Annotated in this window: 53 protein-coding genes (2 of these 53 running past the window's edge); 29 read left to right on the forward strand and 24 right to left on the reverse strand. The window is 66.7% G+C overall.

The window, feature by feature from the left end; genetic code table 11:
* From IHE57_RS01470 to IHE57_RS01485, 4 genes are all read left to right on the forward strand, one after another.
* Positions 1-107 carry the 3' portion of a class II fructose-bisphosphate aldolase gene (locus IHE57_RS01470; protein WP_209370281.1) on the forward strand. It extends 745 nt beyond the left edge of the window, so the window shows 107 of its 852 coding nt (coding positions 746-852); its start codon lies beyond the left edge, outside the window; the stop codon is at positions 105-107.
* Positions 108-117: 10 nt separating this feature from the next.
* Positions 118-909, forward strand: a complete 792-nt coding sequence (locus tag IHE57_RS01475; protein WP_209370283.1) for a DeoR/GlpR family DNA-binding transcription regulator — start codon at positions 118-120, stop codon at positions 907-909.
* Positions 909-2,102: an N-acetylglucosamine-6-phosphate deacetylase gene (locus IHE57_RS01480; protein ID WP_209370285.1), complete on the forward strand. Its 1,194-nt coding sequence runs from the start codon at positions 909-911 to the stop codon at positions 2,100-2,102. Before IHE57_RS01475 ends, IHE57_RS01480 begins: the two co-directional genes overlap by 1 nt.
* A gap of 72 nt (positions 2,103-2,174) precedes the next feature.
* Positions 2,175-2,645: a cysteine hydrolase family protein gene (locus IHE57_RS01485; RefSeq protein WP_209370288.1), complete on the forward strand. Its 471-nt coding sequence runs from the start codon at positions 2,175-2,177 to the stop codon at positions 2,643-2,645.
* 192 nt (positions 2,646-2,837) lie between these two features.
* On the opposite strand, the gene IHE57_RS01490 is transcribed toward IHE57_RS01485, so the two are convergent.
* Entirely contained in the window at positions 2,838-3,773 is a 936-nt protein-coding gene (locus IHE57_RS01490) for a putative endonuclease domain-containing protein (protein ID WP_209370290.1), read from the reverse strand.
* A gap of 399 nt (positions 3,774-4,172) precedes the next feature.
* Here IHE57_RS01490 and IHE57_RS01495 point away from each other — a divergent pair, with 399 nt between their 5' ends.
* The 3 genes from IHE57_RS01495 to IHE57_RS01505 all read left to right on the forward strand — a co-directional run bounded on the left by IHE57_RS01495 (position 4,173) and on the right by IHE57_RS01505 (position 6,987).
* Positions 4,173-4,832: a hypothetical protein gene (locus IHE57_RS01495; protein ID WP_209370292.1), complete on the forward strand. Its 660-nt coding sequence runs from the start codon at positions 4,173-4,175 to the stop codon at positions 4,830-4,832.
* A 234-nt stretch (positions 4,833-5,066) separates the two neighbouring features.
* Entirely contained in the window at positions 5,067-5,675 is a 609-nt protein-coding gene (locus IHE57_RS01500) for a copper chaperone PCu(A)C (RefSeq protein ID WP_253719822.1), read from the forward strand.
* The gene (locus IHE57_RS01505; RefSeq protein ID WP_366933822.1) at positions 5,665-6,987 is read left to right on the forward strand and encodes a Dyp-type peroxidase; all 1,323 of its coding nucleotides are present in this window, start codon (positions 5,665-5,667) and stop codon (positions 6,985-6,987) included. Before IHE57_RS01500 ends, IHE57_RS01505 begins: the two co-directional genes overlap by 11 nt.
* A gap of 57 nt (positions 6,988-7,044) precedes the next feature.
* On the opposite strand, the gene IHE57_RS01510 is transcribed toward IHE57_RS01505, so the two are convergent.
* The 6 genes from IHE57_RS01510 to IHE57_RS01535 all read right to left on the reverse strand — a co-directional run bounded on the left by IHE57_RS01510 (position 7,045) and on the right by IHE57_RS01535 (position 13,322).
* Complete coding sequence (locus IHE57_RS01510) at positions 7,045-7,578, reverse strand: methylated-DNA--[protein]-cysteine S-methyltransferase (RefSeq protein ID WP_209370298.1); 534 nt, start codon at positions 7,576-7,578, stop codon at positions 7,045-7,047.
* A 71-nt stretch (positions 7,579-7,649) separates the two neighbouring features.
* On the reverse strand, positions 7,650-8,648 hold the full coding sequence (locus IHE57_RS01515; RefSeq protein WP_209324264.1) for a glycine betaine ABC transporter substrate-binding protein: 999 nt from the start codon (positions 8,646-8,648) through the stop codon (positions 7,650-7,652).
* Between the two features lie 218 nt (positions 8,649-8,866).
* Positions 8,867-9,868: a glycine betaine ABC transporter substrate-binding protein gene (locus IHE57_RS01520; RefSeq protein WP_209370303.1), complete on the reverse strand. Its 1,002-nt coding sequence runs from the start codon at positions 9,866-9,868 to the stop codon at positions 8,867-8,869.
* Between the two features lie 38 nt (positions 9,869-9,906).
* Positions 9,907-10,773 carry an ABC transporter permease gene (locus IHE57_RS01525; protein ID WP_209324262.1) on the reverse strand — a complete coding sequence of 289 codons (867 nt, stop codon included), beginning with the start codon at positions 10,771-10,773 and terminating at the stop codon, positions 9,907-9,909.
* Complete coding sequence (locus IHE57_RS01530; RefSeq protein ID WP_209370307.1) at positions 10,773-12,182, reverse strand: quaternary amine ABC transporter ATP-binding protein; 1,410 nt, start codon at positions 12,180-12,182, stop codon at positions 10,773-10,775. Before IHE57_RS01530 ends, IHE57_RS01525 begins: the two co-directional genes overlap by 1 nt.
* A gap of 327 nt (positions 12,183-12,509) precedes the next feature.
* Positions 12,510-13,322 carry an alpha/beta fold hydrolase gene (locus IHE57_RS01535; RefSeq protein WP_209370310.1) on the reverse strand — a complete coding sequence of 271 codons (813 nt, stop codon included), beginning with the start codon at positions 13,320-13,322 and terminating at the stop codon, positions 12,510-12,512.
* Positions 13,323-13,370: 48 nt separating this feature from the next.
* Here IHE57_RS01535 and aroD point away from each other — a divergent pair, with 48 nt between their 5' ends.
* Positions 13,371-14,225, forward strand: a complete 855-nt coding sequence (gene aroD, locus IHE57_RS01540; RefSeq protein ID WP_209370313.1) for a type I 3-dehydroquinate dehydratase — start codon at positions 13,371-13,373, stop codon at positions 14,223-14,225.
* 330 nt (positions 14,226-14,555) lie between these two features.
* Here the strand turns inward: aroD and IHE57_RS01545 are convergent, their stop codons facing one another.
* From IHE57_RS01545 to IHE57_RS01555, 3 genes are all read right to left on the reverse strand, one after another.
* On the reverse strand, positions 14,556-14,855 hold the full coding sequence (locus IHE57_RS01545) for a DUF4235 domain-containing protein (protein WP_039211970.1): 300 nt from the start codon (positions 14,853-14,855) through the stop codon (positions 14,556-14,558).
* 146 nt (positions 14,856-15,001) lie between these two features.
* The gene (locus IHE57_RS01550) at positions 15,002-15,889 is read right to left on the reverse strand and encodes an aminotransferase class IV (RefSeq protein WP_209370315.1); all 888 of its coding nucleotides are present in this window, start codon (positions 15,887-15,889) and stop codon (positions 15,002-15,004) included.
* On the reverse strand, positions 15,886-16,989 hold the full coding sequence (locus tag IHE57_RS01555; RefSeq protein ID WP_209370317.1) for a VIT1/CCC1 transporter family protein: 1,104 nt from the start codon (positions 16,987-16,989) through the stop codon (positions 15,886-15,888). Before IHE57_RS01555 ends, IHE57_RS01550 begins: the two co-directional genes overlap by 4 nt.
* A 410-nt stretch (positions 16,990-17,399) precedes the next feature.
* Between IHE57_RS01555 and IHE57_RS01560 the strand changes: the two genes are divergently transcribed.
* The 5 genes from IHE57_RS01560 (at position 17,400) to IHE57_RS01580 (ending at position 23,919) form a co-directional block, all read left to right on the forward strand.
* Positions 17,400-19,421 carry a M28 family peptidase gene (locus IHE57_RS01560; protein ID WP_209370319.1) on the forward strand — a complete coding sequence of 674 codons (2,022 nt, stop codon included), beginning with the start codon at positions 17,400-17,402 and terminating at the stop codon, positions 19,419-19,421.
* 184 nt (positions 19,422-19,605) lie between these two features.
* A complete protein-coding gene (locus IHE57_RS01565) occupies positions 19,606-20,337 on the forward strand; it encodes an SDR family NAD(P)-dependent oxidoreductase (protein WP_209370321.1) in 732 nt (243 codons plus the stop codon).
* Between the two features lie 78 nt (positions 20,338-20,415).
* Positions 20,416-20,868: a DUF3817 domain-containing protein gene (locus tag IHE57_RS01570; RefSeq protein WP_209370323.1), complete on the forward strand. Its 453-nt coding sequence runs from the start codon at positions 20,416-20,418 to the stop codon at positions 20,866-20,868.
* A 110-nt stretch (positions 20,869-20,978) separates the two neighbouring features.
* The gene (locus IHE57_RS01575) at positions 20,979-22,775 is read left to right on the forward strand and encodes a flotillin family protein (RefSeq protein WP_209370324.1); all 1,797 of its coding nucleotides are present in this window, start codon (positions 20,979-20,981) and stop codon (positions 22,773-22,775) included.
* 235 nt (positions 22,776-23,010) lie between these two features.
* Complete coding sequence (locus tag IHE57_RS01580; protein ID WP_209370325.1) at positions 23,011-23,919, forward strand: cation diffusion facilitator family transporter; 909 nt, start codon at positions 23,011-23,013, stop codon at positions 23,917-23,919.
* 71 nt (positions 23,920-23,990) lie between these two features.
* On the opposite strand, the gene menC is transcribed toward IHE57_RS01580, so the two are convergent.
* On the reverse strand, positions 23,991-25,115 hold the full coding sequence (menC, locus tag IHE57_RS01585; protein WP_209370326.1) for an o-succinylbenzoate synthase: 1,125 nt from the start codon (positions 25,113-25,115) through the stop codon (positions 23,991-23,993).
* Between the two features lie 130 nt (positions 25,116-25,245).
* Between menC and IHE57_RS01590 the strand changes: the two genes are divergently transcribed.
* A complete protein-coding gene (locus IHE57_RS01590) occupies positions 25,246-26,226 on the forward strand; it encodes an FkbM family methyltransferase (protein ID WP_209370327.1) in 981 nt (326 codons plus the stop codon).
* 14 nt (positions 26,227-26,240) lie between these two features.
* On the opposite strand, the gene IHE57_RS01595 is transcribed toward IHE57_RS01590, so the two are convergent.
* Positions 26,241-27,413: a M20 family metallopeptidase gene (locus tag IHE57_RS01595; protein ID WP_209370328.1), complete on the reverse strand. Its 1,173-nt coding sequence runs from the start codon at positions 27,411-27,413 to the stop codon at positions 26,241-26,243.
* Positions 27,414-27,538: 125 nt separating this feature from the next.
* Here IHE57_RS01595 and IHE57_RS01600 point away from each other — a divergent pair, with 125 nt between their 5' ends.
* Positions 27,539-29,017, forward strand: coding sequence for a glutamate-cysteine ligase family protein (locus IHE57_RS01600; protein ID WP_209324248.1), 1,479 nt, complete (start codon positions 27,539-27,541; stop codon positions 29,015-29,017).
* A 167-nt stretch (positions 29,018-29,184) separates the two neighbouring features.
* On the opposite strand, the gene IHE57_RS01605 is transcribed toward IHE57_RS01600, so the two are convergent.
* Positions 29,185-30,114 carry a putative endonuclease domain-containing protein gene (locus IHE57_RS01605; RefSeq protein WP_253719823.1) on the reverse strand — a complete coding sequence of 310 codons (930 nt, stop codon included), beginning with the start codon at positions 30,112-30,114 and terminating at the stop codon, positions 29,185-29,187.
* A gap of 404 nt (positions 30,115-30,518) precedes the next feature.
* Positions 30,519-30,827: a cupin domain-containing protein gene (locus IHE57_RS01610; RefSeq protein WP_209370330.1), complete on the reverse strand. Its 309-nt coding sequence runs from the start codon at positions 30,825-30,827 to the stop codon at positions 30,519-30,521.
* Between the two features lie 130 nt (positions 30,828-30,957).
* Here IHE57_RS01610 and IHE57_RS01615 point away from each other — a divergent pair, with 130 nt between their 5' ends.
* From IHE57_RS01615 to IHE57_RS01625, 3 genes are read left to right on the forward strand one after another with little or no spacing between them, the layout of a single operon-like run.
* Positions 30,958-31,530, forward strand: a complete 573-nt coding sequence (locus IHE57_RS01615; protein ID WP_209370332.1) for a peroxidase-related enzyme — start codon at positions 30,958-30,960, stop codon at positions 31,528-31,530.
* Positions 31,531-31,534: 4 nt separating this feature from the next.
* Positions 31,535-32,728 (forward strand): pyridoxal phosphate-dependent aminotransferase, encoded by a 1,194-nt coding sequence (locus tag IHE57_RS01620; protein ID WP_209370334.1) that lies wholly within the window; start codon positions 31,535-31,537, stop codon positions 32,726-32,728.
* Positions 32,725-33,669: a DMT family transporter gene (locus IHE57_RS01625; protein WP_209370335.1), complete on the forward strand. Its 945-nt coding sequence runs from the start codon at positions 32,725-32,727 to the stop codon at positions 33,667-33,669. The genes IHE57_RS01620 and IHE57_RS01625 overlap by 4 nt, the downstream gene beginning before the upstream one ends.
* A 73-nt stretch (positions 33,670-33,742) precedes the next feature.
* On the opposite strand, the gene IHE57_RS01630 is transcribed toward IHE57_RS01625, so the two are convergent.
* Positions 33,743-34,102: an ArsR/SmtB family transcription factor gene (locus IHE57_RS01630; RefSeq protein ID WP_209324243.1), complete on the reverse strand. Its 360-nt coding sequence runs from the start codon at positions 34,100-34,102 to the stop codon at positions 33,743-33,745.
* 119 nt (positions 34,103-34,221) lie between these two features.
* Positions 34,222-34,809 (reverse strand): peptidoglycan-binding protein, encoded by a 588-nt coding sequence (locus tag IHE57_RS01635; protein WP_216629598.1) that lies wholly within the window; start codon positions 34,807-34,809, stop codon positions 34,222-34,224.
* 181 nt (positions 34,810-34,990) lie between these two features.
* Between IHE57_RS01635 and IHE57_RS01640 the strand changes: the two genes are divergently transcribed.
* From IHE57_RS01640 to IHE57_RS01660, 5 genes are all read left to right on the forward strand, one after another.
* On the forward strand, positions 34,991-35,200 hold the full coding sequence (locus IHE57_RS01640; protein ID WP_209324242.1) for a hypothetical protein: 210 nt from the start codon (positions 34,991-34,993) through the stop codon (positions 35,198-35,200).
* A 67-nt stretch (positions 35,201-35,267) separates the two neighbouring features.
* The gene (locus IHE57_RS01645) at positions 35,268-35,933 is read left to right on the forward strand and encodes a HEAT repeat domain-containing protein (RefSeq protein WP_209370337.1); all 666 of its coding nucleotides are present in this window, start codon (positions 35,268-35,270) and stop codon (positions 35,931-35,933) included.
* A 141-nt stretch (positions 35,934-36,074) separates the two neighbouring features.
* Positions 36,075-37,232 (forward strand): MerR family transcriptional regulator, encoded by a 1,158-nt coding sequence (locus IHE57_RS01650; RefSeq protein WP_209370340.1) that lies wholly within the window; start codon positions 36,075-36,077, stop codon positions 37,230-37,232.
* Positions 37,233-37,256: 24 nt separating this feature from the next.
* Positions 37,257-38,726 (forward strand): LssY C-terminal domain-containing protein, encoded by a 1,470-nt coding sequence (locus IHE57_RS01655; protein WP_209370342.1) that lies wholly within the window; start codon positions 37,257-37,259, stop codon positions 38,724-38,726.
* 169 nt (positions 38,727-38,895) lie between these two features.
* On the forward strand, positions 38,896-39,381 hold the full coding sequence (locus tag IHE57_RS01660; RefSeq protein WP_209370344.1) for an SRPBCC family protein: 486 nt from the start codon (positions 38,896-38,898) through the stop codon (positions 39,379-39,381).
* Here IHE57_RS01660 and IHE57_RS01665 read toward each other — a convergent pair whose 3' ends face one another.
* Positions 39,382-39,972, reverse strand: a complete 591-nt coding sequence (locus IHE57_RS01665; RefSeq protein ID WP_209370347.1) for a MarR family winged helix-turn-helix transcriptional regulator — start codon at positions 39,970-39,972, stop codon at positions 39,382-39,384.
* A gap of 86 nt (positions 39,973-40,058) precedes the next feature.
* Between IHE57_RS01665 and IHE57_RS01670 the strand changes: the two genes are divergently transcribed.
* Entirely contained in the window at positions 40,059-40,856 is a 798-nt protein-coding gene (locus IHE57_RS01670; RefSeq protein ID WP_209370349.1) for a hypothetical protein, read from the forward strand.
* A gap of 32 nt (positions 40,857-40,888) precedes the next feature.
* Here IHE57_RS01670 and IHE57_RS01675 read toward each other — a convergent pair whose 3' ends face one another.
* Positions 40,889-42,820, reverse strand: a complete 1,932-nt coding sequence (locus IHE57_RS01675; protein ID WP_209370351.1) for an acetate--CoA ligase — start codon at positions 42,818-42,820, stop codon at positions 40,889-40,891.
* Between the two features lie 144 nt (positions 42,821-42,964).
* Between IHE57_RS01675 and IHE57_RS01680 the strand changes: the two genes are divergently transcribed.
* The 3 genes from IHE57_RS01680 to IHE57_RS01690 all read left to right on the forward strand — a co-directional run bounded on the left by IHE57_RS01680 (position 42,965) and on the right by IHE57_RS01690 (position 45,570).
* Positions 42,965-44,098 carry a hypothetical protein gene (locus IHE57_RS01680; protein WP_209370353.1) on the forward strand — a complete coding sequence of 378 codons (1,134 nt, stop codon included), beginning with the start codon at positions 42,965-42,967 and terminating at the stop codon, positions 44,096-44,098.
* 142 nt (positions 44,099-44,240) lie between these two features.
* Positions 44,241-45,287 carry a fatty acid desaturase family protein gene (locus tag IHE57_RS01685; protein ID WP_366933823.1) on the forward strand — a complete coding sequence of 349 codons (1,047 nt, stop codon included), beginning with the start codon at positions 44,241-44,243 and terminating at the stop codon, positions 45,285-45,287.
* Between the two features lie 55 nt (positions 45,288-45,342).
* Positions 45,343-45,570, forward strand: coding sequence for a ferredoxin (locus tag IHE57_RS01690; RefSeq protein WP_209370356.1), 228 nt, complete (start codon positions 45,343-45,345; stop codon positions 45,568-45,570).
* On the opposite strand, the gene IHE57_RS01695 is transcribed toward IHE57_RS01690, so the two are convergent.
* From IHE57_RS01695 to IHE57_RS01710, 4 genes are all read right to left on the reverse strand, one after another.
* The gene (locus IHE57_RS01695) at positions 45,558-46,526 is read right to left on the reverse strand and encodes an NAD-dependent epimerase/dehydratase family protein (protein WP_209370358.1); all 969 of its coding nucleotides are present in this window, start codon (positions 46,524-46,526) and stop codon (positions 45,558-45,560) included. The two genes, IHE57_RS01690 and IHE57_RS01695, sit on opposite strands and share 13 nt — an antisense overlap.
* Before the next feature lie 9 nt (positions 46,527-46,535).
* Complete coding sequence (locus tag IHE57_RS01700) at positions 46,536-49,346, reverse strand: alpha/beta fold hydrolase (protein ID WP_209370360.1); 2,811 nt, start codon at positions 49,344-49,346, stop codon at positions 46,536-46,538.
* An 8-nt stretch (positions 49,347-49,354) separates the two neighbouring features.
* A complete protein-coding gene (locus IHE57_RS01705) occupies positions 49,355-50,383 on the reverse strand; it encodes a 3-oxoacyl-ACP synthase III (RefSeq protein WP_209370362.1) in 1,029 nt (342 codons plus the stop codon).
* A 125-nt stretch (positions 50,384-50,508) separates the two neighbouring features.
* The gene (locus IHE57_RS01710) at positions 50,509-51,522 is read right to left on the reverse strand and encodes a hypothetical protein (RefSeq protein WP_209370364.1); all 1,014 of its coding nucleotides are present in this window, start codon (positions 51,520-51,522) and stop codon (positions 50,509-50,511) included.
* Between the two features lie 276 nt (positions 51,523-51,798).
* Here IHE57_RS01710 and IHE57_RS01715 point away from each other — a divergent pair, with 276 nt between their 5' ends.
* Positions 51,799-52,602, forward strand: a complete 804-nt coding sequence (locus IHE57_RS01715) for a 3-oxoacyl-ACP reductase (protein WP_209370366.1) — start codon at positions 51,799-51,801, stop codon at positions 52,600-52,602.
* Between the two features lie 7 nt (positions 52,603-52,609).
* Here the strand turns inward: IHE57_RS01715 and IHE57_RS01720 are convergent, their stop codons facing one another.
* Positions 52,610-53,179 (reverse strand): dienelactone hydrolase family protein, encoded by a 570-nt coding sequence (locus tag IHE57_RS01720; RefSeq protein WP_209370368.1) that lies wholly within the window; start codon positions 53,177-53,179, stop codon positions 52,610-52,612.
* A 182-nt stretch (positions 53,180-53,361) separates the two neighbouring features.
* The gene (locus IHE57_RS01725; protein WP_209370371.1) at positions 53,362-54,945 is read right to left on the reverse strand and encodes an FMN-binding glutamate synthase family protein; all 1,584 of its coding nucleotides are present in this window, start codon (positions 54,943-54,945) and stop codon (positions 53,362-53,364) included.
* Positions 54,946-55,152: 207 nt separating this feature from the next.
* Here IHE57_RS01725 and IHE57_RS01730 point away from each other — a divergent pair, with 207 nt between their 5' ends.
* Positions 55,153-55,806, forward strand: partial view of an MFS transporter gene (locus tag IHE57_RS01730; RefSeq protein WP_209370372.1) — the 5' portion only. 570 nt of this gene lie beyond the right edge of the window; only the first 654 of its 1,224 coding nucleotides appear in the window; the start codon lies at positions 55,153-55,155; its stop codon lies beyond the right edge, outside the window.

The raw sequence follows: 55,806 nt of genomic DNA on the forward strand, positions 1-55,806 counted from the left end.
TCGACTCCCGGAAGTATCTCGGGCCGGCGCGGGAGGCGTTCGCAGGCGAGGTCGCTCACCTCATCGAGATGCTCTCCGGGTTTGCCAAACCGCGCGATGAGGACTGAAGCTTGGCGTATGAGCACGCGTGAAGATCGCCTCGATGCCATTCTGGCGAGGCTCGACGAGCAGGGTTCGGTCGGGGTCGAGGCGCTGAGCGGTGAACTCGAGGTCTCCGTGGCGACGATCCGCCGCGACCTCGGCCTGCTCGAGCAGCGTCGGCTCGTCGAACGGACCCACGGTGGGGCGACGCGGCGTGCCGTCGACTACGAACTCTCCCTGCGCTACAAGGAAGCCGCCGCCACCGAGGCGAAGACCGCTATCGCCCGTGCCGCGGTCGATCGCATCCGTCCGGGGTCCGTCGTCGGGCTCTCCGGCGGGACGACGACATTCATGGTCGCCGACGCCCTCAGCGAGCGCGATGACCTCCTCGCCGACCTCACGATCGTCACCAACGCTGTCGACATCGCGAACCGGCTCGCCGTCCACCCTGGAGTCAGAGTGATCGTATGCGGGGGAGTCATCAACACCTCGAGCTTCGAACTCGTCGGATCCTTCGTCGACGGGGTGCTGCGCAGCATCTGGCTGGATCTCGCCTATGTCGGCGTCCACGCGATCTCCGCCACTGGGGGAGGACTCACGGCCAACGTGGACGAAGCCTATGTCAACCGGCTCATGGCCGAACGGGCCGAACGGGCGATCGTCGTCGCAGACTCCTCGAAGTACGGTCGCCGGTCTTTCGCCTCCGTCGGCGGTGCCGACGTGTTCCAGACGATCATCACCGACGACCATCTCAGCGACAGCGGCCGCGATGAACTCATCGCAGCCGGCTTCGAAGTCGAGCTCGCTCCGACGGGAGGGAAGAGCTGATGCCCGCAGCAGCAGACGCCGCCGAGCTCGTCATCCACGACACGGTCGTCCTCGACGGCGAACCGTCTCGGTTCCGGGCCTCCTCGGCGGATACGTGGATCGCCGTCACCGGCGGAGAAGTCATCGCACGCGGGCGCGGTGCCGGGTGGAAGGACCTTCCGGCCTCGCCCGATGCCCGCATCATCGACGGTGCGGCCGGTTATGTCGCGCCCGCCTATGTCGACATCCACTGCCACGGGGCCGGCGGCGCCAGCGCGGAGGACGGCCGTGCCGGTCTCGAGCAGATCCTCGCCGTGCACCGAGCACACGGCACTCGCGGGCTCGCGCTCTCCTACGTCTCGGACACGATCGACGGGCTCTGCCGAGCATTGGCCGAAGGCGCCGACGCCGCCCGCGAACGCCCCGGCGTCATCGGCCTCCACGCCGAAGGGCCGTTCCTGTCCCGGGACTTCAAAGGCGCGCATGCACCCGAGGTCCTCACCGCGCCCACCCCGGACGCGGTCGAGCGGATCATCACCGCAGCCGACGGACGACTCGTCCAGATCACTCTCGCCCCCGAGCTCCCGGGCGCCCTCGACGCGATCGCTCGATTCACCTCGGCGGGGGTCAGGGTCGCCATCGGGCACACCGCGGCCGACTATGCGCAGACAGCAGCCGCCTTCGACGTAGGCGCGAGCATCCTCACCCATGCCTTCAACGGGATGCCGGGCATCCACCACCGTGCCCCCGGCCCGATCCTCGCCGCCGTCGAGGCCGCGCACGTGTCGCTCGAACTCATCAACGACGGTGTGCACGTGAGCGGGCCGGCGGCCCGCATGCTCAGCGACCTCGCTCCGGGACGCATCGTGCTCATCACCGACGCGATGTCTGCGACCGGGATGAGCGATGGGCGCTATGAGCTCGGCTCGCTGCCGGTCGTCGTCGAGGACTCGGTGGCCAGGCTCGTCACTGCGGACGGCTCGCCCGGTTCGATCGCCGGCTCCACCCTGACCATGGAAGAGGCGGTGAAACGCGCCGTCGCCGAGGTCGGGCTCAGCTCGTTCGAGGCCGTCCGGGCAGCGACGTCGGTGCCGCTGCGCGCTCTCGGGCTCGACTCGTCCGTGGACGGCGAACTGCTCGCGGTGGGCATGCCTGCCGAATTCCTGCTCTTGGACCCGGACATGGGCATCCGCGAATCGTGGATCGCGGGATGAGATCTCCGAGCGGCTGATTCCCGGCCGGCCTCGGTGTGTGCCTGGACGGGCGCGACATGGCACGATTGAGGTATGGATGCCCTGCTCCTCATCGACACCGACGACGCCAGCTACCCCAATGACGACGCCATGGAGACCCTCGGCGATATCGTCACCCGCACTCGCGCAGTCGGAGGCGTGCTCATCTTCGCCTCCACGAAGGAGTCCCTCGCGGAGACTCCGGATGAGGAGCTGAGCGTCTTCGTACCCGATGAGGAGGATCTCGTTCTCCGCTCGGAGGGCCCCGATGTCTTCGACAGCATCAGCGATCTTGCTCCCGGTCTGCACGACATGGCCGTCGACCGCATCGTCATCGCCGGTGCCGACGCTGCGCCCGGAGCCGTCTACGGCTCGGCGATGGCGGCGCTCGTGTGCAATTTCGACGTCATCGTCCTCTCCGATTCCACCACCGACCTCAAGGGCGAACCCGTCGATTGGATGGACTCCGCCGAGGAGGCCGGCGCCATGGTCAAGAAGACCGCCGACACCTGGCTGCGGATGTAGGTCCGATCGCGCATCCTTGCTCGTATGCGCCATGAGGCCCCGTTTGTGGTCACAGCGCCGAGGAGCAACGGCCGAAAAGTCGCAATCGCCTCGGCGCCGTGACCACAAACGCTCGTGGGCCGTCCCACGTTCGGCCCAGGTTCCAGGGCTGGTCGACGTTCCAGGCCGACCGTCAGTGGGTGAGGCCGACTGTCAGTGGGTGAGGCGGGCGCGTTCGAGGTGAGCGCGGATCTGCCGCTCGAGCCTGCGCCGATCGGTGCGGGAGGTCACTCTGATGAGCGCCCAGCCTTCGTGCTCGAGCGCATTCTCCCGGTCGATGTCCAGATTCCACTGGCGCGCGTCGGTGCGGTGGAAATCGCTTTCGTACTCGATCGCCAACCGTGCTGCGACGTAGCCGAGATCCGGTCGAATCGCTGTGTTCAGCTGCTCACAGAAGATCCGGGGGTGGATCTCGGGCTCGGGCAGACCGGCCGAAATGATCCACAGTCTGAGCTCGGTCTCTTTCGGGGAGTCGACATCGGGTCGGATGAGAGCAAGCGCCTGCTCGACGCGCCGTCGATTCTTCACCGACTTACGGGATGTGAAGTGTCCCCGAAGCTGAGGGAGAGTGCACAGCCTCGGTCCATGCCATCTCCCGATCATCGCGTCCCCGATCATGACCAACGACGGGACATCGAGGGAAGCGGCGAACTGCAGGAAAAGCGAAGGGCCGGTCATCAGCTGGTGGCCGAACACGTTCGTTCGCTGAAAGTCGGAGACACGGTGCAGGACGACTCCGGCACGACGGATTCGCAGGTTCCGATCATCGACGGACACGTGCAGCTGTCCGTCCATGCTGCCGCGGGGAAGCGGCAGTCCGTAGAGCACGCCGGCTGATGCGTGGCTGGCGGCGACCTGCGGGTACTTCAGCTGGAGGGCGCGGAGCATGAGCCCCATGCGGTCCCATTCGTCGTCTGCCCACTCGGGCGCAACGCGTGTGACCCGGCGATTCGGGTCCGCGCGAATCCCGTACATCACGCGCTCGGTCGGTTCGGGGGCTCGGAGCTTCCATTCGCTGATCCCGTGGCGTGCGGCGTCGCCGGACAGGAAGAGTCGCGGTGCAGAGCGTTTGTCTGTGTATCCGTTCATCCTCGTATCCTCACGATCGTGGGTTCCAGTCGGAAAGGGCCCGCGGGGAGGCTGTGGATGACTTCCGGAGTCCAGTGGACCTGTGGAGGCGAGTGGGCCGAGTCGGGAATCCTGGTTGTGGTCACTGCACCGAGGTGAAATCGGCAGAAATGTGGTTTCGCCTCGGTGCAGTGACCACAAACGGGTCCATTGCTGTGGACAGTGGGCACATGAGTCGGCATGTGAGGGGCGATGCCAGGGTCGAGAAGACCGCCGACACCTGACAGCGGATGCAGGGACGCTCCGTTGCTCGCGAAGTTCTACATTGAGTAGAATGCGTGAGTGGGCTGAGAGTTCAGCTGTGAGAGCGTGACCACCGTCGGACACCCGCAGCTTGACCGAGGCCCGAGAGGAGGACGCATGACCGGATGGACGAAATCCGCGCGTGCGCTCTTCGCCGCGCTCGTCACGACCCAGTTGGCGCTGCTCGTGCACATCGGCGCCGGAGGAAGTGCTTCGCCGATCGGCACTGCCGTCGTCTTCGTCCTCGTGCTCTGGGCGGCGATGATCCTCGCGAGTCGACGTCTCGGATATCTCAGCCTGAGCGCCCTGCTCGGTCTCGGGCAGGTGCTCATGCACTTGACGATGAGCTGGTCCTCGGGCGCACAGATGGGCGCGCACCCCGCCTCGGCGAGTGGCGGGTCCGGTCACGGCTCAATGGCCTCGGGAACCCACTCCGGGCATCTCGTCCCCGCTTCGGGGTCCCTTGATCTGAGTTCTGCGACCGCGGCGGTGGGCCATTCGACCCACGGGAACACCTCGTCCGGCATGATCCTCGCCCACCTCGCCGCTGTTGCGCTCACCGCGGTGGTCCTCAAGCGCGGTGAGGACATCGTCCTCAGCATCCTGCAGCTGGCTCTGGGCCCCGTGATCGGTGCCCTGCATGCCCTCGCCGAGGCGACCGGAGTCCTGGCCGACCGACCGGCCCGACTGCTCGCGAGCCGGTGCCCGCTGCCGCAGGCGATCGCCTCGGCAGTGGTCGGAGCGAACTATCGCCGCGGGCCGCCCGCACTCGTCTGACACCTCTTTCCGGTGGTGAATGCCACCGTGAACCACCCACCATGCGGTGACAGTCGAGCGCCGGGAAACGGCAGCGCTCCGTCCGGAAACTCTTCGCCCGGTCGTGAGGCTTGCGCTCACGCGTGCTTGCGCTGCAGACACGCCTGCGTTCAAGCACGCCTGCGGCACCTCCTCGGCGCCGGATTCCGGACCCGGCCGTGCTCGACTGCACCAGGAAACGAAAGTGCAGACAACATGCGAAAGAACATCACACTGGCCATCGCCCTGCCCCTCGCCGTCGTCCTCGGTCTGTCCGGCTGCGGCCAGAACGAGACCCGGGCCGCCGACTCGGAGCCGAGCTCGGCCGCCGCCTCCCAGATCGACGCCGATGCCCTCAGCCTCGACGGTGCCTGGGTCAAGGCCGCCGACGACGGGATGACGGCGGTCTTCGGCGAACTGCACAACAGCACAGACCGCGACATCAACCTCGTGGCCGTGAAGTATCCGGACGCGAAGTCCGTCGAACTGCACGAGACGAACGAGGACGGTTCAGGCGGCATGTCGATGCAGGAGAAGAAGGGAGGCTTCGTCGTCCCGGCCAGGAAGAGCCTCAGGCTCGAACCCGGTGGCGAACACATCATGATCATGGGCCTGCAGAAGGCGATCGAGCCGGGCGAGCAGATCACCCTCGAACTCGTCACTGCCGATGATCAGACCATCGAGGCCACGGCAGTGGCGAAGGACTACTCCGGGGCCCAGGAGAACTACGCTCCGGGCGAAGCCGCCGGAGCCCACGACGGCCACGAGGAGTCAGGCCACGAGGAGTCCGGGAACTCGGACCACGGAGCCCACGGTGACCACTGAGTCGGGCCGGACCGGTTTCAGTCGTCGCGGTCTCATCACCTCGGCGGCCGCGGCCGGCGGGGCGGGACTCATCGGAGCCGCGGGATTCGGCCTCGGCCGAGCCGATTACGGCTCTGGTTCCGGTTCCACGGGTGAGCCTGCAGGTGGCGGAGAGCCGCCTCAGCGGGATCAGGACGGAGCGAACGGGGCGGCCGTCGAGCCGTTCTTCGGAGCCCGTCAGGCCGGAGTCGAGACTCCGCCCCAGGCCTATGCGCATTTCCTCGCGTTCACGCTTCGACCTGGTATGAAGGCCGCCGAGGCGATCCGGTGGCTGCGTCTGCTCACCGCAGACGCGGCCGCCCTGACCCAGGGACAGGCGCCGCTGGCCGACTCCGAAGCCGAACTCGCCGCCGATCCCGCCCGGCTGACGGTGACCTTCGGTTTCGAGCCCGGACTCGTCGCCCTGGCGGGGGAGGAGCATGTGCCCGATTGGCTGGGGCCGCTGGAAGGATTCACGATCGATCGTCTCGACCCCGATCGGTGCACGGGCGACCTGCTCCTGCAGATCTGCGGCGACGACCGGCTGACGACGGCGCATGCGTGTCGCATGCTGTTAAAGGACTCGCGGACCTTCGCCGAGGTGGCCTGGCAGCGCGACGGGTTCCGCCGCGCCTACGGCAGCTCGGAAGAAGGGCGGACTCAGCGGAACCTCTTCGGTCAGCTCGACGGCACGGCCAACCCCGGGCCCGAGTCGGAGGACTTCGAGCGGATCGTCTGGGGGAGCGGCCGTGCGGTGGATGACGCGGTGTTCTCGGCACGGGGTGAGCCGCCGGCCGACCTCGGGGCGCATCTGCCGCCGTGGCTGCGAGGAGGGACGACGCTCGTGCTGCGGGACATCGCGATGAACCTCGACACCTGGGACAAGGCCGACCGGCCGGCCCGCGAGTTCTCGACAGGTAGGACCCTCGACACCGGCGCCCCGTTATCGGGCACGGACGAGTTCGACGTTCCGGACTTCACCGCCGTCGACGCACGGGGACTGACGAAGATCTCGAAGGCCTCACACGTGGCACGTGCCCGCGACGGGCTGGGGCCGGAGGTGCAGATCCACCGGCGCACGTTCAACTACGACACCGGTGCCGGAGAGGGTGCGGGCCTGCTGTTCGCCTCCTTCCAGGCCGATATCGACCGGCAGTTCCTGCCGATCCAGCGCCGCCTCGCCGAGGTCGATCTGCTCAATGAGTGGACCACGCCGATCGGCTCGACGGTGTGGGCGATTCCGCCGGGCGCGTCCGAGGACGGCTATATCGGGCAGAGCCTGTTCGAGGGGTGATGCGCGTGGCTGCCGGGGCCGGTCTGTCCGTCCGGCCCCGGCCCGGGCGCTCCGTGGTCAGAACAGCGGCTGCGGCAGCGCATCCTCCCACTCGAGCAGCCGACGCTTGGTCTCGATCTCGTTCCCGGGCAGCCCACCCGAATAGCCGCCGAGGCCGGCACCTGAGACGACCCGGTGACAGGGGACGATGATCGGAATCGGGTTGAGGCCCATGATCCCGCCGACGGCACGGGCCGGAATGCCCGTGCCGCTGGCCGCGGCGAGTTCCCCGTAGGTGACGGTGGCCCCGGCTGCGACGGTCTCGGCCAGAGTCGTGAGCACCGCCCGTGCGACGTCCGAGATCGGTCCGAAGTCGATCGGCAGGTCGAAATCGCCGAGGTGACCGTCGAAGTAGGCGCGCAGCTGAGCGATCGCCTCGACCAGAACGGGGGAGCCGTCGCCGATTTCGGTCCGGCCCCGTCCGCGCTCCGGGTCGGTCGCCTCGGCGGTCGCGTCCCATTCGAGTCCGACGATGGAGTGACCGTCAGTGCTCACGATGATGGGGCCTACGGGAGTGCCGAGTGCGGCGAACGCGCAGTCGGAGGTTTCCAAAGCTCGGCTCCCTTCACCTCGGCGGAGTTCTCGGACCCGTGAGTCACGGCCGAGCGGTGTGGTCGTCTCGATCAGCCTACGAGCTTTCCTGCTCGGAAGTCGTCGACGAAGTCAGGATTCTCATCGAGCCATTCGGCGACGGCGTCTTCCAGGTTCTCGCCGTTGTACTCGTCCTCCGAGAACATCAGTGCTTCGAGATCAGCGAGCTGGTCTTCGGTCATCGCGAAGTTCTTCACTGCCTGCGCCACATATGGGAACTTCTTCACGGAGTCCTTATTGCCGAGATTGTAGAGGATCTCCTTATCGCCGAGTGAGTTCTTCGGATCTTCGAGGTCGCGCATCGGGAACTTGCTGTATGCCCAGTGCGGGTGCCACAGCGTGACCGCGATGTTGTCGCCGGCATCGGTGGATTTCTTCACCTGTGCGAGCATCGCCGGCGTCGACGAGATCTTGTATTCGAGCTGTTCCAATCCGTAGTCGGGAATGACCTTCTCCTTCGTGGCCTTGGTCAGCCCGGCTCCTGCTTCGATGCCGTAGAGCGTGTTGCCGTAGTCGTCGGCCATCGTCTTGAGGTCCTCGATCGTCTTCGCCGGTGAGTCCTCATTCACTGCGATGGTGTTCTGTGCCGCACCGTACCAGCAGCCCTGGATGTCGACGTCGTCCTTGACCGTCTCGTAGTAGGAGGCATGCGTAGTCGGCATCATCATGTCCATGTGGAAGTCGACATCGCCGACCGCGACTGCCTGGTAAGCGGGACCCGCCTCGAGCTCCTTGATCTCGACGGTGTATCCGTCTCGTTCCAAGAGATTCGTCAGGGTGTAGACACTCGCGTAAGTCTCGTCCCAGCCGTTGAAGACGGCGAAGGTCACGTTCTTGTCATCGTCGGGGTCGAGCGAGTCGAGATCTTCGGAATCCGAGCCCGGCTCGCATGCGGTCCAGTCCTTGTCGCCGGCCGTTGAATCTGCACTATCACCCTCTCCGCCTCCGCTGTTGCTCACACCACAGGCTGAGAGGGTGAGCAGAGACGCCGCAATGAGGCTGCCGGCTTTGAGGATCGTTGAACGTACCATTTCATTTCCCTTTCGATGATTCGTCCCGAAACTGAGAGTCGCTGCTTCAGGACATATGTGATCACAATCGGTTGTCAAAAAATGAGGAGGGTGTGCGGCAAACATCTGTTCGCGGCACACCCTCCTCACTGGCTGATCCGAACGGGTTCTTCGGATCGATGAGGTTCCGATCTGATGCGAACCTCATCGGTGCGGCGAGCACATCGGCTCGGTTTCAGTTACTTGGCGAGTTCGCCCTTCTTCCACTGGTCGACGAAGTCCGGGTTGTCCTTCAGCCATTCGGCAACGGCCTTCTCGTGGTCGTCGCCGCCGTAGTGCTCATCGGAGAACATGAGGTTCTCGAGGCTGGCCAGGTGGTCATCGTCGAGGACGAGGTTCTGCAGAAGCTGCGAGACATAGGGGTGCTCGTCGGCAGCATCCTTGCCTGAGAAGCTGAAGATGCGCTCGGCATCGCCCATGGCCCCCTTCGGGTCCTTGAGATCCCGGACCGGGAAGGCGTCATAGGCCCAGTGCGGACGCCACAGGGTCACTGCGACGTTCTCTCCGGCCTCTGTCGACTTCTTCAGCTGCGCGAGCATCGCCGGAGTCGAGGAGATCTTGAACTCGAGGTTGTCGAGCCCGTACTCGGGAATCGCCTTCTCCTTGGTGGTCTTCGTCAGACCGGCACCGGCGTCGATGCCGTAGAGGATGTTGTTGTACTCATCGCCCATGTCCTTGAGATCGCCGATCTCCTTGGCCGGGGAGTCTTCGCTCACGGCGATGGTCAGCTTGGCGTTGTCGTACCAGCAGCCGTGGTCGACGAGTTTGTCACCGTACTGCTCGATGTAGCTCTCGTGCGTCAGCGGCAGCCAGCCATCGGTGAAGAAGTCGATATCGCCCTTGGCCACACCGGTGAACATCGGTCCGGCATCGAGTTCCTTGGTCTCGACCTTGTATCCGTCCTCTTCGAGGACGTTCTTGATGAGGTAGACGGTGGCGTAGGACTCGTCCCAGCCGTTGAAGATGCCGAGGGACACGGTCTTCTCGTCGTCCTCGAGGTCGGCGACGTCTTTCGACCCTTCGCCGGGTGTGCACTGGGACCAGTCCTTGCCGTCGGCATTCGTCTCGTCGCCACCGCCGCCGGCGGGTTCGCCGCCGGAGTTCGATGCTCCACACGCCGAGAGGGCAAGTGCGCTGGCGGCGAGGATGCCTCCCAGCTTGGTCAAGGTTGTCGTTTTCATGTGACTCTCCTTCGGTACTCGAATTGAATGGATGGGGATCACGCGGCCGCGGCCTTGTGGGCGCGTTCGATCGGGGTCTTCTTTCCGAGAGCGGCGGTGACTCGGTCGAGGAAGATCGCCACGACCACCACGGCCAGGCCTGCTTCGACAGCGAGGGGCACGTCGAGGGCGCTGATGCCGCCGACGACTGCGCCACCGAGGCCACCGGAGCCGACCATGCCGGCGAGGACGACCATCGACAGTGCGAGCATGATCACCTGGTTGATGCCGGCCATGATGGTGGGCATCGCCAGGGGGATCTGGATCTTCGACAGAATATGGCCCGGGCTGGCACCGAAGGCCTGACCGGCCTCGACGACCTCGGTGTTGACCTGTCGGATGGCGAGCTCGGTCAGGCGCACGCCCGGGGGCAGCGCGAAGATGATGGTCGCGATCGCGCCCGGTGTCTGGCCGATGCCGAACATGAGGATCGCCGGAACCAGGTAGGCCAGTGCCGGCATCGACTGCATGAAGTCGAGGATCGGTTTGACCGCGGTCGACACCCAGCTCACCTTGGCGGCGAGGATGCCGAGCGGGATGGCGATGATCAGTGCGACGAGGACTGCCACGATGACCAGAGCCAGAGTCGACATCGTGTTGTCCCACTGGTCGAGGGCGCGGACGAAGTAGAACCCGATGAGGGTGAAGACGGCGACCTTCCAACCGGCGGCGAAGAACGCGATCGCTGCCAGGATGACGATCATGATGAGGTAGACCGGCGATGAGAATACGAGGTAGAGAATGTCGTAGAGGCCGCCGAGGACGAGGTTGATGAAGTCGAGCAGCCACTGAAATGCGGAAGTGAACCAGGTGAGGAAGTCGTTGACCCAATCACCGAGCGGCAGACGCGGATTCATGAAGTCCATCAGTGCTTACCTCCTTCTACGTCGGCCGTGCCCCCGGTGGCGGCATCGGTTCCCTGGTTCTTGTCGCCGTCGGCCACCAGTCCGTCTGCGGTCGCGGCTTCCGCCGTTGCTGGAGCCGCCTGCTCGTCGGTGAAAGCGGCGCCGTTCTCACTGTCAGCCTCAGCCGCGCTCGGCGATTCGAGCACGGGCTCGGACTCTTCCCTGACCGGTGGGATCTCTCCGGTCGCCGGCCCCGGATCGGCCATGGAGTTGAGCAGGGCCACTCGGGGAACGATCCCGAGCAGACGCCGGTTCTCATCGACGACGGTCAGAGGCACCTTGGCCGTGGAGCTGGGAGCGAAGAGCTCGGAGATCGGAGTCTCCGGGCTGACCGTGAACAGGTTCGTCTTCTCCACGATGTCGGTGATCGTGTGCTGCCCCTCGCGGGCGGCCTTGACCACGTTGCGGTCGCTGACGAGCCCGACCACCCTGCGATTCTCGTCGAGGACGAGCAGCCCGGAGGAGTTGTTGTCCTCAAGCGTCTTCATGGCCAGGCGCGGGCCGGCCTCGATGCTGATCGTGGCCTCGGTCTCGCGCATGATCGACGCGGCGGTCAGTACTCGCGTGCGGTCGACATCCTGGACGAACTCGGCGATGTAGTCATCGGCCGGCTGTGTGAGGATCTCCTCGGAGGTTCCGATCTGGACGATGCGGCCATCGCGCATGACGGCGATCCTGTCGCCGAGGAACATCGCCTCATTGAGGTCGTGGGTGATGAAGATGATGGTCTTGTTCAATTTGGACTGCAGTTCGACGAGTTGCTCCTGCATCTCGCGGCGGATCAGCGGATCGAGTGCAGAGAACGCTTCGTCCATGAGCAGGATGTCCGTCTCCGCCGCCAGTGCGCGCGCCAGTCCGACTCGCTGCTGCATGCCGCCGGAGAGCTGCTGGGGATATTTGTCGCCCCAGCCCTCGAGACCGACGGTCTTGAGCCATTCCTCCGCCTTCTCCATGCGCTCGGCCTTCGGCACCCCCTGGACCTCCAGGGAGTAGGCGGCGTTCTCTCGCACGGTGCGGTGCGGCAGCAGTGCGAAGTGCTGGAACACCATCGACACATGTTTGCCGCGGACTTTCCGCAGAGTCGAGGAGTCCGCCTTCGAAATATCGGTTCCGAGCACCTCGACGGATCCCCCGGAAGGCGCCCAGAGCCCGTTGAGAGTGCGGATCAGGGTCGACTTGCCGGAACCCGACAGGCCCATGACGACGAAGATCTCGCCCTCTTCGACCTCGAAGCTCGCGTCGATGACTGCGGCTGTGCCGAGTTTGGTGAGGTCTTTGCGATCGGCGCCTTCTTCGAGCCGTTTGATCACTTCGTTCGGCCGTTTGCCGAAGACTTTGTAGACATGTGATGCCTTGACGACAACGCTCATGTGCTTCCTCCTTGCATTCTTGGCTCTCCGCAAGAACGAGAGGCCCACCCCCGTTTGCACGGTTCGGTGATCGCAGATCCGATTGGCTCGATTGCGAACACGCCTCACCGCACACGGATATCTGATTGACCATTGTAGTTTTGTTCAGGAATTTCGGTAGAGATTTTATCCGGTTTATGCGGAGTGGCGCTCTTGACTAGGCTTCTGACCTGGAGAAATGCAGAGCGTTGCGTTACTTGATTGTTATAATCAACAGTTGGAACACCTAGGTGTTCCGTAAACGGATTTGCTGTCGGATGCGAATTCTTGATGCCGAAGGTGACCTTGTCAGCAGGTCTCCTCGAGTGCCCCTATGAGAAACCGGACGACGGCAGGAGTGACCACCTCCGCGAACTCTTCGAAGAATCCGTGGCGTCCTTCGGGGAGGATGAGCAGCCGAGAACCGACGATGCGCTCGTGGAGGATGTGGGCATTGGCGACCGGGTTCATCCGGTCCTCGCCGCCGTGGATGATGAGCGTGGGCGCCTCGATCTCGGGCAGCCGGTCCCAGGCATCGTGATTGGCGCTGATGCGCAGGTGAGCGGCTGACTCGGCCGCGGTCATCGTATCGTCGCCGAGCAGCTTGCTGTACTCGGGAGTCACCGTCCAGGCCGGGGTGTAGAACAGGTCGAACAGGTACCGCGAGTGCTCCGCTCCGCGCAGCCGCGCCAAGGACTGGCCGACCTCGCGTGCCCGCTTGAGAGCATGCGATCCGCCCGGAGTCGTGCACGCGAGCACCAGTGCGCTCACCCGTTCGGGAAAGTCGACGGCGAGCATCTGCGCAATGCGTCCGCCCATCGAAGTGCCGTAGACGGCGGCCCGTTCGACGCCGAGGCGGTCGAGCACGTCGGCAGCGTCGGCGGCGAAGCTCGCGGTCGACAGTTCGCCGAGCTCACCTCGGCTGCCGCCCGTGCCTCGGTAATCGAAGGTGATGGTGCGCATCTGCAGCTCGAAGCTCTCGCGCAGACCGTCCCACCATGCGTGCGAGTTCGCCTGGCCTTGGAGCAGCATCAGTGCAGGGGCCTCGGCGGGGCCGCTGTCCTGGACCGCGATGGGGAAGCCGTCGCGTGTGCTGATCGTGTGCGCTTCCCTCGTCCCCATCCGTGTCCTCCCGCCTGCGTGCGCCGAGCGAGCGCCTACGCTTGAACCATGAAGCCATTGCCCTTCCTCAATCCTGCCGCAGGAACGCCCGCCGCGAGGAATCCGGCGCGACCGGCCGTGATCGTGCCGACCCAGGCCGTCGATTCCGAGGAGCTCTCCGCCCAGTGTGCCGCGGTGGCAGCGACGGGCGTCGTCGACGTCATCGAATGGCGCATCGATCCGCTGCTCGCGCGCTCGATCGCCGGTGGGTCCCTGAACGACGAGGCACCCGCGGTGGTCAGCGGGGAAGTGCCCGGCAGTGCAGCGCCACGGGCCGAGGAGGTTCTCGAGCTGCTGCCGCAGGCAGCCGCGGCCGGTCTGCCGGTGCTCCTGACCGCGCGCACCGCCGGCGAGGGCGGGCTCGTCGAGATCGCAGCCGACGAATACGCCGAGGTGCTCCGACGCCTGATCGCGGGGCTGGCCGACGCCGAGGTGGGAGCGGTTCCCGTGGCAATCGACGTGGAGATCGATCGCGCCGAGGCCCGCGAGCTCATCGCCTCGGCGCGAGAACACGGCATCCCGACGATCGCCTCGCTCCATGACTTCGAGTCCACGGGTTCGTATGAGGCGCTGCTCGCGACATTCCGCTCCATGGCCGACGCCGGCGCGGATGTGGCGAAGGCGGCGATGATGCCGCAGACCCCGGCAGATGTCTGCCGGCTGTTGGCGGCGACAGCGAAGGCTGATGTGATGTTGGGTGTGCCCGTCCTCGGCATCTCGATGGGAGCTCTGGGGCGCACCAGCCGGATCATGGGTGCGGATTTCGGCAGTTGTGCGACGTTCGCGCAGATCGGAGAGGCCTCGGCACCGGGGCAGATCGACGCCGCGCGGCTGGCCGAGATCCTCGACCGCGTCTGCGGTTGAGGTCGTCTTAGGCGGAAGTCCCCGCGTAGGTGGTCGTTCTGGGCGGAAGCCCCCGCGTAGGTGGTCGTTCTGGGCGGAAATCCCTGCGGCGAATTCGCCCATTTCGCCCACCTACGCAGCTCATCGCGTGCTGGAGCGGGCGGTCGTGCTCACATCAGACCCAGCTTGCGTCGAATCTTCGCCTCCAGTTGCCTGTAATCGGTCTTCCGGGTCACCTTGAGCACGGTCCACCCGGCGTCGACCAGTGCTTCGTCCACGAGGTCGTCCAGGCTGAGGCGGGCGCGAGCCGGGGAGGCGGGACGGCGGCCGAGCCCGCCTCCGCCGAGGAGGTCAGTCGGTGATCTCCTCGATCTGCTTGCGGAACTTCTTCGGCAGGGCTTCCTCGCCGAAGTTGTTTCGCACGGTGTTCGCGGCGATGCGCTGCACGACGAGCTGAGCCACGGCCACGCCGACGCCGGAGACGATCGTCCAGGCCAGGGCCTCGGACATCGAGATCTCGTCATCGACGGGATTCGACGGCGCCGGACGCTTCGTCGACTTCTCCCACGCGAAGGTCAGGGTCTTGCGAGCGACGAATGCGGCTGCGATGGGCGCTCCCACGCCGATGATCTGCCAAGCGAGCTTTCCCATGCTCGTGTCCTTTCCTCTGAAGCTCAATCCCACGGCGATGCTGCGCCGAGGGCGACGTGTTCCGTCCGAGTCAACACTAACGCAGTCCGCAGCGTACGGTGCCCAACGGCACAGAAGCGGTGCGCGAAACCGCCGCGCTGCGAGCGTCAGCCGGCTCGGATGATCTCCTGAAACCTCTTGGTGAGCGCTTCGTCGACGGCGAGGGTGTTGCCGTCGAGTTCGCGCAGCGCCACGGCCGTGCGCATCGATGAGACGTACCACGCGCCATCGGCGGTCTTGAGGTCCTCGAGGCCGAGGTCGGCGTATTCCGCTCGCAGTCCGAGTTCCGCGGCATGATCGAAGATCAGCCGCTGCGTCGTGCCCGAGAGCAGGCCGGCCTCAGGGTCGGGCGTGAGCAGGCGCTCGCCGCGTCGGATGATGAGGTTCGCGGTCGGGCCTTCGAGGACGACGCCGTCGTGGGAGACGAACAGCGCCTCATCGGCCCCGTGCTCTCCGGCGTAGCGGCCGGCTGCCTGGTTGACCGCATAGGACAGGGTCTTGGCCCCGATGAGCAGCCACGGGGCCTTGCTGCCGATGTACGCGTCGAAGCCGCGGTCGAGACTGACGGCGCTGACGCCCTGTGCGCGAGCGGCGAGGATGTGCTCGTCCACGGGGACGGGGAACGCCCACCCGCGGGGCCGGAGCTCGCCGTCCGTGCGCTGCTCACCACGCGACATCGCATAGCGGATCCCGAATTCGGTGATGCTCGGGTCGGCGGCGGTCACCTCGGCGATCACTGCGGCGATGACCCGATCCCACAGGTGGGGGTCGGGTTCGGGCAGGCTCAGGGCCGAGGCGGAGGCGCAGAACCGCTGGAAGTGGCGCTCCCGCGAGACGATGGTGGTCCCGGCCGAACCGCGGGAGACGAGCACGGTTTCGAAGATCCCGTCGCCGCGGTGGGCAGAGAGGTCGGTGACCGGCAGCTGCGGCGCTGTCAGATCAGCGATCTCGAACGTCGAGGACGTCGGGTCGACGAGGATGAGCGTGTCGGTCATGCGGTACCTCCGAAGAGCAGTCCGAGTGCATAGGTCACGGCGGCGGCACCGAAGCCGATGCCGAGCTGGCGCAGCGCGCGCGGTCCCGGGGCCTTGCCCGAGAGCAGTCCGACGACGCCGCCGGTGAACAGCAGCGCGATGCCCACCAGGCCGGCGGACAGGAGGACGGCGGGCAGACCGGACATCCCGAAGATATAGGGCAGGATCGGAATGAGCGCGCCGGAGGAGAAGAAGCAGAAGCTCGACAGGGAAGCTCCGAGGCCGGTGCCGAGCTCATCGCGGTCGACGCCGGAATCGAGGGCGGGCAGCTTCGGGGCCTGCTTGTTCTTCGCCGCGGCGATCGTGCGATTCGCCTGGGCTTCGGCCTCGCGACCGTCCATTCCGCGGGCGCGGAAGACGAGTGCGAGCTCGTTGGCGTCGATGTTGAGATCGGCCAGGGCATGCCGGGACTCGGGGTCCGGGGTTGATGCCTCGAGCAGCTCGCGCTGGGATCGCACGGAGATGTACTCCCCGGCTCCCATCGACAGGGCGCCGGCGAGCAGTCCGGAGGCTCCGGTGAGGAGGATGACCGTGTTCGACACTCCTGCCGCTCCGACGCCGAGGACGAGGGCCAGATTGGAGACCAGTCCGTCGTTCGCGCCGAAGACGGCGGCCCTGAAATTGCCCGACAGCCGGGCCCGAGAGCGGGCGGCCAGAGCGCGGACCACCTCGGCGTGGATGCGTTCGTCGGCGGCCATTTCGGCTGAAGCAGCCTCGTCGTCCTCATAGGGCGAGCTCGTCTCGGACTGCTGCGCGAGCGCGAGGACGAACACGGAGCCGAACATGCGGCCGAGGAAGGCCAGGCAGCGGGTGAGGAGATCCGCCGAGCGGCGCTTCTCGGCATGCTCGCCGAGCAGTGAGATCCAGTGCTCCTGATGGCGGGACTCCGCGGTGGCCAGATTGAGGAGGATCTCTCTGTCCTCGCCCGTGCGGCGTTCGGCGAGATCCCGGTACACCCGCTCCTCGAGCCGTTCATTGGCGAGGTAGCGCTGCCAGCGGCGAATGGTCCGTCTGTCGGGTGAGGCGGGCTGGGCACCTGCGGCGGATTCGTTGGTCGTCACTGGTCCGAGTCTAGCCGGGAGAAGGGATTCCGGCACCCGAGCGCACGGTTCTGAGCCGCAGAGGCGGCAGGCAGGCGGAGGCGGATGGGAACGACTCGACGTGCTGGCGCGAAACCAGGACGGCGCATGCGGGCGCGAAACCATTCGGTGACCGGTTGTTATCAATTCGTGATATTAAACCTCACCGATGTGGGCTAGATTAAAGCCCAATGTGAATTGTGTCACCGTTTCGTTATAGAAGAATGTGATTCGTTACCAATGACGGGTCATGGCGGAACGTCAGAATCGAGCTTCCCCGCAACGCAGCCGACGAGGCCGACATCGGTGTGAAAGTGCACACCATGGCGGTCGGCTCCGGCGCGCCGTTCCATACGATTCCGCAGGCACGATCGAGGAGCGAAAGGAACTCCATGAAGTTGCGCACGAAGAGCTGGCTCGCGGTCACCGCCGCGGCCGGCATGGTTCTGGGCGGGGTCAGCCCGGCTCTGGCGACGGGAACCGCCGGACCGACCGAACACACGGACATGGGCGTCACGGGCGCCGCCGTGATGGAGCATCTGCAGAAGATCTCCGACATCTCCACCGCCCACGCCGGCGAGGGGTTCCGGTCCCTCGGGACTCCGGGCTATGAGGAGGCTGTGGAGTACGTCGAAGCCACGCTCGAGGCCACCGGTGCCTTCGATGTCGAACGACAGGCCTTCGAGGTCGAGCAGCAGACCTTCGACACCGTCGATGTCCGCGTCGACGGGGAGAAGGTCGAGGTCACTCCGGCCAGCCTGACAGAGGGCACGACAGAACCGCTGACCGACATCCCCGTGGCGCTGCCGGTCGACGACGACTACGGCGACCTGGCCGGCGGGCAGCTCGGCTGCGAGGCCGGAGACTTCGATGCGGACGCCGAGTACGCGCTCGTGCTCGTGGCCCGCGGAACCTGCTCCTTCGGAGAGAAGACCCAGGCCGCCACCGATGCCGGGGCCGCCGCGGTCATCATCTACAACAACGACACCGCCAACCCCGACGAGGCGCTCAATGCGACCCTCGGCGAGAGGATCGAGAACGGCGCCCCGACCGCCGCGGTCACCTACAACGTCGGCAGCGACCTGATCGCTGCAGTCCAGGAGGCGGCAGAGGGCGAGACCCTGACGGCCGACTTCACTCTGGAGACGGAGTTCGTCACCTCGAAGACGTGGAACGTCATCGCCGAGACCAAGGCCGGCGACCACGACAACGTGCAGATGTTCGGCGCTCACCTCGACGGCGTCGCCGAAGGCCCCGGTGCCAATGACAACGGGTCCGGCTCCGCGGCACTGCTGGCCTCGGCCGAGGCCCTCGCCGAGCAGCCGACCGAGGTCGACAATGCCATCCGCTTCGGATGGTGGGGCGCCGAGGAGGTCGGTCTCGTGGGCTCGACGAAGTACGTCGAGAGCCTCGGTGAGGCCGAACTGGGCAAGATCAAGGCGTACATGAACTTCGACATGATCGGTTCGGACAACTACATCGTCGGCACGCTCGACTCCGACGGCTCCGATGTGCCGATTCCCGACGACGTCACCGTTCCCGAGGGCTCGGCCGAGCTCGAGAAGGTCTTCACCGACTACTTCGCCGGCATCGATCAGCCGAATGTCGGCACGGACTTCTCCGGTCGCTCGGACTACCAGGCGTTCATCGACAACGGCATCCCATCCAGCGGCTTGTTCTCCGGAGCCGATGGCACGAAGACCGCCGAGGAGGCCGAGATGTTCGGCGGTACGGTCGGTGAGAAGCACGATACGAACTACCACCAGCCCACCGACACGATCGAGAACGTCAGCCAGGAATCGCTCGATATCTTCGCTCCCGCGATCGGATTCGCCGTCCACACGCTGGGCTACGAGCTCGCAGAAGAGCCCACGGATCCGCCGACCGATCCGACGGACCCGCCGACGAGCCCCTCGGATCCTCCGACGGAGACTCCCACCGACGATCCCACCGAAGAGCCCGCCGAACGAGAGCTGAGCATCGATCCGCAGACGATCGAGGCCGAAGCCTTCGTCGGTCACGAGGGGGTCCAGGTCACGGCCACCGGCTGCACCGCCGACACCACGGCGACGATGACCGTCGACCCGCAGAACGGTGAGATCGAGAAGTTCGAGCAGACCGCCGAGGTCGGCGAGGACACCGCGGCCCGATTCGGAGTCCGCGGACTCGAGGAGTCGAAAGTCGAATCCTATATCGGCACCTACGCCGTCACTGTCGACTGCGAGGGCGGGGATCCGCTGACCGGATCCTTCGAGGTCGTCGCCGCGGAGGAAGGCCCCGGCGCCGGCGGTGGGGGCGGCGGAGATCTGCCGCGCACCGGCAACGAGGCACTGCCGCTGGTCGTCTCCGCCGGAGCTCTCATCGTGCTCGGTGTCGCGATGACCCTGGGCTCGCGTCGTCGCCGGAAGAGCTGAGCGAGTTCGGCACGGTGCTCCTCGAAGGGCGTGCCGTGCCCGGCGCGGGCCGGTGACTGAGAGGTCGCCGGCCCGCGCTGCCGTTCGCGACTGCGACAATGGCGCTGTTCGTGAGGTCGGTGCGAACCGAGCGGCGGTCGCGGGTGGTGATCGCGGACGGTGCCAACGGCGGAAAGGCAGTGACATGAATCGCTTCGAACACAGAGTCGCACTGGTCACCGGCGGCAGATCGGGAATCGGACGCGCCATCGCTCGCCGTCTCAGGTCCGAGGGCGCTGATGTCTGCACCGCGCAGCGCCGAGCCGATGACGAGCTCCCCTCGGTCGCCATCGACCTCGCCGATCCCGCCGACGTCGAATCCGCGGTCGCCGAGGTGGTCGAGCGCTTCGGCCGCCTCGACGTCCTCATCAACTGCGCGGGGATGATGCAGGAGGCGAAAGTCGAAGACACGTCGATCGAGGACTGGAAACGCAGCCTCGACGTCAACCTCACCGGTCCCTTTCTCATGATCAGAGCGGCACTGCCGCACCTGCGCGCAGCCGGCGGCTCCATCGTCAACGTCGGGTCGATCGAAGGGCTCGGTTCGAACCCCGGCCATGCGGCGTACTCGGCGGCGAAATCAGGACTGCACGGACTCACTCGCGTGGCGGTCGACCACGGAGGAGACGGAATCAGGTGCAATGCGGTCGCACCCGGCTGGATCGACACCGAACTCAACAACGAGTTCATCGATTCCTCGCCCGACCCCATGCGCTTCAGGCGCGAGATCGGAGGCATCCACCCCGTCGGCAGGTCCGGTCGGCCCGAGGAGGTGGCGGCGATGGTCGCCTTCCTCGCCGCTGATGAGGCCGCCTTCGTCACGGGACAGGTCTACACGGTCGACGGAGGACGTATGACACAGCTGAGTCTCCCCTGATGCGCATCTGAGACGAAGAGACTCGCCTGCCGGCGGCCCTCAGGAGCCGTTCACCTTGGCCGGGCACAATGGTCTTCCGTGACTCCCAAACGCTTCTTCAACTTCTTCGCCGTGGCCGAAGCCATCACCTGGGCTCTGCTCATCTTCGGCATGATCCTCAAGTACGGAACCAAGACCACCGAGGTGGGCGTGAGGATCGGCGGCAGCATCCACGGCTTCGTGTTCCTCTGCTTCGTCCTCGCCGTCATTCTCGTCGGGGTCTCCCAGCGGTGGAGGATGCGCCGCATCCTCATCGGTCTCGTCTGCGCGATCGTGCCGTTTGCGACCGTCCCCTTTGAACTCGCCTCGGCACGGGCCGGGGCGCTCGACGGTGATTGGGGGCTCGGTGACGGCGGCCGACAGCCGCGCGGGACGATCGAGAAGCTCGCGGCATGGGCGATCCGCTCGCCCTGGCTGGCCGCCGGCATCGGTCTGCTCGTCGTCATCGTCGTCTTCGCCGCCCTGCTGGTCGTCGGCCCACCCGGAAGCTGATGCGGAGGCGCCGGGACCTGGGCAAGCCGGCGGGGCTCGCATAGGATGAGACGGATCGGCCGGTCCAGCGCCGGCCGCCTCATCCATCCTCATCGACGGAAGGCCCACTGATGGACCTGCTCTTCGGCGTCGGAGGGATCGGCGTTCTCGTCGTCATCCTCCTGATCGCGCTGTTCGTGATCCTGCGCTCCTATAAGATCGCCTCGCCCTCGGAGGCGCTCATCATCACCGGCCGGAACGCCTCGGGAGCCTCAGGGACCGGTCGCATCGTCATCGGCGGACGCTCGGTCGTCTACCCGATCGTGCAGAAGGCGTTCATCCTCTCGCTGTCCTCACGGCAGATTTCCGTCGAGATCGACGGCATCTCCATCAACGGCATTGCGCTGCGCCTGCGCGGGGTCGCCCAGGTCAAAGTCGGCGGCACCGAGGACGATGTGCGGAAGGCCGCGCAGCGCTTCCTCGACCAGCAGGATCAGATCGACCACTATTCGAAGGAGATCCTCTCCGGCACCCTCCGCGCGGTGGTCGGCACTCTCACGGTCGAGCAGATCATCCAGGACCGCGCTTCCTTCGCCGCACAGGTGCAGGAGGAATCCGCGCATTCGATGAACAACCAGGGCCTCATCATCGACACCTTCCAGATCTCGGCGGTCGAGGACGAGGGCAGCTATCTGCGCGACTGGGGCCGCCCGCAGGCTGCCGAGGTGGCCAAGAACGCTGCCATCGCCGAGGCGAACGCCGGTCGTGCATCGGCGGTCGAAGAAGCTCAGCAGAACGAGGAGACCCAGAAGCAGCAGGCGCTGACCGATCAGGCCATCGCCGAACAGCAGCAGCAGCTGGCCCTGCGTCGCGCAGCGCTGAAGGAAGAGGCCGATCAGCGGCAGGCGACTGCGGACAACGCCGGACCCCTGGCCGCAGCGGCCGAGAAGCAGAAGCTGCTCGAGAAGGACCGGATCGTCGCGAAGGAAGCCGCGGAGCTGCGCGCTGAGCAGCTCGACGCCGAGGTCAGACGCCCCGCCGATGCCGAACGCTACCGGCAGCAGGCCGAAGCCGACGCACGTGCGTATGAGATCGAGGCCCAGGGCCGAGCCGAAGCCGCGGCCGAACTGCATCGTCGCTCGAAGGACGCCGAGGCGATCCGGCTCGAGGGCGAAGCCGAAGCGGATGCGATCAGGGCGCGCGGCGAGGCCGAAGCCGAAGCGCTGCGTGCGCAGGCCGAGGCCTACAAGCAGTTCAACGACGCGGCCGTGTTGTCGAAGGTCCTCGAAGTGCTGCCGACAGTCGCCGGTGAGCTGGTGGCTCCCTATGCGAACATCAAGGACCTTTCGATCGTGTCCACCGATGGCGAGTCGAAGCTCGCGAACTCGGTGTCGAACAACCTCGCGCAGGTTCTCGAGGTGGTGCGTGGGACGACGGGCGTCGATCTCACCGACCTCGTAGCTCAGGCGAAGGCGGCAGGAGGCGCGGGCACGATCGGACGGGACGAGGGCCGCTCGTCGGCGTCTGCCGGGAGCGGTTCTTCAGGATCTGCCGGGAGCGGTTCCTCAGGGTCGGCCGAGAGCGATTCGGCCGGTTCGGCTGCGGACGCCGCGAATGCCGAGGGATCGGACGAGGCCGTCGACGGAGTCGTGGCGGACTCTCCGGCTTCGAAGGCCGACCGAACGCGTTTCGATCCGAAGGCTTTCCTCGACGACAGCGGAATCGACCTCGACCAGATCGGCGATGAGGTGAAGAAGGCCACCGGGTTCGACGTGCAGTCCTATATCGACGAGGCCAAGCGCCGCCTCGAGGACCGGGACGCGACCCGCGGCGAGTCGGGCGCCGCAGGCTCCGACTCGCCTCAGGACGAGCGAGGCCCCGACGGCGAGGATGCGGACGACGAGGACGGCCGGGCATCCGAAGACTGACAACCCAGGGCGTCCCCTGCGGACACGCCCACTCACGGGCACGCCCACCCACCTCGCGGGCACGCCCACCCCACGGGCACGTGCCGTCACGTCTCCTGCGGGTGGATCCACCCCGATTTCCGGAGCCAGAACAAAGGGGATCCACCCGCAGGAGACGCACTCACGCGAGGTGTGCCCTCGCGATAATGCATAGATACATGCACATATGTTAATATGAGGAGGTCAGGAGGCAAGCATGGCTCATGATCATTCGCATGGTTCGAGTTCGCGACGGCAATTGGCGATCGTATTCGCCATCGTCGCCGCGATCTTCGTCTTCCAGCTCATCGGCTCGATCGTCACGGGCAGCCTCGCACTGCTCATCGACACGGGCCATAACGCCGTTGACCTCATCGGCATCGGCATCGCACTCTTCGCGGCGACGCTCGTCAACAAGCCGGCGAGCGGCCAGAAGACGTGGGGCTTCCGGCGAGCCGAAGTGCTCGCCGCCGGAGCGCAGGCGACCCTGCTGCTCGGACTCGGCGTCTACAGCCTCGTCGAAGGCATCCGCCGCTTCTTCGTCCCACCCGAGGTCCCTGGCCCGGGCCTGCTCCTCTTCGGCGCGATCGGCCTGGCCGGAAACCTCGTCTCGATCGTCATCCTCAGCGCGTCGAAGGAGGACTCACTCAACCTCAAGGCGGCCTTCCTCGAGGTCATCGCCGATGCGCTCGGGTCCGTGGCAGTCATCCTCGCCGCTCTGGCGATCTGGCTGTTCGGATGGGAGCGCGCCGATGCGGTGGCCGCACTGTTCATCGCGGCGCTCATCGTTCCCCGTGCCTTCTCGATTCTGCGGGAGACCGGTTCGATCCTCCTCGAGGCGGCTCCGAAGGAGCTCGACCTCGAAAAGGTCACGGAGCACATCGAATCCGTCGAGCATGTGCAGGAGGTCCACGACCTCCATGTCACCCGCATCGATTCGAACCTGCCCGTGCTCACCGCGCACGTAGTGCTCGCCGACGAATGCTTCTACGACGGGCACGCCCCGCGGATACTCAAGGCGCTGCAGGAGTGCCTGACCGAACACTTCGAGATCGCGATCGAGCACTCGACGTTCCAGTTCGACCGCGCCGTCGACGCCGCCGAGGAGACCCACACCCACGGCTGAGCGCTGGCGGACAGCATCAGTGGTCGGGGCGCCTCTGTCTGCCGGTTCGTCCCGCCTCGGCGGGAATCGGGTCACTGCCCGGGCAGAATCTCCACCGAATCGGTGCGGAAGCGCTCGAGCTTCGCCGGGTCGATCGAGACGCCGAAGCCGACGCCGGTGGGGACATCGACCTTGCCGTCGCGCATGACGATCTCCTCGGTGATGTCCTCGTGGAAGAAGCGGTTCGACCCGGAGATGTCGCCGGGCAGGGTGAAGCCCGGCAATGAGGCCAGGGCCGCATTCGCCGCACGTCCCAGACCGGTTTCGACCATGCCCCCGTGCCACACGGCGACACCGTGGGCGGCTGCGAGATCATGGATCTTCTTCGCTTCAATGAACCCGCCCACGCGTCCGGGTTTGATGTTGATTACCGAGGTGGCTCCCAGCATGATCGCGTCGGCAGCCGCCTCGGCGGAGACGATCGACTCGTCCAGGCACATCGGGGTGTCCATGAGCTTCGCGAGCTCCGCGTGCTGCCGGATATCGGCCTCGCCGAGGGGCTGTTCGATGAGCAGCAGACCGTACTCGTCGAGACGGCGCAGATGGGCGGCATCGACGAGGGTGTAAGCGGCGTTCGCATCGACCTGGAACCCGAAGTCGTCACCGAAGGCCTTGCGCACCGCAGCAACCGGCGCGATGTCCTTGCCGGGCTTGATCTTGAGCTTGATCCGGGCGTAGCCCTCCTCGAGGTAACCGCCGATGACCCGGACGGTCTCCTCGACGGAGTCCTGGATGCCCACCGAGACGCCTGAGGGCACAGAGTCGACGACTCCGCCGAGGTAGTCCTTGAAGGACTGGCCGTGCAGTTTGAGCTGAGCTTCGATCACCGCCATCTCCAGAGCCGACTTCGCCATCGGATGGCCGATGACATGGCGCAGGTGCCAACCGACGGTCTCAGCGGTCAGGTCCTCGACATCGAAGAGCAGCGGAGCCAGCCAGCGTCGGGTGACGTCGATGCCGGAGGCGACGTATTCGGAGGAGTAGAGCGGGGAGATCATCGCCACGGACTCTCCCCAGCCGGTGATCTCACCCTGCGGGGTGTCGAAGACCGCCTCGACGAGGTAGCAGTCCTTCTCCGTCTCCCGCATGAACGAGGTCTCGAACGGGGTGACTAGCGGAATCGAGACCTGGTGGAGGGTGACCGATCTGAGTTTCATATGCCTGGCTCCTGCTTCGCAACGTGGCGGATGATTCGTCGCCCTCAAGCTTAGGCCAGCACTCTGGAGCGGCGGCGCAGCCGTTGATAGTGTGAACAGAAGTCGTCCTGTCGGCAAGGGGGCCTTCGTCATGAATGACTACCTGCGAACTCGCAAGGCGCGCAGACAGTCCTGGTTCGGTCTCAAGCTTCCGGTCAAGACCGCGCTTGCCCAGCCTTTCCTCCACCCAGTGCTGCGGACGATCGCGCCCCGTGTGAGAGGACTGAGGATCGGCCGCCTGCCCGCGCCGATCGAACTGAGCGAGGTCCGCGGCCGAGCCGGCGGCGCCGAATTCTTCCTCGTCGAACCGTTCCGCTGCGAGATCGCCAAGGAGTTCTACTGGGGACGAGGTCGGCGCACCGAGCCCGAAGATGCCTTCGCCCTCGAGCTCATGGTCGACCTCAGCTCCGACGCCGAGGTGTTCCTCGACATCGGCGCCTACACGGGAGTATTCACCATGGCCGTCCTCGCAGCGAATCCGCGAACGCGGGCGCATGCCTTCGAAATCCCCGCCGTGGTCGCCGGCATGGAGAAGAACATCGCCCGCAACGGGTTCACCGAGCGCGTCACCGTCCATCCCACCGGAGTCGGCAGCCCCGAGACCTGGATGAGGGTGCCTCTCGGCCACGGGGGATCGGCTCTGCCCTCGTTCTACTCCGCTGATATGGACTTCGACTCCGACGCCGAGGTGCGTTTCACCTCACTCGACAGCCTCCTTCCCCAGCTGCTGGAGGAGAGCCCCGTGCTGGCCGAAGGCGCGGACTCCACCGCGACCCGTCCGCGCGTGACAATGAAGATCGACGTCGAAGGCGGCGAGAACGCCGTCTTCGCCCACGGCCGCGAATTCCTCGCAGCGCTGCGCCCGGACATCCTCTGCGAGGTCCTCGACGACCGGGCGGAGCCGCGAGAGCTCATGGGCCACCTCGGTGCGCATGGGTACCACTGCTATCTCGTCGGCGAGGATCGGCTGTTCGCTCGCACGACGATCAGACCCGATCCGCATCTGCGCGACTGGCTGTTCACACTGAAGACTCCAGCGCAGATGCGGGCGGCCGGCTACCCGGTCGAGTGAGAAGCGCGCCGGCCTCAGCCCTGCAGCTGGTCGGCGATGAGGGCGGCCAGCAGCGCGGTCCGCGGAGCGATCTCGTCGATCACGGCGTGCTCGTGCTCAGCATGCGCACCATCACCGACGGCACCGAGGCCGTCGAGGGTGGGAATGCCGTCGCCGGCGGTGAAGTTCCCGTCCGAGGCCCCGCCGACGGACACGCCCTGCGGTGTCGGCAGGCCGAGCTCGCCGGCCAGCGCGGTGGCCCGTCCGAACAGCTCGGCCGACTGCTCGGGTTCGAACGGAGGTCGGTTGATCCCGCCGAGCACCTCGGTCGTCGAGCCCTCCACCTGCGGATTCTCCGCTAGGGCACGGATCTGCGCGTCGACGCGTTCGAGTTCGGCGGCAGTGCGCGCCCGGACGTCGACATCGATGCGCGCCTCGGCGGGCACGGTGTTCGAGGTCGTCCCCGCACTGATCACGGTCGGCACCACCGTGGTGCCGGCTGCGGCATCGGCGAGGTCGGCCACCAGCGGCAGGGTCAGGGCCAAAGCCATGCCGGCGTTGATTCCCTTCTCCGGTTCGAGTCCGGCGTGCGAGGCCCTGCCCGAGAAGACGAGGACGTAGTTGCTCGTGCCCTTGCGCTCGAGTTTGAGCGCCCCGCCGGCGCTCGCCTCCATGACGAACACGGCGCTCGCCTCGGCCGCCTCGGCGCGGATGAGTTCGGAGGAGGACAGCGAGCCGATCTCCTCATCGCCGGTGACGAGGAGCGACAGCCCGTCCAGGGCGTCCTCGCCGAGGTGGTCGCGCAGGATCGCAGTCGCATGCACACTCATGATCGCTCCCGTGAGCATGTCGAAGCTGCCTGGGCCGCGAAGGATCCCGTCGGCGGTGGAGAAGGGGATGCGCTCGAGCGTCCCGTGCGGCCACACCGTGTCCTGATGGTTGAGCAGGACGACTCGGGCCGGTCCCGTCCCGAAGCGCAGGCGCACGTGGGCGGTGCCGTCGATCTCGAGCAGTTCCGCATCGGCTCCGAGGCGGTCGCGCAGCAGGGCGGCGAAGTCTCGTGCCCCGGCGGCCACAGCCGCTTTGTCGCTTGACGGAGTCTCGATCGAGATCACGCGTTCGATGTCGGCGAGGATGGCGGGAAGGCGCTCGGCGGTCTGTTGCACGAGGTGGGAGGGCTGGAAGACAGCTGGTTCGGTCGAAGTCATAGTCCTGATTCTACGAAGGCCGGCCTGTGCGGACCCGAGCTGTCCGGATAGTGCGACCGCTGGACGGGCGGAGATGACCGCACAGAACCGCGCACAAACCCGGGCGTCTGTGGTTTGCTAGTCCTATGGGTGAGGCAGTCAGCTCGAAGCGGTACACGCCGGAGGAACGCACACTGTATCGGGAGAAGCTCGCGGAGAACCTCGAGCTCTTCGATACCTACCTCCGTCATGCGGAATTCAAGTCCGCGGGGACGATCGGGCTCGAACTCGAGCTCAACCTCGTCGATGGCGACAATCAGCCCAGCCTGCGCAACAAGGACGTGCTCGCTCGCCTCGATGACGATTACCAATCGGAGATCGGCGGTTTCAACCTCGAACTCAACCATCCCGTGCTGCAGGTCGCCGGGCGCGGGCTGAAGACCCTCGAGGCCGGGGTGGCCCACCGCTTGGAGCGGGTCCAGAAGGCCGCCGAGGCGGACGGTCTCACAGCGGTGTCGATCGGCACTCTGCCGACGCTGACCACTCAGTTCCTCACCGATGAGAAGTGGATGACCGAGGAGAACCGCTATGAGGCGCTGAGCAACTCGATCGTCGATGCGCGCGGAGAGTTCGTGCAGATCGAACTCGGCCGGGATGAGCGGTACAAGGCGGAGTTCGCCGATATCGCCCCGGAGTCCTCGTGCACGTCGATGCAGCTGCACCTGCAGGTGGCGCCGAACAGGTTCGCCGATGCGTGGAACGCCTCGCAGGCGATCGCCGGGGCTCAGGTGGCGATGGGGGCGAATTCGCCGCTGTTCGTCGGACGCAGACTGTGGCACGAATCCCGGATCCCGGTCTTCTCGCAGTCCATCGACACCCGCACTCCGGAGCTGGTCAACCAGGGTGTGCGCCCGCGCGTGTGGTTCGGGGAACGTTGGATCACCAGCGTGTTCGACCTGTTCGAGGAGAACGTCCGCTACTTCCCGCCGCTGCTGCCGGAGATTAAGGACTTCGTCGAGTTCCGTGCCGCCGATGCCCCGAAGCTCTTCGAGCTCAATCTGCACAACGGCACCGTGTGGCGGTGGAACCGGCCGATCTACAACTCCGGCGACAGCGGCGCGCACATCCGGGTCGAGAATCGTCTGCTGCCGGCCGGGCCGACCCCGGTCGACATGGTCGCCGATGCGGCCTTCTACTACGGTCTGGCGGAATTCCTCGTCGGGGAGAACCGTCCCGTGTGGTCGCGGATGTCGTTCGCCGAGGCGGAGGAGAACTTCTTCGCCTGTGCCCGGGACGGCATCGAGGCGCGCGTGACCTGGCCGAAGATCGGACGGATCGGCGTGGCCGACCTCGTCACCGATGTGCTCGCGCCGCAGGCCAGGCGCGGTCTGGCGCGGCTGAACATCGACAAGGACGTCATCGAGGAGTACATGTCGATCATCGAGGGCCGTGCCGCCAACCGCATCAACGGTGCGACCTGGCAGCTTCGCACGCTCGAGAGCCTCGCGCCCGGCAGCCGACCGGACTCGCCCGAACGCAGCGAGGGCCTGAAGTCGATGATGGATGCGTATCTGGCCAATCAGGCCTCGGGTCGTCCCGTCCACACCTGGGACATTCCCGCCTGATCTGCGGGCTCGGTCGGTCGTTCTGGGCGGAAGTCCTCTCTTAGGTGGTCGTTCTGGGCGGAAGCCCCCGCTTAGGTGGTCGTTCTAGGCGGAAAATCCCGGCGGCGAATCCGCCCATTTCGCCCACCTACGCAGCTCATCGCCCGTGCTGGAGCGGGCGGACGTGATCACATCAGAGCCAGCTTGCGCCGAATCTTCGCCTCCAGCTGCCTGTAATCGGTCTTCCGGGTCACCTTGAGCACGGTCCACCCGGCGTCGACCAGTGCTTCGTCGCGTTCGTTATCGCGGGTCCACTGCTCCGTCGACTCACGGTGAAGGTCGCTGTCGTACTCCAGAGCGAGCTTCGCGTCCTCATAACCCAGGTCGGGTTCGATGGTTCCTCTGGCCAGCTGACTCTCGACCTGCGGATGGACCGTCGGTTCAGGCAGCCCCACCTTGATGGCCCACAGTCGAAGCCCGGTCTCCTGCGGCGAATCGACACCGGGCCGGATCAGGCGCACAGCCTCGAGCAGTTTCTCTCGACCCTGCAGCCGGCGGCGTGACTCCAGAATGGAGTTGAGATCGTCGATGCACATCTGCGGCGGCCCATGCCAGTTGCCGACTCCCGCATCGCCGGCCTTCACAAGGTCATCCAGGCTGAGGCGGGCGCCGAGCCGGATGAAGACCTCCGCCGGCATGAGCACAGGCAGGTCGAGCCAGTGAGCAGGAACGATGTGCTGCGTACGACGGAGGGACACCTTCGGCAGCCGGATCCGCAGATTCCTGTCGGTGGTGCACAGGTACAGGTGGTCATTCATCTGGCTCTTCGGCAGCGGCCATCCGAAGATGCGAGCAGCGGTGACATCGTCGGCCAGGACATTCGGGAACTTGAGCCGGGCCGCGCGCAGCCGCAGCGAGTCTCCGGTCCACGAACTGTCGGCCCATTCGGGTGTCCGGAGAGACTCGGTCGTATCGCGATCCATTCGGACGCCCGGCAGGACGATCGGGCATCGCCGGGTATACAGCAGGTGGTGCCGGGAGATGCCGAGTTCCTCTGCCTGTCCCACGCGAAACAGACGCGGGTAATCACGCTGCTCCCACATTCGACTGTTGTACATGCACGCCATGCTGTCGCAGTCTCGGCAAGAAGGGGAGAGACGAGATTCTGCCTGTGGACAGAGTTTCCTCGTCCACAGGAATGAGCGCGCAAGTCACTGCGAGTACACGAGCTCAGGCAGTTGTTCGGGCCAGACATCTCCCGCTTAGGTGGTCGTTCTAGGCGGAAAGCGTGCGCTTAGGTGGTCGCTTTGGGCGGATCCTCCCAGCGATTTTTCCGCCCATTTCGTCCACCTAAGTCGCTGGCAGAACGTATGCGGACGCAGCCAGTGCGTACGCTGCCCGCGCCGAGGTGGCCGCACCGAGGTGACCGCCCCGCGCCGAGGTGGCCGTCCCGAGGCGACCCCCCGCCCCGAGGTAGCCGACCCGAGGTGACCGCCCCGCGCAGGCCGTTCCGAGCAGGTGGTCAGAGCCGTTCGATCTCGACGAAGACGACATCGGCGCTGCCGCCAGGGTTCGACACCTCGTGCTCGGAGCCGGCGGGACGCGTATAGGAGACTCCGACCTCGAGCTCGGCACGGATCTCGGTACCATCGGAATTGCGTACGAGCATCGTGTCGGTGACCATCGGCACTACGACGTACTCGTGCTCATGCCTGTGCATCGGGATCACGCCTTCGGGTCCGATCGTCCACTTCGTCACCCGGAACACCCCGTTGTCGAGCTGGACCTCGCCGGTCGATCCGGTGTCTTCTGCGGGGTTGTCAGCGGTCATATTGCGATCTCCTTCGATGCATGGACGGACGTCGTGCCCTCACTGTATCGTCCCCTGGGCGGGCGCGGAGCGACTCGGGCTAGCATGAGCCCTCGGCGGGCGCGGAGGGACTCGGGCTAGCATGAGAGATATGCGATATCCCCTTGCTGACATCGACGACGTCGACGATGACATCCGAGCCCAGATCCTCGAAGTGTCCGAGAAGTCGGGCTTCGTGCCCAATGTCTTCCTCGCCCTGGCTCGCCGGCCGGCCGAGTTCCGCGCCTTCTTCGCCTATTACGACGCGCTCATGGAGAAGGAGACCGGCAACCTCACTAAGGCCGACCGCGAGATGATCGTCGTGGCCACCTCGGCGGTGAACAACTGCCTCTACTGCGTGGTCGCGCACGGGGCGATGCTCCGGATCTTCCAGAAGGACCCCTATATCGCCGATGTCGTGGCCACGAACTACCGTCAGGCGAACATCAGCGCACGGCAGAGGGCGATGCTCGACTTCGCCGTCAAGGTGTGCGAGGAGCCGTGGGCGGTCGACGAGAGCGACCATGCCGAGCTGGCCGAGCACGGATTCGATGACGAAGACGCCTGGGACATCGCCGCCATCACGGGATTCTTCGGCCTGTCCAACCGCATGGCCCACATCTCCGGGATGGTCCCGAACCCCGAATTCCATCTCCTCGGCCGTGTCCCGCGTGAGAAGAAGTGAGACGATGACTGCCCGCACCCCTGCCGCCTCCGCCCGATCCGGCCTCGTCAGACCCTTCGCGGCGATGGGCATCGTCGCCACCGTCGGGCAGATGCAGCGCGCCGGCCGCGACACCATCGCCATGTGCCTGGGCGAACCGACTCAGGGCGCACCCACACCCGTTCTGCGCCGCGCCGCCGAAGTCGCCCAGGACGGAACCGGCCTCGGCTACTCCCCGATCCTCGGCATCCCCGAACTGCGGGAGGCGATCGCCGGACACTACCGCGACTGGTACGGCCTCGAGATCCCACCTGAACGCATCGCCGTCACCACAGGATCCTCAGGTGCCTTCCAGACGACGTTCCTCACCTGTTTCGATGTCGGCGACCGGGTGGCTCTGGCGAGGCCCGGCTACGGGGCGTACAAGAACATCCTCGCCGCGCTCGGCTGCGAGGTCGTCGAACTCGACTGCGGGGCGGACGAGGGCTTCCAGCCCAGCGTCGAACTGCTCGAGGCCGCTCATGCCGAAGCCCCGCTCAAGGGACTCATGCTCGCCTCGCCGGCGAATCCGACGGGAACGATGATCGGCGCCGAAGCTCTCGGAGAGCTCACGGACTGGTGCCGCGACCACGGGGTGCAGGTGATCTCCGACGAGATCTACCACGGCATCAGCTACATCGGCACCCGCGGAGAGTGCGTGCTGGCCCACGACGACGATGCGATCGTCATCTCCTCCTTCTCGAAGTACTGGGGCATGACGGGATGGCGTCTCGGCTGGGCGATCCTGCCCGAGTCGCTGGTGGGACCGGCACAGAACGTCACGGGCAACCTGTCACTGTGCGCCCCGGTCCCGGCCCAATACGCGGCGGTGGCGGGGTTCACCGAGGAGTCCTATGCCGAATGCGAGGCGGCCGTGTCCTCCTTCGCCGGCGCCCGCGAGCACGTGCTGGCGGCCAACCGTGATCTGGGCTTCGGGGAGATGGCTCCGCCAGACGGTGCCTTCTACATGTACTCGCGCATCGACGACATCCTCGACAGTGCAGGATTCGAGACCTCCGGTCAGTGGTGTGAGCAGCTGCTCGAAGCCACCGGCGTCGCGCTCGCCCCGGGCGACGACTTCGACTCGGTCGACGGCTCTCGCGCGGTGCGTCTGTCCCTGGCCGTCGGCGCGGACCGCACCGCCGAGGCGATCGACCGCATCCTCGACTGGATGGGATGAGCTCCGCCGAGGCGAACGGGGGCCGGCAGACTCCCGCCCCGCAGGCGCTGCCCGTCCTCGGTGTCATCGTGGCCGCCGTGCTGCTGGGGTCGGCGGGACTGTTCGTCATCCTCGCCGAGGCGACCGCCCCCACCGCAGCATTCCTGCGGTGCTGGATCGCCGTCGTCGTGCTCGCGCCCCTGGCCGTGCTCGAGATCCGCAGACACGGGCGTGTGCCGCCCAAGGCGCTCGTCATCGCCGGGATCTCCGGGGCGGCACTGGGTCTGGACTATGTGCTCTGGGCCCAGAGCGTGCTCGATGCCGGGCTCGGGGTCTCCACGGTGCTCATCAGCGTCCAGGTCATCGTCTTCCCGGCCCTCGTGTGGATCTTCGGCGGGCGTCGTCCCGGATGGCTGTTCATCGGCTGCGTGCCGCTGATGATCATCGGCATGCTGCTGACCGGGGGAGTGTTCGGCGTCGACGCGGCCGCCGAGAACCCGACCAGGGGAGCGATCTTCGGCATCCTCTCGGGCGTCCTCTACGGCGTCTACATCTTCGGCATCCACCATTGCCGTCGCCTGGCACCGGACTTCGTCGTCGCCCCCGTCGAGGTCGGCACCATCGCGGCCGGAGTGATGACGGCGGTGGCCGGCCTCGGCCTGGGCGGCCTCGACTTCGCTCTCGGCTGGGACGGTTGGGCGTGGATGCTCGCCCTCGCCGTCTGCGGGCAGGCTCTGTCCTGGGTGCTGCTGAGCATCTCCAGCCCCCTCGTCCCCGTGCCCACGACAGCGGCCCTCATGCTGCTGCAGCCGCTCTCGGCCGTCGTCCTCGGATCGTTCATCGCCGGTGAACGGCTGCAGCCGGCCCAATGGGCCGGTGCGGTGGTGGTCGCCGCGATCGTGTGGGTCGTCGGCGGGGGACCGGAGGCACTGACACGGAACCGGCGGCGGCCTCCACGATGAGATCGCACCGCGGAGGCCGCCTCGGCGAGGTCAGTGCTCCAAGGCCAGTTCTCCGAGGTCAGCGCTCGTGGACTCAGTGCTCGTGGGCTTCGATCGTGTGGGCGATCGCGTCGAGGATGATGTGAGCGACGTGGTCGTCCTTGAGCGAATAGTAGGCTTCGCGACCGATCCGATTGACCCCGACGAGGTGAAGGCCGCGGAGGAACTTCAGATGCTGGGACACCAGCGGCTGGGACAGGCCGGTCGATTCGACGATATGCGTCACCGTCGCCTCCCCGTGGGTGAGGACGAGGAGCATCTTCAGCCGCGAGGGCGTGGCCAGGGCCTTGAAGAGGTCGGCGGTCTCCGTGATGGCTTCGAGATTGTCCTCGGGATTGAGCAGCAGCTGCTCGACCTCGTCATCGACGGGAACGGAATCGGGAGTGGAAGCCATGAGTGCAGATTACCGGACAACCGACTCGGCCACCCGGCTGCCGGCCCCTGACGGGTCGGATCAGACCCTCTGAGCCTCCGCCGAGGCAGGCCGAGGATCGACGCGAGAGCTCGGGCGATTCAGTCCAGGGCCTCGACATCGGACTGCGACCCCAGCAGATCGTCGGCGAGCTTCTCCCATTGCTCGTAGGCATCGGGAAGGGCAGAGCGCTGCACGGACTGCGCCGCCTCGGTCGGCGACATCGTGTTCCAGCCCTCGATCTGGTCGAGTCCGGGGTTCTCGACCTCGGGGTTGATGCCATAGAACGCCTTCGCGGCGTAGACCGGATCGGTGAGCTGCTCCGGCTCGCCCCATCCCTGCGAGGGCCGCTGCTGGAACAGGCCGACGGAGTCGCGATCGCCGGAATCGAGATTGCGCAGCGAGGATTCCTGCAGCGCCGTCATGAGGGCGATGCGGATCGCCCTGTCGTCGAAACCGCCGCCGAGGCCGACGCCGATGATGAGGCGAGCATTGCCGATCTGCTGCTCATTGAGCTGGTTGACGGTAGCCATCTGCATCTGCCTGATCTTCGTGGAGCCGAATGAGAAGGGCGCGTTTATGATGATGACGGCCGCCACGACGAGTGCCGTCACTGCTGCTCCGAGTCCGAGCAGGGCACCGACGAGCACGGACCGGCGGCCCTTGCGGTGTCGTGTCAGTCGAGGCATGAATATAACGATAATGCAACAAACTGAAGACCTCATCAGACCACGCCGTGCCTTCTATCACAGGGAGGTCACGGAAGGGCGAGCGGGACAGAGAAGAGGCATTGCGCGCTCGCATGTTCCAACCCTGCACCATTCTCGCTCTCGGAGCGCCGGGGAGAGGGAGACGACCTAATATCGAGCCATGGTGAATTTCGCACGGCACAATCGGCGGCCGCCTCTGTTCAGCTGTCTGATCGCGGCCTTCGTGTTCGTCGCTGTCGGTGTGACGGTGCTCCTGGTGGTCATCCTCGTCCTCGTCGGCGTCGCCGACGATTCGGTCACCGGTGACGCCGGAACTCCGGACGCGACCTCCACGGCCCCGGCGACCGGCGGCTGGTCGGGTGAGGGCTGAGGTGACCGAAGTGCTTGACCTTGACACGATGTGAAGGTCTTCACTGAGGGGACAGGAGGTGGATATCATGACCGATCCACAGACGGAACTCGTCCCCGCGCTCTCAGCGCCCGATCCGCAGCAGCGCCTGCAGGCCGCCCTGCAGATCGGAATCAGAGCCGACCCTCGCGACCTCGGCGCACTCGTGGCCAGGTGCGAGACCGAGCCGGACTTCTTCGTCCGCGACATGCTCACCTGGGCCCTCACCCGCCTGCCAGCCGAGCACACCGTGCCGCGGCTGATCAGTGAGCTCGACGCGGCGGTGCCGCAGGCGATCTCCCAGGCGCTGCACACCCTGTCGAAGATCGGCGACCGGCGCGGCTGGCAGGCTCAGGACCCGAGGCGCATCGGGGATCGCCTCATCGCCCATCCCGACACCGAGGTGGCTCGCAGCGCCTGGCGCTCTGCGGCTGCGCTGGTGCCCGGCGACGAGCGGGAGGACCTTGCAGAGGTGCTGATCACGCAGCTGGGGCGCGGGGATGTGGAGATGCAGAAGAGTCTCAGCCGAACCGTCGTCGCCCTGGGCGAGGATCTCGTGTCAGTGCTCGATGAGAAGCTTCTCGCAGAGGACGACACAGTGCGGGCGCACGCGATGGCGACCCGGGAGATGTTCGCAGATCCCGACGCCGGCTTCGCCCACGCCTTGGACGCAGCCAAACGGGTGGTCGCACTGGGGCCCGAGACGACGATCTAGATCGGCTTCGGGAAGGGACGATCGTGCGCATGCCGTCGGGCGGGGCAAGCCTGACGGTATGCGGCTTCGGTCTCGGGCCCCTTCCTCCGGACACGAGCCGCGGACAACAAGCCGGGAAGCGAGGCGGGAAGTGAGGCGGAGATGCTCATCGGCGAGGTGGCACGGCGCTCCGGTGTGAGCGCGCGCATGCTGCGACACTACGAATCCATCGGCCTGCTCGCGCCCGACCAGCGGACAGCCGCCGGCTACCGCAGATACTCCGACGCCGACATCGGGCGGATCTTCCACATCGAGGGTCTGCGCAAACTCGGGATGTCGCTGACCGAAGTCGGAGAGGTGCTCGCCGACCCGAACTTCGACGCCGGAGGGCTGCTGCGCGATCTCATTGCGCAGACGCGTCAGCGCATCGCCTCAGAGCAGCGCCTGCTCGACCACCTCGAGCGGGTCGATCGGCTCGGGCGGACCGACTCCGAGGCGCTGCTGTGGACCGTCGACCTCATGCGCTCCCTCGAATCCGCCGACGTCATTCAACGGCACAAAGCGGCTCTGGGCGGCGGAGTCGATGGAAGCGTGCCGATCGAAGCCCTCTCGGCGGCGGTCCTCGACGAACCCGAACTCAATGCGGCGGGGGCCATGCGGTGGGCGCTCGCCCAGGCCGGGCCCGCCGCGATCGCTCATCTCGTCGATGGGGCGGACGATGTCTCCGCCGAGGTGCGGCTGAGAGCGATCCGCGCACTCGATGAGATCAGTCGCACGACCGCCGCCGATGAGCTCGCCCCCGAGTCCGCGGAACTGATTCGGGGCGCCCTGCGGAGGCGGTTGGAAGATGAGGACGATGAGGTCAGAAGCCTCTCCGCCTTCGCTGCGGCCGGGCTCGACGACCCCGCCGCTGTGCCGGAGCTGCTGGCCATTGCGATGACCGGGCCTCGCGACATCGAGGCGGCCGAGGCGCTCGCCGGCTACGTCACCCGGGGCTGTTCCTCTGCCGCCGCGATCATGTCCGAGCTGGCCCGCGCCGCAGGCTCACCGCGCGCCGTCGAGCGTTTTCGGGCCCTGCAGGTCCTCATCGAGATTCCCGATGGGCAGGCTGCTGCTGGACACCCGCCGGGCGCCGAACACCCGCCGGGCGCCGAACACCCGCCGGGCGCCGAGCATCGGGCGCTGGTGTCGGATCTGCTCGTGCGACTGGCCCACGACGAGAGTCGGGAGGTGGCCGCGACGGCGACTGCGGAGCTGCGACGTCGGGGGTCGGGCCGCCTCGGCGAAGGAGGTTCGGGTTCTCCGCATTCCGGCGGGTGAGGCCATTTCACTACACTGTCACCCATGACCTCAGGAGGTGCGACGGACGAGTCGGCTGCCGCGGGAGCGGTGGCCGGGCACAAGCGTCGGCTCAAGCAGCCGTTCATCTATCGTCGGCACCATTTCACGCCCACCGGGGTGCTCGACTATCTGTTCTTCCTCTTCGGCGGCGCGGCATCGACCTGGTTGGCTCTGCTGATCCTGCTCAAGGGATTCAGCCTCGGGTGGTGGCAGGTGCTGACCCTGCTCGTGTTCTGGGCGGTGGTGTCCTATCTCGCCCTGCCGCGGCTCCATCGCATCCTCTCCCAGATCTATGTGCCGAACTATTTCATCGGGCGCACTCGGACGTCCGACGGTCTGCTCGGCGACCCGGTCAACCTCGCCTGGCGCGGTGATGAAGCGCAGATCCATCACGCGATGAGGGCGGCCGGGTGGATCCTCGCCGACAGCATCACGCCCGCGTCGACCTGGGAGATCATCCGTTCGACGGTGACGAAGCGCAGCTATCCGCAGGCGCCGGTGTCCCCGCTGCTGCTGTTCGGCCGGCGGCAGGACTTCGCCTATCAGCAGGAGGTCGACGGCGACCCCGGGCAACGGCATCACGTGCGCTTCTGGAAGTGTCCGCGCGGATGGCTGCTGCCCGGCGGCCATCAGGCGGACTGGCTGGCCGCGGGCACCTATGACAAGGCCGTCGGGATCTCCCTGTTCACCCTCCAGTTCACGCACAGGATCGAGGAGGACACCGACGTCGAACGCGATCACATCGTCGAGACCGTGACCGCGGTCGGCGAATCGATCACCGTGCACAGGATCAAGGACTTCTCGACGGGCTACCACTCCCGCAATGGCGGCGGGGACGCGATCGTCACCGATGGGCATCTGCCGATCCTCGACGTCGCCGAGGTGGTCGCCGATGAGGGGGATCGCCCGGAGCGTCTGGAACTGACTCTGGACGCCACGCAGATCTACACGGAATCGCGGTCCGTGTCGGACGTGACGAAGACGCTGTGGCGGCGGCGCCCGCTGCAGACGGTCATCGGCGCCGCCCTCGTTCTCGTGCTGCTCATCTTCCAGGCCTGGGATGTGCTCGGCACGCTGCTCGACTGGGACGGTCTGCGTTCCGAGGTCACCGACTACAGCGCTGATATCACCGCGCTCAGCGACGATACGGCCACGCGCATCGCTGCGGGAGTGCTCATCGGGCTCAGCCTCCTCATCGGGTGCGTGCAGGTGATTGCGTCGACTGCGGTGTTCCGCGGCAGCAATCGGGCCAGACTGTGGATCCTCACCCTGTCGACGATCTCCGTGATCGTGTCGATGACGAACTACTTCACCGGGGATCGGGATCTGGCCACGAACATGTACGCGCTGATGACGATCGCCATGCAGGTCGCCGTGCTGCTCAGCCTCTCCAGCGACTCGTCGCGACTGTTTACCCGTTTCAGTACGGCTGCCCAGCGAGCTGAGCGCCAGGACCGTGCACTCGAGGACTGAGCGAGCGGCAGGACGGCGCGCTGCGTGCGCTCACTGCCCGACGTGCATGGCCGGAAGGCAGCTCGAGTCCGCGGGATGCAGGGTCGGATCTGTGTATCCTGACTGTGTCTCATCCATGCGAACCATGAGCCCGCACCGGGACCGAGAGCACACGAGAAGGCAGAACATCATGACCGAACAGGCACCTGACGCATCAGTATTCGATTCGATCGACCCCGCTCTCAAGGTCGTCAGCGCCGAACTCGACGTTGCGGCCCCGGTGGCAGCGGTGTTCGAACTCATCGCCGATCCCGCGAGGCAGCCGGAATGGGACGGCAACGACAACCTCGGGGCGGCCGTCGACGATCAGCGGGTGAGAGGCATCGGCGATTCCTTCGTCACGACGCTGACGAAGGGCGTCGACCGGGAGAACCACATCGTCGACTTCGCCGAGGGCAGGCTCATTGCCTGGAAGCCGTCGGAGGTCGGGGGAGAGCCCTTCGGCCAGAAGTGGGTCTGGGAGATCGAGCCGTCCGGGGAGGGCGCCTGCCTCGTCCGCCACATCTACGACTGGACCGAGCTGCGCGATCCCCAGCGCCTGCCGCGGGCGCAGTCGACGACGGTCTCGAATCTTCTGGCCTCGCTCAAGCGGCTCAAGCAGCTCGCCGAGAGCTGATCATTTCGGCCAGGCGTCGGCCAGTCGGGTGAGCAGAGCGGCCAGTTGGGCACGCTCATCGGCGGTGAACTCGCTGAGCGCCTCATCGACGTTGTCGCGTTGTGCCCCGCGGAAGCGATTGACGATCGCCCGCCCCTTGTCGGTGAGGGCGATGAGGGTGCGGCGGGCGTCCTCGGGATCGGCCTCGCGCCGCAGCAGTCCGAGCTCGACGCCCTGAGCGACCAGACGCGAAGCGCGTGGCTGATCGACGCCGATCGCCTCGCCGATGGCGCTCACTCCGAGCGCAGTGCCTGCCTGGACCAGGGCGATGAGCAGCTGCCATTGCGCGCGTCCGCCGAAATGGCCCTTGAACTTCTCGCGCCATTCGAAGCCGGCATCGTCGCGGCGGCCGGGACCGTGGTCCTGTCGATCTCTGCCGCCGGGGCCGTGACGTCCGCCGAAGGGGAACTCGCCGTGGTTCGGCTCGGCCGATCCGCTGCGCTGGCCGAATCCCCGAGGCGGACCGAAACCGCGCGGTCCGCCGGGCCCGCGCCGCCACTGCAGGCGGGTGAGCGCCTCCGCGATCGTCCGGATGTCATCGTCTGAGCTCATGCTCGCATTTTACATGTTGCTTGACATGCACCTGAAATGCATGTCATTCTGCATGTACATGTCGAATGACAACTAAAGGAGAAGACATGAGCACGCAAGATGACTTCAACGATGACAGAGACGATGCCGAGAGCCCGTTCGAAAATGCCGGTGCCGCCGACTCGACCGAGGGCGATGCCCGAGGCGAGGTCGACCTGCCGCAGCTGCTGAGGCAGGTCAGCCATGTGCTGCGCCGCGAATTCCGCGCCGCAGCCGCCGACAGCGGTTTCGATCCCCGCGACTTCGGGAAGATGTGGCGCGGACGCCGAGACCGGGATGCTGACGAGGTGGTCGCCGACGGTGCCCCGGGTCCGGAAGAGCCGGTCAGCTGCGGCCTTCCCCGTGGGCATCGCGGATGGGATCCGGTCGGTGATGTGAGTCCGGACGAGCTCCGGCAGCGGATGTGGGATCTGCGCGATGGCGTCGGTGAGAAGGTCGAGGAGGTGCTCTCCTCGGAGGAGTTCGAGGACCTCAAGTCCTCACTGTCGAAGATCGTCGACGCCTTCGGTCCCGACCGGTGTGCCGACCGCTCGCATCCGCACGACCGCGATCGCGGCGATCACGGCGGAGGTCGCGATCACCGCGATCACCGCGATCACGGCGGAGGTCGCGATCGCCACGATCACGGCGCGGGTCGCGATCGCCGCCACGATCACGGCGGAGGCCGCGGACGACGCGGATTCGGACCAGGGTTCGGACCAGGTTTCGGCCCGGGCCGCCGCGGGTTCGACCCGTTCGGATGGGCCGATGACCGACGCGCCCGGGAGCGTGACCATGAGCGTGAGGTGCAGGAAGCCTTCGAGCGCGGTTTCGCCGCCGGGTTCGAGCAGGGACGGAACTCCTGAGGTCGCTGCCGGCAATCGCCTCGACAGCAGCCTCAGCGGCGGGCGAGCACCGACTCGAGGTCGTCGAGGACCGCGCGGTCCTCGATCGTCGACGGCACCGCTGGGTTCTCGACGCCGTCGGCGAGTTCGCGCATGGTCTTGCGCAGGATCTTGCCTGATCGGGTCTTCGGCAGACCGGGGACGATGTCGACGCGCTTGAATGCCGCCACGGGGCCGATCTCCTTGCGTACGAGGGCGACGAGTTCGTCGATGACGGCATCGGGATCGGCCGCCTCGGCGGAGTCGCCGAGGACGACGAGGGCGCGCGGGATCTGACCCTTGACGTCGTCGTGGACGCCGATGACGGCGGCCTCGGCCACCGCGGGGTGGGATGCCACGACGGCCTCGATGATGCCGGTGGACAAGCGGTGCCCGGCGACGTTGATGACGTCATCGGTGCGGCCCATGACGTAGACGTAGCCGTCCTCGTCGAGATAGCCGGAGTCGCCGGTGAGGTAGTAGCCGTCGAATGCTGCCAGGTAGGAGGAGATGAAGCGTGAGTCATCGCCCCAGACGGTCGCCATGGTCCCCGGGGGCAGCGGCAGCCTGATGACGATGAGGCCCTCCTCGCCGGCAGGCACCGGGTTTCCGCTCGGGTCGAGGATCTCCACCTGGTAGCCGGGCACCGGCTTGGTCGGTGATCCGGGTTTGAGGGGGAACCGGGTGAGTCCGAGCGGATTCGCCGCGATCGGCCACCCTGTCTCCGTCTGCCACCAGTTGTCGACGACCGGGATGTCGCGTCCGGTCGCCTCGGCGAGGGTCTTCGTCGTCCATTCGTAGGTGTCGGGGTCGAGCCGTTCGCCGGCGAGGAACTCCGCGCGCAGGCTCGACAGGTCGTACTTCTTCATCAGCTCGCCGTCGGGGTCCTCCTTGCGCACCACGCGCATGGCTGTCGGGGCGGTGAAGTGGACGTTGACCCCGTGCTGTTCGATGGCGCGGAAGAAGGCTCCGGCGTCGGGCGTGCCCACGGGTTTGCCCTCGTAGAGCACCGAGGTGACTCCCGCCAGCAGCGGGGCGTAGACGATGTAGGTGTGGCCGACGACCCAGCCGACGTCCGAGGCGGTGAACATCGTGTCGCCCGGATGGAGGTCGAACAGCGCCGGCATCGAGAACGCGCCGGCCACGGCGTAGCCGCCCGAGTCGCGGACGATTCCCTTGGGTTTGCCGGTGGTGCCGGAGGTGTAGAGGACGTAGAGCTCATCGGTGGCCTTGACGGTGACCGGGCCGATGCCCTCGGCGGTCTGGGCGAGCAGCTCGGCGTAGTCGACGTCGTTCTCACCGAGCTCACACCGATGTTCCTCGCGTTGGACGATGACGGAGAACTCCGGTTTGTTCTCGGCGATGTCGATGGCCTCGTCGAGCATCGGCTTGTATTCGAGCACGCGGTTCTTCTCGACTCCACAGGAAGTGGAGATGACGGCCTTCGGGGCGGTGTCGTCGATGCGCACGGCCAGTTCGTTCGGTGCGAACCCGCCGAAGACGACGGAGTGGATGGCGCCGAGGCGGGCGCAGGCGAGCATGGCCACGGCCGCCTCGGGGATCATCGGCATGTAGATGACGACGCGATCGCCCTTGGCCACTCCCTTGTCGGACAGGCCGCGGGCGAAGCGCGAGACCTCGTCCTGCAGCTGGGCGTATGTGATCGTGCGGACGGTGTCGGTGACCGGTGAGTCGTAGATGATGGCGGCCTGCTCGCCGCGGCCGTTCTCGACGTGGCGGTCGATCGCGTTGTAGCAGACGTTGAGTTCCCCATCGGGATACCAGCGATAGATCGGCGCATTCGAATCGTCGACGGCCTGCGTCGGCTCGGTGACCCAATCGATGAGGCTCGTGGCCTGCTCGAGCCAGAATCCTTGAGCGTCATCAGCGATGCGGGACACGACATCGTCGTAGCTGGGGACGGTGCTCTCGGCGTTGATATCCATGCTCCTATTGTGACGCATGGCACAGGGAATTGCCGAGGCGGGTCCCGTTCTCCGCCACGGAGACCGCTTCGGCGCGGAGATGGAGGCGGCACGAAAGTCGACCCGTTTCCCTGCAGTCGGTGGGAGAGAGGGCACAATGGGGATATGAGATTCCTGGTTGCATTGATCCTCGGCCTGGCTGTCATGTTCGGACTCAACGTCTTCGTCGACTTCTTCGGGATGGCGCGGCCGTGGGGTTCGGTCTTCATGGGCGTGACCGTAGGTGTCACGATGCTGATCGTCCTGCTCGTCTGGGAGGCCGTCCGCCCGACCCAGCCGAAGGGCGAAGCGGCGAAGCCGCAGAGAAGCGAAGAGGACCGTGCCCAGGCACGAGCCGAACGGCGCGCACGTCTGGCCGCCGAGGCAGGCGTGAGCCTCGAGGGCATCGACGGGGCGCTGCCGGGCTTGACCGCGACCGATGCCACCGAGGTCAAGATGGAGAGCGGGGCCGTCCAGGACGACAAGGCTGCCGGTGCTGAGGCTCAGGACACCGAGGCTGCCGAGGCTGAGCCTGAGGACGCTGAGAGTCAGAACGAGGCGGTGAAGCCCGATGAGAAGTCAGACGAGAAGCTTTCGACCGAGAACTCCGGCTCCGAGGGCACCTCCGAGGAGAAGTCGGGCGGCGAGGACTTGCCGGCGCGCCCAGCGACGCGGCCTGTGTTCCCCGAGCAGACTGCCGCGCCCGCCGAAACAGCTGAGCAGACTGCGGACGCACCCGCCGATGCGTCCGAATCTTCCGACTCATCCGAATCCGCCGAGACATCCGAGACCGCCGACACAGCCGGGTCGGAGGAACAGACCGATGCGGACTCGGCTGCGGCAGAAACGCTCACCTCGGCGACGGAAGGCGCTTCGGCTCATGACGCCGAGGCCGCGGAAGCAGACGTCGCTGACGCCGAGGCTACTGAAGCTGACGATGCTGAGGCAAACGGCTCTGAAGCGGACGACGCTGAAACCGACAGCGCCGAAGCAGACGCCGCCGACGCTGCGATCGACGACTCCGCAACGAGCCCTCCGCTGCAGGGTGAACCCGATACCTTGCCGCCCGGAGCATTCGACGAGACCGCATCCGGTTCCTCGCTCGAGAATCCCCCGAAGGGAGAACCGGGAATGTCGGTCGATGCGCTCGAAGGAGTGGTCTCACCCAGCGAGGACGCAGACGCCCACGACGAGGATGGCGAGGACCTGCCGAAGAAGCCGACGACCTCGCCCGAGGAGAACAACCAGTATCGACTCTGAGGCACCGAGGAGCTCGGAGTCTCGCCCGGACAGTATTGATGGGCTCAGCCGGTCGACTTATGCTCGGAAGGAAGTGTGCAGGAGTTCACGGACGGGCGGCTCCAGAATCTGAGTCCGTTGGCCGTCCACGATGGGGGTGACAGTGAAGGCAGCCGCTGAATACGTCGAGTCGTATCGACAGCTGAGCAAGACCATCCATGATGCCGGTCTGATGCGTCGGCACCGCGGCTTCTATCTCAGCCGCATTGCAATCTGGCTGGTGGTGCTGGCCGGACTGCTCGCCGCTGTGGTCGTCTTCGGAGCCACGTGGTTCCAGCTGATCACCGCTGGGCTGATCGGCATGGTCATGGCCCAGCTCGGCTTCCTCTCCCATGAGGCCGCCCACCGTGAGATCTTCGCCTCCAGGGCATGGAACGAATGGACCTCTCGCCTCATCGCCGGACTGCTCATGGGGCTGAGCTTCAGCTGGTGGATGGCCAAGCACAATACGCATCACGCCTACCCGAATCAGGAGGGCGCAGACCCCGACATCGACTCCAACCTCATCGCGATGACACCCAACGCCGCCAACCGTCGCCGAGGTTTCGGGGCCTTCCTCGTCAGCCACCAGGGCGCCTTCTTCGTGCCGCTGCTGTTCCTCGAAGGGGCGAACCTCCACTTTGCCTCGCTGAGGACCCTGTTCTCCGAACCGAACGTCCCCCACCGTGTGACCGAGATCATGCTGATCGCCATCCGGCACGGCGCCTATCTCACACTGCTGTTCCTGATGCTGCCGCTGGGAATGGCGTTCGCGTTCCTCGGGGTCCAAGTCGGCAGCTTCGGAATCCTGCTCGGCGGTGCCTTCGCACTCAACCACCTCGGGATGCCGACGGTCGAGAAGGGCCTCCACATCGACTTCCTCCGCCGACAGGTGGTCATGTCGCGCAACATCAAGGATGGGCCGGTGGCACGGTTCCTGCTCGGCGGACTGCAGTTCCAGATCGAACACCATCTCTTCCCCGCCGCTCCTCGGCCAAGCCTGCCGAAGATGCAGAAGATCGTCCGTGAGCATTGCGCCCGGCATGGCATCCCGTACACGGAGAGGACGCTCACCGAGGCAGCCGCCACAGTGATCGCCTACCTCAGCCAGGTCGGTGTGCGAGGACAGGACCCCTTTACCTGTCCGCTTGTGCGGCGCTACCGGGGGTGAGTCAGGCCTGATTCCCACACCATCGCAGCCACCACTGTCTGAAAGGACTGAGACGATGAAGATCACCCTGCACTCGAGCATGTGCGTGGCCTCAGGCAACTGCGGGTTCGTCGCCCCCGAGGTGTTCTCGAACCCGGAGGACAACTTCGGCTTCGCCCAACTGGACGATCCCGCGCCGCCCGAGACCCAGCACGAGGCAGTCCGGAGCGCGGAGTACCTGTGCCCGTCGAAGGCGATTCAGGTTGACGAGAATGACGTCCCGGCCGGTGATCAGTCTCGGTAGTGGCGGGCCAGCTTCTCCAGGCCATCTTCGATGCTCACCCGTGGTCGCCAGCCCAGGACCTCCTGCGTCCGCCGCTGATCGAACCAGTGCGCCGTCGAGAGCTGCTCGGCGAGGAAACGCGTCAACGGCGGCTCATCACCGTGCTCGCCCAGCTCCCACACTCGCTCGACCAGCGAGCCGGCGGCCAGAGCCGGTGCCACGGGAATGCGCAGTCTCGGCTCTGCCGCACCCCCGGCGATGGCGATGCGTGACATCAGTTCGCCGATCGGCCGCGGCTGACCGTTCGTGACGACGAGAGACTCGCCGTGGACTCTGTCGACGGCTGAAACGGCAGCGACGATCGCCTCGACGGCATTGTCCACGAAGAGGGTGTCGACGAGCGCCGCGCCCGATCCGAGAACCGGCATCCGGCCCGAGCGGGCACGGTCGATGACCCGCTCCGTCAGCTGAGTGTCACCCGGACCCCACATGAGGTGCGGGCGGAGGACGAGCACGCGGAAGTCCGGTGAGTCCGCATTCAGTGCGATGCGCTCTCCGGCTCCCTTCGTCCGTGCGTACTCGCCGCGGGCGAACTCCGGAGAGGCCGGTTCAGCCGAGTCCCCGATGATCGAGGTACCCGTATGCGCCACCGACGGGGAGGAGATGTGGACCAGACGCGGCACACCGGCGGCCCGGGCCGCGTCGACGAGGTTCCGCGTGCCCCCGATGTTCACGGCCTCGAAATCCTCGGGATCGCCCATCATCGAGACCTTCGCAGCCAGGTGCACGACCGCCTCGACACGGTCGACGGCCCGCTCGACCGCGGCCGCATCGGTCACGGAGCCGAGAACATCGGTGGCGCCTGAGACTCCGGAGGGGCGGCGCTGCAGGGTCGTGACCTCGTGACCGGCGGAGACGAGTGCGTGCGCGACGGACGAACCGAGCAGCCCGGAGGCTCCGGTGACGGTGATTCTCACTTCAGCTCCTCAGACTCTCCCGCGCACCGGCCCACCGGCCAGGACACTGTCGGCCCAGGCCGCGAGCCGGGAGCGGTCGATCTTCGAATTGTGGCGGATGTCTGTGGGGAACTCCGGGGCGACGAGCACCGCCGCGAGATCATGGCCGCCTGTCCGTGCCGCCTGTTCACGCAGTCGGGCGGTCAGCTCCAGAGGCGCCAGCCCGGGGGACAGCGACGTCCCCTCGGAGTCGAGCACTGCCACCAGGACCTGAGTCCCGATGGGGCCGATCCCGACGACGGCACTGCGGCTGACCTCGGCGTCGGCATCTATGAGCGCTTCGAGGCCGCCGGGACCGACGGGCCCGCACGCGGTCGTGACGACGTGCTGCAGACGTCCCTCGAGCCAGACTCGCCCGGCGTCGTCGATGTGACCGATGTCGTTCGTCCGGTGCCAGTGCAGGCCCTTCAGGCCATCGCGGGCGGAATCGGCGGTGGTCCGCCAGAGGTTGTCGTAGCCGGACTTGATATGGGCGGCGCTGACGACGAATTCGCCGAGGCGGTTCCGCGCCTCCGGCCCCTGCACCAGCTCATCGGCGGAGTCGCCCGCGTCGTCGATCGGGGCCAAAGCGAGTTCGACGCCGTCGATCGGCCGTCCCACGCACACTCCGAGGCCGCCGGTCGCATCGGCCTCGGCCACGCCTGCGCGGTCGATGTCGGTGAGCAGCAGTCCTTCGGTCATGCCGTATGGAGAGTGGATGCTCGCATTGGGGAACACCCCTGCGATGGCGTCCATGAGCTCGAGCGGCACCGGTGCGCCGGCCGAGAGCACGAGTTCGACCCGGTCGCAGGCCGCGCGGTGATCGGCGTCCAGCGCCGAAGCGGTCGCGGCGACGTTGCGATAGGCGGCGGGGGAGGCGAAGACCATGGTCGCCCGTCCGGCGATGATCGCATCGGCGATCGCGCTCGCGGTCAGCGTCTTCGGCTTCGTCACGGACATGTCCGGCGTCACCGAGGTGGCCCCGATGGCAGGGCCGAGCAGTGCGAAGGGAGGGAACCCGGCCACCAGACCTGTGCCCTCACGGACATCGAACACCCTGGTCAGGACGGCCGCCAGTGCGGAGATGTCGGCGTGGGTGTAGCGCACGCCCTTGGCAGGACCGGTCGATCCGGAGGTGAAGAGGATCGCCGCATCATCATCGGCCGCCGGCGTGGGCAGTTCGGTCCGGTGGGCGGAAAGGGAGAGTTCCGTGAGACTCGTCTCCGCTGAGAACAGGCGGGAGCGGACGGGCCCGAGCGGGCTGACGGAGATCCGCCGGCCCGGCCAGCCGAAGGCGCGCGCCAGGGTGAGGCCGGGCAGCTCCCCGATGATCCACTGCGGATCCGCCGAGGTGATCGCCCGGGTCATTCCCCGCGGGCCGAGCCCGGCATCGGCGACGACGGCGACCGCACCGATCTTCAGACAGGCGTAGAGCGCGGCGGTGAGGTTGTTGCCCGGCGGTACGAGCATCGACACCCGGTCCCCGGGCTTCACGCCGAGGTCGAGCAGCCCGTTCGCGATCGACGTGGTGACGTGCCACAGGTGGCGCCAGGAGATCTGCTGGGCGGGGTTCTGCGCGAAATCGACCGAGGCGATCGACTCGTCGCCACGGCGGGCGTCGAGGATCGTCGTCACCGCGCGGATGTCCGCGGCGCTGGCACCCCGCGCCGCGGCGGCTGTGCTCGAACGCTCCGACGACCCCTTCGCAGGGTTCGTCTCGGTGCGGTCCGGCACCTCGACGTCGGTGTCGAACCGGGCACTCAGCCAGTCGAGGACGAGGCCGGCGACGTCGTGGTCTTCGCTGACGAGGTGCGAGGCCGTCTCGAAGCGGTGCACATCGGCCTGCGGCAGGCGGCGGCGCAGATCCCGCAGATAGCGTTCGAGGAAAACCGGATCCTTCGGCCCCCAGACGAGCAGGGCCGGCTTGTCGAAGGCGGCGATGTCGTCACCGATGCGCTGCAGCTCGGAATCCGAGGGATGGTTCGCATCGACCGGGATGTCAGCGACGAAGCTGCCGATCGCCCACCGGTCCTGCGCGATTTCGTAGGGGGCACGGAACGCATTCCTGGTGTCGGCATCGAGATCGCCGAGGCGCAGCGTCACACGCAGGAACCAGTCGGTGACGACGGTGGCCGTGGGCAGCATGGGGCCGGCGAGGGTGGCGCGCAGCGGAGCGGGCACCGGGGCATCCTCGGGCTGGTGGACGGCGGTGTTGAGGCTGATCGCGGCCGAGACGATGTCGGTGTTGCGGGCCGCCCAGCCCAGGGAGAGCACACCGCCCCAGTCGTGCCCGATCGTCACGATCGGATGCTCTTCGGGTCCGGTTCCGGCCGCCTCGGTGACCGACGACCCGGCAGCGGATGCAGCGCCGCCGGCGTACGCGCTTCCGGCCGCCTCGGCGAAGAGGGTCGTGACGACGGCGTCGAAGTCGGCGATGCGGTCGCGGATGCGGCGCACCTCGGGGGACTTCGGCGTCGGCATCGCCTCATGCGCGAGCCGTTCGGAAAAGCCCATCTCGAGCTGGTCGGGTGCGATGAGCCGCCAGGCGCGGCCGCCAGAACGGGCGGCCTCGACGGTGGCGCGGGCCAGCCGACGCCACAGATACGACCACGTCGGGTTGCCGTGCAGGGCGACGATCGTGCCCGCCGGCTCCACACCGGCCGCGCGGAGGGCGGGCAGGGTGTCGAGCACGTGGAACGCATGCGTTCCGCCGGTGGTCGCTGCCTCGACGATCCGGGACCAGGCGGGGTCCCACTCGGGCAGCTGCGGGGGAGCCTGAGCCGGCCGTGCAGGAAATCTCATTGAAGCGTCTACCACTCGATCTCGGTCATCGCGGTGTTGAGGCCGGAGCCGACACCCATGCACAGGATGCGGTCGCCCGGCCGGAGGCTCTCGGCCTCACGGGACAGGGTGATGGGCAGGGAGGCGGGGCCGACATTGCCCAGCTCGGGATAGCTGACGGGGATCCGGTCGGGATCGAGGCCCGCGGCCTTGGTGATCGAATTCGTGTGCACATCGGAGACCTGGTGCATGACATAGCGGTCCATCTCCCGCCAGTCCCACCCGGACTCGTGGGCCTCTTCCCAGGCGGCGACGACGAGTTCCATACCCCCGGAGAGCAGACCTTTGGTGTCGGTGAACATGCCGTTGTGGTCACCGACGCACAGTGCATGGTGCTGGGTGGCCGCACGGGTGATCCCGCCGAGGACGCGGTGGCCCTCCGGGTGCTTGTCGGCGGGGCCGAGAACGGCGGCAGCGGCCCCGGAGCCCAGGGTCAGGGAGGCGAACTCGTTGAGGTACTCCTCACGCGTGATCTCCGGCCGGTTGAGTCGGCGCAGCGTCGCCTCCTGCACTCGGGAGGCGTCCTCGCCGGCGACGACGAGGGCGTATTCGATCTGTCCGGCGTCGATCATGTTCGCCGCCAGGGTCATGCCGTTGACGAAGCCGAGGCAGGCGTTGGCGATGTCGAAGTTCATCGCCTGCGGGCCGAGACCGATGCCCGCGTGCACCCCGACGGCCACGGACGGCTCCAAGTGCTCACGAGTGACCGAGGTGTTGACCATCAGGCCGATCGCCTCAGCGGACACCCCCGACTCGGCGAGGGCCCTCCTGCCGGCGGCGATCGCGCCGTCCGCGAACTGATGGGGTTCGTCCCAGTTGCGGCGCGCGTACACGCCGGCGACCCGCTGGAGCAGACCCTGCGGCAGGCTGAGGGAGGACAGCGTATCGGCGAGACGCTCGTCGAATTCCTGAGAGGTCACTTCGTTCGGGGCCAGTGTCTCGGTCAGGCCGAGCAGGGCCACGTTCGAGTGCCGAAATGTTGCGTTGCCGTTCGCCAATTGAGGTACTCATCCCTCTTCGGGTAGTTCGTCAGTGTCAGTCTGGGCCGCAGGGACGCACGCGAGGCGCGACTCGACGGGGGATTTCCGGGATCTATCCTAGCGCCCGGTTTCTGAGATGTTCATCAGCGTGTGAACCAGGTGAAGCCGTCATAGAGCATTCCGGTGGATGCCAGGACCGCGATGACGGCGAGAACGATCGAGGTCACGGTGTGCGAGACCTTGGACGTCTGGAAGCGCACGGCACGCGAATAGGACATCGGCCGATCGGTGACGAAGCGTCCGAATTGGGCGAAGATCCGCCAGTCCATGACGTCGATGAGGGACTTCGCCGCCAGGGTGACGACGATGACGCAGCCGATGCCCATGAACAGCAGGAAGACGAAGCCGAGGAAGCCGAAGTCCTTGAAGAAGGTCACGACCCGATCGCCGATGGCCACGGCGAAGGCGGAGAAGCCCTCGCTGAAGGGCAGCGCGTCGAAGGAGTCGGTGATCGTCTTCAGGCTGATGCCGTCGCGCTGAGTCTGCACGGACCCGATGTACATGAAGACCGACGCCGCCAGGGCCACGATGAGATTGATGATCGTGATCGTCGCGTTGTCCGGCCAGAACTCCAGGGACTTCAGCGTGTAGGTCGCCGACAGGGCCACGCAGATGATGGCTCCGGTCAGGGCGCCGATGGTGGCCGGGAGCAGGAGGTTGTTGAAGAACACGAAGGCGACGACGGCGATGAGCGCGGCGCCGAAGATATAGGTGAACACGGCGAAGGTGTCGCCGTTCGAGGCTGTGGCGGCGCGCCGGTTCGCCTCGACCATCTGGCCCGAGTGCTGGATGTTCTTAGCGAGTTCGGCCTTCGTCGCTCGGGGCAGTTCGGCATCCCGCCCGTAGGCGTCGTCGTAGCCGCGCGCACTGCTCGGCAGCACGCGGGTCTCGTCCTCACTGCTCCAGGGAGGTGTGGCTTGCGTGTAGCCGTCCTGTCCGTACCCGCCCTGGTCCTGCGGGTAGCCGCCCTGTGCTCCCGGCCCGCCCGGCCGGGGCCGTGGCTGCCAACGTCCGAGCTTCGCTGCGATGAGGTAGACGACGAAGACGACGAGTGCTGCGAGGACTCCGATGGAGATGCCGGCGCCGAGCTCGTTCATGAGGGTGACTTCCTGGGATGGGCGGTGGTGGTCGTTCGTTCAGTCTATGGACTCTTTCCGCTCCTGGCACGTTCTCGGGCATCCGACGCTCGTTCCTCCGGCGCGCAGCGTGGGCGGGATGCGGGTCGCAGAGGGGGTGGTCACCGGCCCGAAGCCGGCCCCAGCGTGGGCGGGATTCGGGCCGCTGCACCGGCTCCGACCAGCGGCATCGGTTTCATGGGTAGGCTGGGAGCGGGTCCGCCGGATCCGCCCACCGACGTTCGAAGGAGACACGTGATGAGCAACGCCCAGGCATTCACTTCCGAGGCCCTGCCCCTGGACGAGCAGGTCGTCCTCGTCACAGGATCCGGTCGCGGCCTGGGCGCGGCAGTCGCGAAGGCCTTCGCGACCGAAGGATCCGCGCTCGTCGTCAACTACCGCTATTCCGCCGAAGCGGCAGAGGAACTCGCCGAGGCGGTCCGCGCTCGCGGGGGACGTGCCGTGGCCGTCGAGGCCGATGTCACCGATTCGCGAGCCGTCGACGCGATGTTCGAAGCGGCGGCCGCCGAGTTCGGTGCTCCCGTGTCCACGGTGGTCAACAATGCGCTGGTCGACTTCTCGTTCAACGGTGATGAGCGCCAGACGGCCGACGAGATCGACTACTCGGACTTCGCCGATCAGTTCCGCGGTTCGGTCGAGGGCGCGGTCAATACGATCCAGGCCGCGATGCACGGATTTCGGAAGATCGGGTCCGGACGAGTCATCAACATCGGGACCAACCTGTTCCAGGACCCGGTCGTGCCGTATCACGACTACACCGCCAGCAAGGCGGCGCTTCTGTCTCTGACCAGGACGTTCGCCAAGGACCTCGGGCCCGCTGGGGTGCGGGTGAACATGGTCTCCGGAGGCCTGCTGCGGACCACGGACGCCTCCTCGGCCACTCCCGAGGCCGTCTTCGAGCAGATCGCCGCGGCCAGCGCGCTGCGGCGGGTGACCACCCCGGAGGAGTTCGCCTCAGCGGTGGTGTTCTTCGCGTCCCCGGCCTCCCGCGCGGTGACTGGCCAGAACCTCATCGTCGACAACGGCCTCGTCATGGGGTGAGAGGGACTCAGCCGCGGGCGAGGAAGGCGAGGGCTCGCTCATAGAGGAGTTCGGCACTGTCCTCGCGGTAGTCGGCAGTCGTGGGGTCGCTGAAGAGGTGCGTGCCGCCGGGGTAGAGGAAGTGCTCGGCGCAGGCTCCCGCCCGCGTCGCCGACTCCATCAGCGTCTCGACCGTCCCGGGGCTGCGCCAGTCGTCGTCGACGGCGAAGTGGGCCTGCACGGGGACCTGCGCCTGCCACCGGGTCGGCTTGGGGAAGCCGCCCCCGTGGAAGAGCAGGACGCCCCTGGCCCGTGGATCGTTCTTGCCCATCTGCTGCGCGATCGCCGCTCCGAGCGAGAACCCGCCGTAGACGAGCTCGTCACCGAAGTCAGCGCAGGCGTCTCTCACTCGGTCCACCAGGGTCGAGAACCCGACCTCCTGGGAATGGCTCACTCCGGCCTCGGCGGTGGTGAAGGTCCTGCCTTCGTAGAAGTCGGGCGTGTGGACCGTGTGTCCGGCCGCGGTGAAGTGTTCGGCGATGGCATCCATGCCGGGGGTGCGGCCCAGGGCGGAGTGGAGCAGAACGAGGGTGCTCATAGGAAATCCTCACAACAGGGAACGTGGATCGGTGCGGCCTGGGTGGCGGGGCGGAGTCGTTCGCCGAGGCGGCCGCGCTCAGCGCCAGCGCCCCTTCGCTGAGGCGGTCGCGCTCAGTGCCTGCGTCCCACCGCCGAGGCGGCCCCGCCCCACCGTCGAAGCGACCCCGCCCCACCGCCGTCTCAGCGGCTGTGGCCGCGAGGGATGGTGAAGGAATCGGCGCGGGCGGTCTCCCAATCCGCCGCCCATTCCTCGGGCGGATTGCCCAGCAGCTCGCCGGGCTTCAGCCAGTCGTAGATGCGAGCATAGGACCACGAATCGGACTCGGAGATGTTCCGGCGCAGCATGGTCGGCTCCAGTTCCTCGGGGCCGGACGCGCCCATCGACGCCATGAGACGGGTCGCCTCGGCGACGACGGCGTGGTGGTAGTTCTTCACGCGCTCGGATTTGTCGGGCACATCGAGGGCGCGCACGCGCCTGGGATTCTGAGTGGCGACTCCGACCGGGCACTTGCCGGTATGGCAGACCTGGGCCTGGATGCAGCCGACGGCCATCATCATCGCCCGCGCCGAGTTCGTGAAGTCCGCGCCCTGGATGAGTCGTTTGACGATATCGGTGCCGGTGGCGATCTTGCCCGAGGCGCCGACCTTGATCTTCTTGCGCAGCCCGGCCCCGACGAGCGCGTTGTGCACGATCATCAGCCCCTGGGTCAGCGGCAGCCCCACATTGTCCTCGAACTCCAGCGGGGCGGCTCCGGTGCCGCCTTCGGAGCCGTCGACGATGATGAAGTCCGGCAGGATCTCGGTCTCGACCATCGCCTTGACGATCGAGAGGAACTCCGTGCGCGAGCCGACGCAGAGCTTGAAGCCGGCGGGTTTGCCACCCGAGAGTTCGCGCATCCTCCGAATGAACTGCAGCAGCTCGACCGGGGTCGAGAACACGCTGTGTCCGGGCGGGCTGATGCAGGTCTTGCCCACGGGGATGCCCCGGATCTCAGCGATCTCCTCGGTGACCTTCGTCCCGGGCAGCACACCGCCGATGCCCGGCTTGGCGCCCTGTGAGAGTTTGAGGGAGACCATCTTGACCTGCGGGTCCTGCGACTTCTCAGCGAAGACCTCGGGGTCGAACGCGCCGTCGGGAGTGCGCGCGCCGAAGTACGCGGTGCCGAGCTCCCAGATGAGGTCGCCGCCGTGTTCGCGATGGTAGGGAGAGATCGAACCCTCGCCGGTGTCGTGGGCGAATCCGCCCATCGTCGCGCCTTTGTTCAGCGCGCGGACGGCGTTGTTGCTCAGCGAGCCGAAGCTCATCGCCGAGACGTTGAGCAGCGAGATGTCATAGGGCTGCGTGCATTCCTCGCCGCCGATGCGCACGCGCGGCGGCCGCGGAGGGTTGGCGATCGGGCGGTTCGAGTGCATGAGCGCCTCGTAGCCGGGGCGTTCGACATCGTGTTCGGTGCCGAATGCGTGCTCGGAGTGAGTGCCCTTCGACCGCTCGTAGATGGTGGTGCGGGTGTCACGGTTGAAGGGACGCCCGTCCCAGTTGCGTTCGATGAAATACTGCTGGATCTCCGGACGGATCGACTCCAGCAGGAACCGGGCGTGTCCGGCGACAGGGTAGTTGCGCAGGATCGAATGCTTCTTCTGCACCAGATCCCATGCCGCGAGCGCGCCGAGTCCGAGCGCCGAGGCGGCCGCAGCCAGGCTCGCGACCTGCTTGCCTGTCGAGTCGCCGCCGGCGATCCGGACAATGGGGAATTGCCTTTTCATTGTGCCTCCTTGGACTGTCCTGGTCTCGAGCCTAGACCGGGGACGCGCAGATTTCAGGAAAGGCAGGCCTGAGAAGGCCCGGAACCGGCCGCAGAGACATCGCGCTCAGCTCATTGAGGCGCACCGGACGGGCGGTGGTCGGTCTCACACGCGTCAGGCCGTGGAATCGTTTGGGGTCGCGGTCCCCGCGGGCATAGCGTTGAGCCCATGAGCATTGACGAGCCGAGTCCGACGAGCACTCGGCGAACCGTCGCTGCTGTCTTCCTCGCCGGCGTCGCCGTCTTCCTCGTCCTCTACGAGACCCAAGGGCTGCTGCCGGCCATCCGCGGGGCCTACGGCATCGACGGCCCGACGGCGAGCCTGACCGTCTCGGCGACGAATGTGGCCATGGCGGTCTTCCTCGTCCCGTTCTCGATGCTGGCCCCGCGCATCGGGCACGCGCGGCAGATCGGCGCCGGCGTGATCGCGGCTGCGATCCTCGCCCTCGTCCTGCCCTTCACACCGACCCCGGAACTGTTCATCGCCGTCCGCTTCCTCCAGGGAGCGGCCATCGCCTCGGTGCCGGCGACGGCGATGGCCTACCTCTCCCTGCGGCTGCCCTCGGCGGCCCTGCCCGGGGCGATCGGGGTCTACATCGCCGGCAACACGATCGGCGGACTGTGCTCGCGGCTGCTGACCGGCCTGGCCTCCGAAGTGCTCGGCTGGCACGGCGGCCTCGCCTTCACAGCTGCCGTCTCCCTGCTCTTGGGCCTCATCGTCGTCTGGCTGCTGCGCCACGACCTCTTCTCGACGGCTCGCAGCCGGTCCGCTCATGAGACGAGGACGGCCGACAGCTCCACCGACGCCCGACCGCCTCGGCGA

Origin of the sequence: Brevibacterium renqingii (assembly GCF_017808105.1) — a bacterium.
GTDB lineage: Bacteria > Actinomycetota > Actinomycetes > Actinomycetales > Brevibacteriaceae > Brevibacterium > Brevibacterium renqingii.

Coding starts and splice junctions, on each gene's coding strand:
- IHE57_RS01475 (WP_209370283.1), top strand. CDS start 118: ATGAGCACGCGTGAAGATCGCCTCGATGCCATTCTGGCGAGGCTCGAC.
- IHE57_RS01480 (WP_209370285.1), top strand. CDS start 909: ATGCCCGCAGCAGCAGACGCCGCCGAGCTCGTCATCCACGACACGGTC.
- IHE57_RS01485 (WP_209370288.1), top strand. CDS start 2,175: ATGGATGCCCTGCTCCTCATCGACACCGACGACGCCAGCTACCCCAAT.
- IHE57_RS01490 (WP_209370290.1), bottom strand. CDS start 3,773: ATGAACGGATACACAGACAAACGCTCTGCACCGCGACTCTTCCTGTCC.
- IHE57_RS01495 (WP_209370292.1), top strand. CDS start 4,173: ATGACCGGATGGACGAAATCCGCGCGTGCGCTCTTCGCCGCGCTCGTC.
- IHE57_RS01500 (WP_253719822.1), top strand. CDS start 5,067: ATGCGAAAGAACATCACACTGGCCATCGCCCTGCCCCTCGCCGTCGTC.
- IHE57_RS01515 (WP_209324264.1), bottom strand. CDS start 8,648: ATGGTACGTTCAACGATCCTCAAAGCCGGCAGCCTCATTGCGGCGTCT.
- IHE57_RS01520 (WP_209370303.1), bottom strand. CDS start 9,868: ATGAAAACGACAACCTTGACCAAGCTGGGAGGCATCCTCGCCGCCAGC.
- IHE57_RS01525 (WP_209324262.1), bottom strand. CDS start 10,773: ATGGACTTCATGAATCCGCGTCTGCCGCTCGGTGATTGGGTCAACGAC.
- IHE57_RS01530 (WP_209370307.1), bottom strand. CDS start 12,182: ATGAGCGTTGTCGTCAAGGCATCACATGTCTACAAAGTCTTCGGCAAA.
- IHE57_RS01535 (WP_209370310.1), bottom strand. CDS start 13,322: ATGGGGACGAGGGAAGCGCACACGATCAGCACACGCGACGGCTTCCCC.
- aroD (WP_209370313.1), top strand. CDS start 13,371: ATGAAGCCATTGCCCTTCCTCAATCCTGCCGCAGGAACGCCCGCCGCG.
- IHE57_RS01545 (WP_039211970.1), bottom strand. CDS start 14,855: ATGGGAAAGCTCGCTTGGCAGATCATCGGCGTGGGAGCGCCCATCGCA.
- IHE57_RS01550 (WP_209370315.1), bottom strand. CDS start 15,889: ATGACCGACACGCTCATCCTCGTCGACCCGACGTCCTCGACGTTCGAG.
- IHE57_RS01560 (WP_209370319.1), top strand. CDS start 17,400: ATGAAGTTGCGCACGAAGAGCTGGCTCGCGGTCACCGCCGCGGCCGGC.
- IHE57_RS01565 (WP_209370321.1), top strand. CDS start 19,606: ATGAATCGCTTCGAACACAGAGTCGCACTGGTCACCGGCGGCAGATCG.
- IHE57_RS01575 (WP_209370324.1), top strand. CDS start 20,979: ATGGACCTGCTCTTCGGCGTCGGAGGGATCGGCGTTCTCGTCGTCATC.
- IHE57_RS01580 (WP_209370325.1), top strand. CDS start 23,011: ATGGCTCATGATCATTCGCATGGTTCGAGTTCGCGACGGCAATTGGCG.
- menC (WP_209370326.1), bottom strand. CDS start 25,115: ATGAAACTCAGATCGGTCACCCTCCACCAGGTCTCGATTCCGCTAGTC.
- IHE57_RS01590 (WP_209370327.1), top strand. CDS start 25,246: ATGAATGACTACCTGCGAACTCGCAAGGCGCGCAGACAGTCCTGGTTC.
- IHE57_RS01595 (WP_209370328.1), bottom strand. CDS start 27,413: ATGACTTCGACCGAACCAGCTGTCTTCCAGCCCTCCCACCTCGTGCAA.
- IHE57_RS01600 (WP_209324248.1), top strand. CDS start 27,539: ATGGGTGAGGCAGTCAGCTCGAAGCGGTACACGCCGGAGGAACGCACA.
- IHE57_RS01605 (WP_253719823.1), bottom strand. CDS start 30,114: ATGTACAACAGTCGAATGTGGGAGCAGCGTGATTACCCGCGTCTGTTT.
- IHE57_RS01610 (WP_209370330.1), bottom strand. CDS start 30,827: ATGACCGCTGACAACCCCGCAGAAGACACCGGATCGACCGGCGAGGTC.
- IHE57_RS01615 (WP_209370332.1), top strand. CDS start 30,958: ATGCGATATCCCCTTGCTGACATCGACGACGTCGACGATGACATCCGA.
- IHE57_RS01620 (WP_209370334.1), top strand. CDS start 31,535: ATGACTGCCCGCACCCCTGCCGCCTCCGCCCGATCCGGCCTCGTCAGA.
- IHE57_RS01625 (WP_209370335.1), top strand. CDS start 32,725: ATGAGCTCCGCCGAGGCGAACGGGGGCCGGCAGACTCCCGCCCCGCAG.
- IHE57_RS01630 (WP_209324243.1), bottom strand. CDS start 34,102: ATGGCTTCCACTCCCGATTCCGTTCCCGTCGATGACGAGGTCGAGCAG.
- IHE57_RS01635 (WP_216629598.1), bottom strand. CDS start 34,809: ATGCCTCGACTGACACGACACCGCAAGGGCCGCCGGTCCGTGCTCGTC.
- IHE57_RS01640 (WP_209324242.1), top strand. CDS start 34,991: ATGGTGAATTTCGCACGGCACAATCGGCGGCCGCCTCTGTTCAGCTGT.
- IHE57_RS01645 (WP_209370337.1), top strand. CDS start 35,268: ATGACCGATCCACAGACGGAACTCGTCCCCGCGCTCTCAGCGCCCGAT.
- IHE57_RS01650 (WP_209370340.1), top strand. CDS start 36,075: ATGCTCATCGGCGAGGTGGCACGGCGCTCCGGTGTGAGCGCGCGCATG.
- IHE57_RS01655 (WP_209370342.1), top strand. CDS start 37,257: ATGACCTCAGGAGGTGCGACGGACGAGTCGGCTGCCGCGGGAGCGGTG.
- IHE57_RS01660 (WP_209370344.1), top strand. CDS start 38,896: ATGACCGAACAGGCACCTGACGCATCAGTATTCGATTCGATCGACCCC.
- IHE57_RS01665 (WP_209370347.1), bottom strand. CDS start 39,972: ATGAGCTCAGACGATGACATCCGGACGATCGCGGAGGCGCTCACCCGC.
- IHE57_RS01670 (WP_209370349.1), top strand. CDS start 40,059: ATGAGCACGCAAGATGACTTCAACGATGACAGAGACGATGCCGAGAGC.
- IHE57_RS01675 (WP_209370351.1), bottom strand. CDS start 42,820: ATGGATATCAACGCCGAGAGCACCGTCCCCAGCTACGACGATGTCGTG.
- IHE57_RS01680 (WP_209370353.1), top strand. CDS start 42,965: ATGAGATTCCTGGTTGCATTGATCCTCGGCCTGGCTGTCATGTTCGGA.
- IHE57_RS01690 (WP_209370356.1), top strand. CDS start 45,343: ATGAAGATCACCCTGCACTCGAGCATGTGCGTGGCCTCAGGCAACTGC.
- IHE57_RS01700 (WP_209370360.1), bottom strand. CDS start 49,346: ATGAGATTTCCTGCACGGCCGGCTCAGGCTCCCCCGCAGCTGCCCGAG.
- IHE57_RS01710 (WP_209370364.1), bottom strand. CDS start 51,522: ATGAACGAGCTCGGCGCCGGCATCTCCATCGGAGTCCTCGCAGCACTC.
- IHE57_RS01715 (WP_209370366.1), top strand. CDS start 51,799: ATGAGCAACGCCCAGGCATTCACTTCCGAGGCCCTGCCCCTGGACGAG.
- IHE57_RS01720 (WP_209370368.1), bottom strand. CDS start 53,179: ATGAGCACCCTCGTTCTGCTCCACTCCGCCCTGGGCCGCACCCCCGGC.
- IHE57_RS01725 (WP_209370371.1), bottom strand. CDS start 54,945: ATGAAAAGGCAATTCCCCATTGTCCGGATCGCCGGCGGCGACTCGACA.